The organism is Buttiauxella gaviniae (genome assembly GCF_040786275.1).
Taxonomy (GTDB): Bacteria; Pseudomonadota; Gammaproteobacteria; order Enterobacterales; family Enterobacteriaceae; genus Buttiauxella; species Buttiauxella gaviniae_A.
In genome coordinates, this window is record NZ_JBFMVT010000002.1 from 1,614,347 (window position 1) to 1,669,579 (window position 55,233).

Annotated in this window: 58 protein-coding genes and 2 pseudogenes (2 of these 60 only partly in view); 32 read left to right on the forward strand and 28 right to left on the reverse strand. The window is 52.0% G+C overall.

Annotated features, from left to right (window positions below):
- Positions 1-22, forward strand: partial view of an AAA family ATPase gene (locus AB1E22_RS08140; protein ID WP_367594870.1) — the 3' end only. The gene continues 1,340 nt to the left of window position 1, outside the view; 22 of the gene's 1,362 nt are visible here — the last part of the coding sequence; the start codon falls outside the window, past its left edge; its stop codon occupies positions 20-22.
- Positions 23-916, forward strand: a complete 894-nt coding sequence (locus AB1E22_RS08145; RefSeq protein WP_367594871.1) for a hypothetical protein — start codon at positions 23-25, stop codon at positions 914-916. It begins immediately after the preceding gene.
- Positions 917-981: 65 nt separating this feature from the next.
- Here AB1E22_RS08145 and AB1E22_RS08150 read toward each other — a convergent pair whose 3' ends face one another.
- On the reverse strand, positions 982-1,167 hold the full coding sequence (locus tag AB1E22_RS08150) for a toxin-antitoxin system HicB family antitoxin (protein ID WP_367594872.1): 186 nt from the start codon (positions 1,165-1,167) through the stop codon (positions 982-984).
- Positions 1,168-1,300: 133 nt separating this feature from the next.
- On the opposite strand from AB1E22_RS08150, the gene AB1E22_RS08155 reads away from it, so the two are divergent.
- The 5 genes from AB1E22_RS08155 to AB1E22_RS08175 all read left to right on the forward strand — a co-directional run bounded on the left by AB1E22_RS08155 (position 1,301) and on the right by AB1E22_RS08175 (position 3,691).
- Positions 1,301-1,831 carry a hypothetical protein gene (locus tag AB1E22_RS08155; protein ID WP_367594873.1) on the forward strand — a complete coding sequence of 177 codons (531 nt, stop codon included), beginning with the start codon at positions 1,301-1,303 and terminating at the stop codon, positions 1,829-1,831.
- Positions 1,832-1,963: 132 nt separating this feature from the next.
- Complete coding sequence (locus AB1E22_RS08160; RefSeq protein ID WP_367594874.1) at positions 1,964-2,221, forward strand: type II toxin-antitoxin system HicA family toxin; 258 nt, start codon at positions 1,964-1,966, stop codon at positions 2,219-2,221.
- Entirely contained in the window at positions 2,218-2,562 is a 345-nt protein-coding gene (locus tag AB1E22_RS08165; protein WP_367594875.1) for a type II toxin-antitoxin system HicB family antitoxin, read from the forward strand. Before AB1E22_RS08160 ends, AB1E22_RS08165 begins: the two co-directional genes overlap by 4 nt.
- A gap of 340 nt (positions 2,563-2,902) precedes the next feature.
- On the forward strand, positions 2,903-3,298 hold the full coding sequence (locus AB1E22_RS08170) for a hypothetical protein (RefSeq protein ID WP_367594876.1): 396 nt from the start codon (positions 2,903-2,905) through the stop codon (positions 3,296-3,298).
- Positions 3,299-3,469: 171 nt separating this feature from the next.
- A complete protein-coding gene (locus tag AB1E22_RS08175) occupies positions 3,470-3,691 on the forward strand; it encodes a YgdI/YgdR family lipoprotein (protein WP_367594877.1) in 222 nt (73 codons plus the stop codon).
- Positions 3,692-3,737: 46 nt separating this feature from the next.
- Here the strand turns inward: AB1E22_RS08175 and AB1E22_RS08180 are convergent, their stop codons facing one another.
- The 5 genes from AB1E22_RS08180 to fdnG are packed head-to-tail and all read right to left on the reverse strand — an operon-like array spanning position 3,738 to position 10,239.
- Complete coding sequence (locus AB1E22_RS08180; protein ID WP_367594878.1) at positions 3,738-4,652, reverse strand: alpha/beta hydrolase; 915 nt, start codon at positions 4,650-4,652, stop codon at positions 3,738-3,740.
- 60 nt (positions 4,653-4,712) lie between these two features.
- Positions 4,713-5,642 (reverse strand): formate dehydrogenase accessory protein FdhE, encoded by a 930-nt coding sequence (gene fdhE / locus AB1E22_RS08185; RefSeq protein WP_367594879.1) that lies wholly within the window; start codon positions 5,640-5,642, stop codon positions 4,713-4,715.
- Positions 5,639-6,274 carry a formate dehydrogenase cytochrome b556 subunit gene (gene fdoI / locus AB1E22_RS08190; protein ID WP_367594880.1) on the reverse strand — a complete coding sequence of 212 codons (636 nt, stop codon included), beginning with the start codon at positions 6,272-6,274 and terminating at the stop codon, positions 5,639-5,641. The genes fdhE and fdoI overlap by 4 nt, the downstream gene beginning before the upstream one ends.
- Positions 6,271-7,176 (reverse strand): formate dehydrogenase subunit beta, encoded by a 906-nt coding sequence (gene fdxH / locus AB1E22_RS08195; RefSeq protein ID WP_367594881.1) that lies wholly within the window; start codon positions 7,174-7,176, stop codon positions 6,271-6,273. The genes fdoI and fdxH overlap by 4 nt, the downstream gene beginning before the upstream one ends.
- Before the next feature lie 12 nt (positions 7,177-7,188).
- Positions 7,189-10,239 (reverse strand): formate dehydrogenase-N subunit alpha, encoded by a 3,051-nt coding sequence (gene fdnG / locus AB1E22_RS08200; protein WP_367594882.1) that lies wholly within the window; start codon positions 10,237-10,239, stop codon positions 7,189-7,191.
- Between the two features lie 170 nt (positions 10,240-10,409).
- Between fdnG and fdhD the strand changes: the two genes are divergently transcribed.
- Both fdhD and asr read left to right on the forward strand, forming a co-directional pair.
- The gene (fdhD, locus tag AB1E22_RS08205; RefSeq protein WP_367594883.1) at positions 10,410-11,234 is read left to right on the forward strand and encodes a formate dehydrogenase accessory sulfurtransferase FdhD; all 825 of its coding nucleotides are present in this window, start codon (positions 10,410-10,412) and stop codon (positions 11,232-11,234) included.
- 119 nt (positions 11,235-11,353) lie between these two features.
- Entirely contained in the window at positions 11,354-11,647 is a 294-nt protein-coding gene (gene asr, locus AB1E22_RS08210; protein ID WP_367594884.1) for an acid resistance repetitive basic protein Asr, read from the forward strand.
- A gap of 163 nt (positions 11,648-11,810) precedes the next feature.
- Here the strand turns inward: asr and AB1E22_RS08215 are convergent, their stop codons facing one another.
- Positions 11,811-12,347, reverse strand: a complete 537-nt coding sequence (locus tag AB1E22_RS08215; RefSeq protein ID WP_367594885.1) for a serine acetyltransferase — start codon at positions 12,345-12,347, stop codon at positions 11,811-11,813.
- 503 nt (positions 12,348-12,850) lie between these two features.
- Here AB1E22_RS08215 and AB1E22_RS08220 point away from each other — a divergent pair.
- From AB1E22_RS08220 to AB1E22_RS08265, 10 genes and pseudogenes are all read left to right on the forward strand, one after another.
- Positions 12,851-13,831, forward strand: coding sequence for a 6-phosphofructokinase (locus tag AB1E22_RS08220; RefSeq protein WP_367594886.1), 981 nt, complete (start codon positions 12,851-12,853; stop codon positions 13,829-13,831).
- Positions 13,832-13,842: 11 nt separating this feature from the next.
- The gene (locus AB1E22_RS08225) at positions 13,843-14,145 is read left to right on the forward strand and encodes a PTS sugar transporter subunit IIB (protein WP_367594887.1); all 303 of its coding nucleotides are present in this window, start codon (positions 13,843-13,845) and stop codon (positions 14,143-14,145) included.
- Positions 14,146-14,148: 3 nt separating this feature from the next.
- Positions 14,149-15,516: a PTS sugar transporter subunit IIC gene (locus AB1E22_RS08230; protein WP_367594888.1), complete on the forward strand. Its 1,368-nt coding sequence runs from the start codon at positions 14,149-14,151 to the stop codon at positions 15,514-15,516.
- Positions 15,503-16,345, forward strand: coding sequence for a class II fructose-bisphosphate aldolase (locus tag AB1E22_RS08235; RefSeq protein ID WP_367594889.1), 843 nt, complete (start codon positions 15,503-15,505; stop codon positions 16,343-16,345). The genes AB1E22_RS08230 and AB1E22_RS08235 overlap by 14 nt, the downstream gene beginning before the upstream one ends.
- A gap of 68 nt (positions 16,346-16,413) precedes the next feature.
- Complete coding sequence (locus tag AB1E22_RS08240) at positions 16,414-16,683, forward strand: hypothetical protein (RefSeq protein ID WP_367594890.1); 270 nt, start codon at positions 16,414-16,416, stop codon at positions 16,681-16,683.
- A 9-nt stretch (positions 16,684-16,692) separates the two neighbouring features.
- Positions 16,693-17,130: a PTS sugar transporter subunit IIA gene (locus tag AB1E22_RS08245; RefSeq protein ID WP_367594891.1), complete on the forward strand. Its 438-nt coding sequence runs from the start codon at positions 16,693-16,695 to the stop codon at positions 17,128-17,130.
- Positions 17,127-17,684 carry an AAA family ATPase gene (locus AB1E22_RS08250; protein WP_367594892.1) on the forward strand — a complete coding sequence of 186 codons (558 nt, stop codon included), beginning with the start codon at positions 17,127-17,129 and terminating at the stop codon, positions 17,682-17,684. Before AB1E22_RS08245 ends, AB1E22_RS08250 begins: the two co-directional genes overlap by 4 nt.
- Positions 17,685-17,801: 117 nt before the next feature.
- A complete protein-coding gene (locus AB1E22_RS08255) occupies positions 17,802-18,761 on the forward strand; it encodes a chemotaxis protein (RefSeq protein WP_367594893.1) in 960 nt (319 codons plus the stop codon).
- Between the two features lie 217 nt (positions 18,762-18,978).
- A pseudogene (locus tag AB1E22_RS08260) lies at positions 18,979-19,536 on the forward strand (hypothetical protein); the annotation flags it as partial.
- A 33-nt stretch (positions 19,537-19,569) separates the two neighbouring features.
- Positions 19,570-19,683: pseudogene (locus AB1E22_RS08265) on the forward strand (hypothetical protein); the annotation flags it as partial.
- A gap of 114 nt (positions 19,684-19,797) precedes the next feature.
- On the opposite strand, the gene AB1E22_RS08270 reads toward AB1E22_RS08265, so the two are convergent.
- The 3 genes from AB1E22_RS08270 to AB1E22_RS08280 are packed head-to-tail and all read right to left on the reverse strand — an operon-like array spanning position 19,798 to position 23,158.
- Entirely contained in the window at positions 19,798-20,526 is a 729-nt protein-coding gene (locus AB1E22_RS08270; protein ID WP_367594894.1) for a GntR family transcriptional regulator, read from the reverse strand.
- A 33-nt stretch (positions 20,527-20,559) separates the two neighbouring features.
- Positions 20,560-21,810 carry a PTS sugar transporter subunit IIC gene (locus AB1E22_RS08275; protein ID WP_367594895.1) on the reverse strand — a complete coding sequence of 417 codons (1,251 nt, stop codon included), beginning with the start codon at positions 21,808-21,810 and terminating at the stop codon, positions 20,560-20,562.
- Positions 21,811-21,835: 25 nt separating this feature from the next.
- Positions 21,836-23,158, reverse strand: coding sequence for a 6-phospho-beta-glucosidase (locus AB1E22_RS08280; RefSeq protein WP_367594896.1), 1,323 nt, complete (start codon positions 23,156-23,158; stop codon positions 21,836-21,838).
- 444 nt (positions 23,159-23,602) lie between these two features.
- Here AB1E22_RS08280 and AB1E22_RS08285 point away from each other — a divergent pair, with 444 nt between their 5' ends.
- Positions 23,603-23,908, forward strand: a complete 306-nt coding sequence (locus AB1E22_RS08285; protein ID WP_367594897.1) for an endonuclease domain-containing protein — start codon at positions 23,603-23,605, stop codon at positions 23,906-23,908.
- A gap of 1 nt (position 23,909) precedes the next feature.
- Here the strand turns inward: AB1E22_RS08285 and rhaM are convergent, their stop codons facing one another.
- The 9 genes from rhaM to rhaB all read right to left on the reverse strand — a co-directional run bounded on the left by rhaM (position 23,910) and on the right by rhaB (position 34,006).
- Positions 23,910-24,224, reverse strand: a complete 315-nt coding sequence (gene rhaM / locus AB1E22_RS08290; RefSeq protein ID WP_367594898.1) for an L-rhamnose mutarotase — start codon at positions 24,222-24,224, stop codon at positions 23,910-23,912.
- A complete protein-coding gene (gene fucO, locus AB1E22_RS08295; RefSeq protein WP_367594899.1) occupies positions 24,221-25,369 on the reverse strand; it encodes a lactaldehyde reductase in 1,149 nt (382 codons plus the stop codon). The genes rhaM and fucO overlap by 4 nt, the downstream gene beginning before the upstream one ends.
- A 91-nt stretch (positions 25,370-25,460) precedes the next feature.
- Positions 25,461-26,465, reverse strand: a complete 1,005-nt coding sequence (locus tag AB1E22_RS08300) for an ABC transporter permease (RefSeq protein WP_367594900.1) — start codon at positions 26,463-26,465, stop codon at positions 25,461-25,463.
- Positions 26,458-27,465, reverse strand: coding sequence for an ABC transporter permease (locus tag AB1E22_RS08305; RefSeq protein ID WP_367594901.1), 1,008 nt, complete (start codon positions 27,463-27,465; stop codon positions 26,458-26,460). The genes AB1E22_RS08300 and AB1E22_RS08305 overlap by 8 nt, the downstream gene beginning before the upstream one ends.
- Positions 27,465-28,976: a sugar ABC transporter ATP-binding protein gene (locus tag AB1E22_RS08310; protein ID WP_367594902.1), complete on the reverse strand. Its 1,512-nt coding sequence runs from the start codon at positions 28,974-28,976 to the stop codon at positions 27,465-27,467. Before AB1E22_RS08310 ends, AB1E22_RS08305 begins: the two co-directional genes overlap by 1 nt.
- Before the next feature lie 102 nt (positions 28,977-29,078).
- A complete protein-coding gene (gene rhaS / locus AB1E22_RS08315) occupies positions 29,079-30,071 on the reverse strand; it encodes a rhamnose ABC transporter substrate-binding protein (protein ID WP_367594903.1) in 993 nt (330 codons plus the stop codon).
- Positions 30,072-30,324: 253 nt separating this feature from the next.
- The gene (rhaD, locus tag AB1E22_RS08320; RefSeq protein WP_367594904.1) at positions 30,325-31,149 is read right to left on the reverse strand and encodes a rhamnulose-1-phosphate aldolase; all 825 of its coding nucleotides are present in this window, start codon (positions 31,147-31,149) and stop codon (positions 30,325-30,327) included.
- 128 nt (positions 31,150-31,277) lie between these two features.
- Positions 31,278-32,537 (reverse strand): L-rhamnose isomerase, encoded by a 1,260-nt coding sequence (locus AB1E22_RS08325; RefSeq protein ID WP_367594905.1) that lies wholly within the window; start codon positions 32,535-32,537, stop codon positions 31,278-31,280.
- Positions 32,534-34,006: a rhamnulokinase gene (gene rhaB / locus AB1E22_RS08330; RefSeq protein ID WP_367594906.1), complete on the reverse strand. Its 1,473-nt coding sequence runs from the start codon at positions 34,004-34,006 to the stop codon at positions 32,534-32,536. The genes AB1E22_RS08325 and rhaB overlap by 4 nt, the downstream gene beginning before the upstream one ends.
- A 301-nt stretch (positions 34,007-34,307) precedes the next feature.
- Between rhaB and rhaS (AB1E22_RS08335) the strand changes: the two genes are divergently transcribed.
- Both rhaS (AB1E22_RS08335) and rhaR read left to right on the forward strand, forming a co-directional pair.
- Positions 34,308-35,144, forward strand: coding sequence for an HTH-type transcriptional activator RhaS (gene rhaS, locus AB1E22_RS08335; protein ID WP_367594907.1), 837 nt, complete (start codon positions 34,308-34,310; stop codon positions 35,142-35,144).
- A gap of 156 nt (positions 35,145-35,300) precedes the next feature.
- Positions 35,301-36,149, forward strand: a complete 849-nt coding sequence (gene rhaR / locus AB1E22_RS08340) for an HTH-type transcriptional activator RhaR (protein WP_367594908.1) — start codon at positions 35,301-35,303, stop codon at positions 36,147-36,149.
- Here rhaR and rhaT read toward each other — a convergent pair whose 3' ends face one another.
- Positions 36,150-37,184, reverse strand: coding sequence for an L-rhamnose/proton symporter RhaT (gene rhaT / locus AB1E22_RS08345; protein WP_367594909.1), 1,035 nt, complete (start codon positions 37,182-37,184; stop codon positions 36,150-36,152). It abuts the gene before it with no gap.
- A 238-nt stretch (positions 37,185-37,422) separates the two neighbouring features.
- Positions 37,423-38,844 (reverse strand): arabinose isomerase, encoded by a 1,422-nt coding sequence (locus AB1E22_RS08350; protein ID WP_367594910.1) that lies wholly within the window; start codon positions 38,842-38,844, stop codon positions 37,423-37,425.
- A gap of 274 nt (positions 38,845-39,118) precedes the next feature.
- On the opposite strand from AB1E22_RS08350, the gene sodA reads away from it, so the two are divergent.
- Entirely contained in the window at positions 39,119-39,739 is a 621-nt protein-coding gene (sodA, locus tag AB1E22_RS08355; protein ID WP_120065883.1) for a superoxide dismutase [Mn], read from the forward strand.
- A gap of 77 nt (positions 39,740-39,816) precedes the next feature.
- A complete protein-coding gene (yiiM, locus tag AB1E22_RS08360) occupies positions 39,817-40,491 on the forward strand; it encodes a 6-hydroxyaminopurine reductase (RefSeq protein WP_367594911.1) in 675 nt (224 codons plus the stop codon).
- A gap of 64 nt (positions 40,492-40,555) precedes the next feature.
- On the opposite strand, the gene cspE is transcribed toward yiiM, so the two are convergent.
- The gene (cspE, locus tag AB1E22_RS08365) at positions 40,556-40,768 is read right to left on the reverse strand and encodes a transcription antiterminator/RNA stability regulator CspE (protein ID WP_034499351.1); all 213 of its coding nucleotides are present in this window, start codon (positions 40,766-40,768) and stop codon (positions 40,556-40,558) included.
- Positions 40,769-41,044: 276 nt separating this feature from the next.
- On the reverse strand, positions 41,045-41,755 hold the full coding sequence (locus tag AB1E22_RS08370) for a DUF3053 domain-containing protein (RefSeq protein ID WP_367594912.1): 711 nt from the start codon (positions 41,753-41,755) through the stop codon (positions 41,045-41,047).
- Positions 41,756-42,270: 515 nt separating this feature from the next.
- Here AB1E22_RS08370 and AB1E22_RS08375 point away from each other — a divergent pair.
- Both AB1E22_RS08375 and AB1E22_RS08380 read left to right on the forward strand, forming a co-directional pair.
- On the forward strand, positions 42,271-43,653 hold the full coding sequence (locus tag AB1E22_RS08375) for an MFS transporter (protein ID WP_367594913.1): 1,383 nt from the start codon (positions 42,271-42,273) through the stop codon (positions 43,651-43,653).
- A 258-nt stretch (positions 43,654-43,911) separates the two neighbouring features.
- The gene (locus AB1E22_RS08380) at positions 43,912-44,202 is read left to right on the forward strand and encodes an HTH-type transcriptional regulator (RefSeq protein WP_367594914.1); all 291 of its coding nucleotides are present in this window, start codon (positions 43,912-43,914) and stop codon (positions 44,200-44,202) included.
- Positions 44,203-44,334: 132 nt separating this feature from the next.
- Here AB1E22_RS08380 and glyS read toward each other — a convergent pair whose 3' ends face one another.
- The 3 genes from glyS to AB1E22_RS08395 form a co-directional block, all read right to left on the reverse strand.
- A complete protein-coding gene (gene glyS / locus AB1E22_RS08385) occupies positions 44,335-46,404 on the reverse strand; it encodes a glycine--tRNA ligase subunit beta (protein WP_367594915.1) in 2,070 nt (689 codons plus the stop codon).
- Positions 46,405-46,413: 9 nt separating this feature from the next.
- Positions 46,414-47,325, reverse strand: a complete 912-nt coding sequence (gene glyQ / locus AB1E22_RS08390) for a glycine--tRNA ligase subunit alpha (protein ID WP_034460421.1) — start codon at positions 47,323-47,325, stop codon at positions 46,414-46,416.
- A gap of 109 nt (positions 47,326-47,434) precedes the next feature.
- Entirely contained in the window at positions 47,435-47,746 is a 312-nt protein-coding gene (locus AB1E22_RS08395) for a YsaB family lipoprotein (protein WP_367594916.1), read from the reverse strand.
- Positions 47,747-47,891: 145 nt separating this feature from the next.
- Here AB1E22_RS08395 and AB1E22_RS08400 point away from each other — a divergent pair, with 145 nt between their 5' ends.
- Positions 47,892-48,887 (forward strand): acyltransferase, encoded by a 996-nt coding sequence (locus AB1E22_RS08400; protein ID WP_367594917.1) that lies wholly within the window; start codon positions 47,892-47,894, stop codon positions 48,885-48,887.
- On the opposite strand, the gene AB1E22_RS08405 is transcribed toward AB1E22_RS08400, so the two are convergent.
- Complete coding sequence (locus AB1E22_RS08405; protein WP_367594918.1) at positions 48,884-49,801, reverse strand: GlxA family transcriptional regulator; 918 nt, start codon at positions 49,799-49,801, stop codon at positions 48,884-48,886. The genes AB1E22_RS08400 and AB1E22_RS08405 overlap by 4 nt on opposite strands.
- Positions 49,798-50,340: an isochorismatase family protein gene (locus AB1E22_RS08410; protein ID WP_367594919.1), complete on the reverse strand. Its 543-nt coding sequence runs from the start codon at positions 50,338-50,340 to the stop codon at positions 49,798-49,800. The genes AB1E22_RS08405 and AB1E22_RS08410 overlap by 4 nt, the downstream gene beginning before the upstream one ends.
- A gap of 178 nt (positions 50,341-50,518) precedes the next feature.
- Here AB1E22_RS08410 and AB1E22_RS08415 point away from each other — a divergent pair, with 178 nt between their 5' ends.
- The 5 genes from AB1E22_RS08415 to ghrB all read left to right on the forward strand — a co-directional run.
- On the forward strand, positions 50,519-51,538 hold the full coding sequence (locus tag AB1E22_RS08415) for a LacI family DNA-binding transcriptional regulator (protein ID WP_367594920.1): 1,020 nt from the start codon (positions 50,519-50,521) through the stop codon (positions 51,536-51,538).
- 116 nt (positions 51,539-51,654) lie between these two features.
- Entirely contained in the window at positions 51,655-52,404 is a 750-nt protein-coding gene (locus AB1E22_RS08420) for a sugar phosphate isomerase/epimerase family protein (RefSeq protein ID WP_367594921.1), read from the forward strand.
- A 3-nt stretch (positions 52,405-52,407) separates the two neighbouring features.
- The gene (locus AB1E22_RS08425) at positions 52,408-53,346 is read left to right on the forward strand and encodes a sugar kinase (protein ID WP_367594922.1); all 939 of its coding nucleotides are present in this window, start codon (positions 52,408-52,410) and stop codon (positions 53,344-53,346) included.
- A gap of 69 nt (positions 53,347-53,415) precedes the next feature.
- The gene (locus AB1E22_RS08430) at positions 53,416-54,699 is read left to right on the forward strand and encodes an MFS transporter (protein WP_367594923.1); all 1,284 of its coding nucleotides are present in this window, start codon (positions 53,416-53,418) and stop codon (positions 54,697-54,699) included.
- Positions 54,700-54,760: 61 nt separating this feature from the next.
- A protein-coding gene (gene ghrB, locus AB1E22_RS08435; RefSeq protein ID WP_367594924.1) for a glyoxylate/hydroxypyruvate reductase GhrB crosses the window boundary here: on the forward strand, positions 54,761-55,233 show its beginning. The gene runs 502 nt beyond the window's last position; only the first 473 of its 975 coding nucleotides appear in the window; the start codon lies at positions 54,761-54,763; its stop codon lies off the right edge, out of view.

Here is a 55,233-nt window from a genome sequence, read left to right on the forward strand (position 1 = left end):
TGAATTGCAAGGAGTAGAGTAAATGTTTTGTGATCATATTACTCCAGACAGAACTGCAAATGCAATTATTCAGGATAAAAGTTTTAATGGCTATTATTTATTTATAGAAGGCATTAAAGATTTAAAAACTTACAAAAAATTAATGAGTAAGGATGTAAAACTGCAAGTCACATTTGGAAAACATAATATGAGGAAAATAAAAGACATACTACAAGAAAGAGAATATAAAAAATTTATTGGGATACGAGATGCTGATTTTCTTCGTTTAGAGGGGAATGAAAAATTCGATAACAATTATAATGAATGCATATTTCCAACAGATGAGCATGATTCAGAAGGAATGATAATAAATAGTGATGCTTTATATGATTTCATTGATTCCGTTTCAAATGAGAAAAACATAGCATTATTTACTGAAAAATATGGGGAGATTAGAAATGTGATATATGAATTATGCTATCCATTAGCATGCTTGAGACTAGCTAACAAAAAAAACAACTTAGGATTGGCATTTAAGCCAGTAAAACCTGAAGGCAATAAGTTCAAGATAAAGAAATTCATCTCAGAAGAAAATTTTTCATATTTAGGTCATGAAAAGATGATAAATACAATAGTTGAATACTCAACTAATCGTGGTGGAAAAATAACCTCCCGAGAACAGATACTATCTTGCCTAACAAATGAAATATCGTCTAACCATGATATTAAACAAATAATCAATGGCCATGATATAGCAGAGGTCTTATATTTGATTAGTAAAAAGGGACTCAAAAGCCTTAGTAAAACTATTAATGATTCCGGATGCGTGGAAGAGATGCTCCGTCTAGCATATAATTACGATTATTTCTCAACAACATCTGTTTTTAAAAAAATAATTAGCTACCAAAATACTAATGGCATAGAGTTATTGCGCTAAATTTCCATTTAGATTTAAAAATTCATTTGCATATTATTATTTAATAAAATATATGGGTAATACATCTAATTATTACCCTTCAACCTCTCCAGTTCCTTCCTTCCCAACGTCTTTAACCAATTCCCAAGACTCATACCCGCTTCTTTCGCTGCAACTTCAAATTGAGCTTTCAGCTCTGGTGAGATCCTGATCTGAAAAGCAGGATTTTTACCGGAAGCAGACTGCTTAGCATCATATTTGACCGTTGACATGTATGTACCCTTGAGTCTATTGTGGTTATTAAGGTACACACCCTATCACAGGGTCACCTGAAAAAAAACGCCCCCGAATAGTATTACGAGTACTAGACGAGGGCTCACCACAAACGTTAAGGAAACTAACGCCATGGCTAACACCAATAGTACCACAATCACCAATCCTGAAATCATCTGCCCGCCGCAAGTTAATGAAACGGCGATTGCTACGCTGCTCAAAACTCCGCTTGGCGCGACGATGGATTTATTTCAGGTACTCGAAAGCTGCCAGCAGCACGTCGATGCGCTTATAGAAAACGATAACAACACCGAGTGCATGGCGCTTTGCGGGCGGTTGCTTGCCGGGCTGGAAGTGCTGAAATACGCATTAAAAGCGCCATTGCCTGCGCATCTTATTGAGCGCCTGACGGTGGATGTGGCGGAGCCTGATAATTATCGCGGTGCGCTTTCTACCGATTCGGAAACCCTACGGGAATATTGCGTAGCGCTAACTATATTATTGCTGCAACGCCAGCAGTCATCTGAGCAGGAAGAACACATCACCGGATTATTATTCGAGTTGGTTAACGTTCTGGTCGAAGATTTGAAAACGCCGCGTTTTGTTCGTACAGAAGGTGGGCTGGCAATGATTAGTGGCGAGGCGGTGCCGGCAATTCACTAACCTTTATTGTACGAGTGAAGGATGGCTATAACCGCGCGGTAATTCGTGCCCCCTTCACTTCCTTAATACACACTTCTCGGTGGTATTATTTTTTGATACCATCGAATAACAAGGAAGTCATACTACACTTGTATGAAACGACAACATCAAAGGACGTTGGAGGCGATCTATCGTCGTCCCGTGGCAGGTTCTCTGGAATGGCGGGACTTTAAAGCGTTAATGATTTCGCTGGGGGCAGAGGTAGATGTAAGTGCCGCTGGATCGCGAGAAGCATTCACATTACGGGAAGAGGTTCGTGTGTATCACCGACCACATCCGCATTCGACGATGGATAAAGGTGCCGTAAATGCGACCCGCATCTGGTTAGAAAGTATGGGAATCAAACCATGAATAACATTATTAAAATTGATGGCCACACCGCTATTGTTAGCTTCGACCCAGACATTGAAATGTTTCGCGGCGAGTTCGTTGGCTTAAACGGCGGTGCAGATTTTTACGCCTATAGTGTGCAGGAATTGAAAACAGAGGGAGCCGAATCTCTTAAATTCTTTCTTGATACATGTCGTGCAAAAAACATTGAGCCTTATAAATCATACAGCGGGAAGATTTCTGCTCGTCTAACGCCTGAAGACCATGCGGCTCTTGAACGTATCGCGCTGGCATGCGGCGAGAGTATTAATCAGTTACTCAATCAGGGCGCAAAATTAATCATTAAGCAACATGATGCGTGATTAGCGGTGCAGGAATTAATCAGGTTTTGTTAGGCGGATTAGCTTGCGACATCCGCCATTTTTTAAAGCAACTCCTTCATCCACGCGTCACCTTCACGCTCTTCTTTGTCACTCCAGCATGTGAGATACTTTGCCGATATTGTTCCCGCCACAAAAACTTATCTGGCGTAAACAAACGAAAACAATGGGTTACGTGATACGTAGCCTTTTTTAATGCCTTATATACCCCGTCATACTTCAAGTTGCATGTGCATTGGCTTTCCTCGCTCACCCCAGTCACTTACTGGAGTAAGCTCTTGGGGATTCACTGCGTCGCCGCCTGCCTGCAACTCGAATTATTTTGGCTATAAAGCAGGCAGCAATTGAAGAGGTTTTTATGAATTGGGATGTGTTGAAGTGGTTGATTGGCATCTACTTTGGCTGTTTTTTTGGTCTTCTCAAAGTCGCCTACTCTGACCCCAAATTTTATCTTGATTACATAGATAAAAAACTCACCTGGTTCTGTTACACCTGCATGATAGCCTTCGGCGCCTTCTGGTACGGGCTTTATGCGTGCAGAAACTACACGATAGAAAACATCGACCTGATATCTGAACAGCTTAGCCATCTGGACAAAGAATATAGCTTTGTGACTTCCTATCTTCTTGTTTTGATTATTACGTCCTGTTTGTCATTTGCCGCCAGCCTTTTATTTATTGATGTTGCGCGTAGAAAACAAGCTCATTTGAGCTCTTAAAAGCGTTAAGACCTTGAACACGTTAAAAAACCGTATGGTAAAGCCATGCGGTTTTTTTGTTTTACAGCCTGGCCGCGCCATAGCTCCAAAAACCCTTCTTAATACACCTTAACAATCTGTCTCACGCTCAGCGGTTAATATTCCCTTCTACTTTCAAAGGGAATATTCAGCATGAAAAAATTATTAGCAGTTCTGCTATTAGGCGGCGTGGCTTTGTCTGTTACCGCTTGTTCAAGTGACTATGTGATGTCGACCAAAACGGGGGAAATGATTGTGACGCAAGGAAAACCGGAAGTGGATAAAGGCACGGGCATGACGCGCTACACCGACGAGCAAGGCAACGAGCGCCAGATTAATAATGACCAAATCGTGCAGATGATTAAGAAAGATTGATTTGCTGTGCAGATACCAGCCAGCTCATGCTGGCTGGTATCGCGTATTAGCGTGGTTGACCGACCCGCCACGCGACATCACGCATGGCATCGCGGGCTGCCTGGCTGATACCACCAAGCTGGAAAAAGCCGTGGATCACGCCGAGATAGCGCTGGCAGGTGGACTCAACGCCCTGGTCCATCAGGCACTCATGCAAGACCTCGCCTTCATTGCGAAGGGGATCGTATTCAGCAGTGATGATATGTACCGGTGGCAGGCCTGCAAAATCTTCACGAAATAATGGACTGGCTTCTTCATCCATTGGGTCAAGATCGGGCATATAGGCTTCGTAGCCGGAAAGCAGCGTATCGCGGGTGATGATGTAGTCGTAGCCATTTTCCTGATAGCTGACAGATTCCGCCGTCGCGTCCAACATCGGGTAAATCAGCATGAGCCGCGCAGGCAGCCAGTTTCCCGCACTTTTCAGGCGCAGAGCCGTCACCAGGGCAATATGCCCACCCGCACTGTCACCCGCGAGCGTCATTCGTTCACGATCCACTTCCAGTTGATCAGCCGCTTGCCAGATAGCGTCCGCGGCACGCTCAGCATCATCATGCGCTGCCGGATAAGTGTGCTCTGGGGCCACGCGATACTGAACGGCAATCACCCGGCAACTACCGTAATAGCAAAGCTGGCGTAACGGGTTGTCATGGGTTTCAAACCCACCGCTAACAAAGCAACCGCCGTGGTAGTAGATCACGGCGGGTAGTGATCTGGTCGCATTTAGCGGGGAAAATATGCGTAACGTGCAGCCATCAAGACTGATTTCTTTCACGTCGACACGGGTTTCCGTTTCGCCCGCTAAAACAGTGCTGGCGATATACCCTGCCCGGCGTTCGGCAAAAGTTTGTTGGCGTGAAGAAGGGCGGCCAGAGTCGATAAATTCATCAACCAGCCCGGCGATTGCGGGTTCGAGGGACATACTGTGATCCTGTGTGATGACCAGGACGGATAAGCTAAAGCTCTCCGCCCTGGGAACTTATTACTCCCCTTCCCCCGGGAACAGGAACGGGTTGATGCTGCTGCGGGCAAAGCCTTCTTGCTCCATGCGAGCATCCAGCACCAGCGAGGCTAAATCGTCGGCCACGGCTTCCACTTTGGCATCTTTTTCCTGATAGAGAATCTTCAGGTAAGTGCCGCAGTCGCCACAGCTTTCCGCTTTAATCGCTGACTGCTCGCTGTCGAGCGACCAGTAGTTCAAATCGCGGGTTTGCTCGCAGTTGCTGCATTTCACTCGCACCACGTGCCATTCGGTTTCGCACAGGTTGCAGTGCAAATAACGCAGGCCGCTGGTGCCGCCAATCTGCACGACGCTCGAAACGGGCACGGAGCCGCAAACCGGGCAGAACTGGCGCTGTTCGCCGTATTCTGCTTTTGCACGCCCTGGGATCAGGCTCGCCATTTGCGCCCAGTAAAGTGACAACGCCGCCCAGATGAATGGCGCTTTGTCGCTGGAAACCAGCGCAAAATCGGCGTTAAACAGCGCGGTCGCCATCTCTTCCAGCTCTTGCGTTGATGCCTTTTCCAGGTTTTCGATAACCGCCAGGGCCTGGCCGCTCATCTCTGGTTTCAGCTCAGCAATGAGCGAACTCAGCAGGCGCTGCCAGTGCGGGTCGCGCGGCAGAACGTGGATATCCAACGGCGGCTTACCGGTTTCCGAAGATTTCTGAATCAGCGCGGTTAAATCCATTTGCAGCGGGTGGTCATACAGCACCACTTCCTGCGCGTGGGCGATCAGGGCCGCAAAGCGCAGGTAATCGCCCAAAGGATTATTGGTCGCCAGCTCGCGCAGGCGTTCTGCGCGGCGGTTGTAGAGGTTTTTCAGCCTGGGGAACAATAACGGCGGGATCGTCTCCGCCGTACGTTTATCGCTCGTCGCAAGCTGGTCTTGCGGGATTATGCGAATACTCATTCCTGTCTTTTTTCCTGTTTCTGGCGAACTTCACGATACCATTTCGGATGGTGTTTTTTCGCCCAGGTCGTGGTGACCCAGCCTTCCACCATCGCGGTAATCGTGCCTTTCACCCATAGGGCTGCGTAGATGTGGATCATAATAACCACAATCAGCGCCACTGCGGCAAATGAATGCACCATCAGGGCTACGCGAATCACCGGGATTGAGAAAGCAGGGGCAAAGTAAGGACGCCAGATAATCACGCCGCTCACCAGCAATAACACCAGGAAGATAATTGCCGCCCAGAACACGCATTTCTGGCCGAAGTTATAACGTCCCGTGTCACCTACTTCCTCGTTGACGATGATCTTACGGATATTCTTCGCCCAAAAGATATCATCCCGATTGATTAGGTTGTGGTGCCAGTAGCGGAAAAACATAATGATAAACGAGGCAAACATCACCACGCCGACGAACGGGTGGAGGATGCGCGCCAGCTGCGGCGTGCCCAAAATGTGCATCAGCCAGTTGAAGGAGGGGAAGAAGAACCCCAGCCCGCTCACCGCCGCCAGAATAAAGCAGAAGGCGGTAATCCAGTGGTTGATACGTTCAGGCGCGCTGTAGCGCTGAATGGTCACTTGTTTTTTCATGGTTTGCGCACCTCATCGTCTTCATGGTGCAAATTGTCGTCCTCTTCTTCGGCACGGTTCGGGCCAACTCCAACATAGTGGAATACGCTGGCGGCGAAGGTGGCAGCAAAGCCGATAGCGGCCAGCGGCTTCCAGACGCCTTTCCAGAATTTCACCGTTGGGCTGATGGACGGATTCTCCGGCAGGCCGTGGTACAGCGTCGGCTTGTCCGCATGATGCAGCACATACATGACGTGAGTGCCGCCAACACCGGCAGGATCGTACAATCCAGCATTGTCATAACCGCGCGTTTTCAGCTCCGCCACGCGCTCGCCCGCCAGGGTTTTCATATCGTCTTTCGAGCCGAAATGAATCGCGCCGGTTGGGCAGGTTTTCACGCAGGCTGGCTCCTGGCCGACGGTCACGCGGTCTACGCACAATGTGCATTTGTAGACGCGGTTGTCCTCCGGGTTCAGGCGCGGTACGTCAAACGGGCAGCCCGCAATGCAGTAGCCGCAGCCGATGCACTGTTCAGACTGGAAATCGACAATGCCGTTGGCGTACTGAATAATCGCGCCCTCAGATGGGCACGCTTTCAGGCAGCCAGGGTCCGCGCAGTGCATACAGCCGTCTTTGCGGATAAGCCATTCCAGTTTGTCGTTCTGCTCCACTTCCGAGAAGCGCATCACCGTCCACGATTTCGCCGTCAAATCCGCTGGGTTGTCGTAAACGCCGACGTTACTACCGATTTCATCGCGCAGGTCGTTCCATTCCGAACACGCCACCTGGCAGGCTTTGCAGCCGATGCAGGTGGTGACGTCGATAAGTTTCGCGACCTCTTGCTGGTGATCCCGCGCCTGAGGCGCGGGCGTGAAGCCGTTGGTGGCGGAACGACGGATGATGTCCTGAGATTGATAAGCCATAATTCGTCTCCGTTACACCTTTTCCACATTGACCAGGAACGCCTTAAATTCAGGCGTTTGCGTGTTGGCATCCCCGACAAATGGCGTCAGGGTGTTAGCGATAAAGCCTTTCTTCGCCACGCCCTCATAACCCCAGTGAATCGGAATACCGATGGTATCCACTTTCTGGCCGTTCACATCGAGCTGGCGAATACGTTTGGTCACCACCGCTTTGGCTTTGATAAAGCCGCGGTTGGAGGAGACTTTCACCGTGTCGCCGTGAGCAATACCGAGTGAATTGGCAAGCTTCTCGCCAATCTCGATAAACTGCTCTGGCTGCGCGATGGCGTTCAGCACCGCGTGTTTAGTCCAGTAGTGGAAATGCTCGGTCAGACGATAAGTGGTGCCGACATACGGGAATTTGTCATGCTTGCCCATCGCTTCCAGGTCACCTTTGAACACGCGCGCCGCCGGGTTGGAAACCACGTTCGGGTGCAGCGGGTTGGTGCCAAGCGGCGTTTCAAACGGCTCGTAGTGTTCAGGGAACGGCCCTTCTGCCATTTTGTCGATGGCAAACAGGCGGCCCAAACCTTCCGGCTGCATGATAAACGGCCCAACATCAGTGCCCGGTGCGGCGGTGCTGTAGTCGGCAATATCCGCCCCGCCCCACTTCGCGCCGTCCCAGGAGATCAGGCGGCGTTTTTCATCCCACGGTTTACCCGCTGGATCGGCAGACGCACGGTTATACAGAATGCGGCGGTTGAGCGGCCACGCCCAGGCCCAACCTAGCGTGTTGCCCAAACCTGACGGATCGGCGTTATCGCGGCGAGCCATCTGGTTGCCGTCCGGCGTCCAGCTCCCGGCGAAGATCCAGCAGCCGCTTGAGGTGGTGCCGTCGTCGCGCAGTTGGGCAAACGAACTGAGCTGCTGACCTTTTTTCACCAGCACCGCACCGGTCGCCGGGTCGATAACGTCCTGCAACGCTTTGCCGTTGCTTTCCATCGCCACTTCTTCCGGTGCCGGGTTGTCTGGCGTCAGGTAATTCCAGGTCATGTTCAGCACTTGCTCAGGCAGCGCACCGCCTTCACGTTCGTACATGTGCCGCAGGCGGCTAAAGATACCCGCAAGGATTTCGCCGTCGTTCAGCGCTTCCCCTGGGGCGTCCGCGCCTTTCCAGTGCCACTGCAACCAGCGGCCAGAGTTCACGATCGAGCCGTTCTCTTCGGCGAAGCAGGTGGACGGCAGGCGGAACACTTCGGTCTGGATTGTCGACGGGTCAACGTCGTTCATTTCGCCGTGGTTTTGCCAGAAGTTCGAGGTTTCCGTATTCAGCGGGTCAATGGTCACGAGGAATTTCAGCTTCGACAGTGACGCGATAACCTTGTTTTTATTCGGGAACGACGCGACGGGGTTAAAGCCCTGGCAGAGATAGCCGTTCACCTTGCCCTGGTTCATCATCTCGAAATATTGCAGGACGTCGTAGCCCTTGTCCCACTTCGGCAACCAGTCATAACCCCAGCTATTTTCCGCTGTGGCTTTGTCGCCGTAGAAGGCTTTCATCATCGAAACGAAGAATTTCGGGTAGTTACCCCAGTAGTTTACCTGGCCTTCCAGCAGCGGTTTTGGCGTGTTGGCGGCGAGATAAGTCTGGATGTCGGGCTGTTTTTCATTCGGCAGCGTCATATAGCCCGGCAGGCTCTGTGACAGCAGGCCGAGATCCGTCAGCCCTTGAATATTGGAGTGACCGCGCAGGGCGTTCACGCCGCCGCCCGCCATTCCCATATTGCCAAGCAGCAACTGAATCATCGCCATGGTGCGAATGTTCTGCGCGCCCACGGAGTGTTGCGTCCAGCCTAGCGCGTAGAGGAACGACGCGGTTTTGTCTTTTACGCTGGTCGCCGCGATATATTCGCAAACTTTCAGGAAATCGTCTTTCGGGGTGCCGCAAATATTGGAAACCACGTCCGGCGTATAGCGGGAGACGTGCTCTTTAAGCAGGTTCCACACGCAACGTGGATGAGTGAGCGTCAGGTCGCGTTTGGCGAAGCCTTTTTCGTCCAGCTCATAGTTCCAGGTGGTTTTATCATATTTACGGTTTGCCGCATCGTAGCCCGAGAACAGGCCGTCGTCGAAGCGGTAATCCTCACGCACAATCAGGTTGGCGTTGGTGTAAGCCTCAACGTATTCGCGGTTGTATTTATTGTTGTTGATCAGGTACAGCAGCACGCCTGACAGGAAGGCAATGTCAGAGCCGGAGCGAATCGGGGTGTAGAAATCCGCCACCGAAGCGGTACGCGTAAAGCGCGGATCGATAACAATGAGCTTCGCGCCGTTGTGAATTTTGGCTTCCATCGCCCAGCGGAACCCGACGGGATGCGCTTCAGCGGCGTTGCCACCCATCACAATAACGAGATCGGCGTTCTTGATATCAACCCAGTGGTTGGTCATCGCACCGCGACCAAATGTTGGAGCAAGACTTGCTACCGTTGGTCCGTGTCAGACACGCGCCTGGTTATCCACGGCAAGCATGCCGAGGGCGCGGGAAAATTTCTGGGTTAAATAGCCGGTTTCGTTGCTGGATGCCGATGCGCACAACATGCCGGTGGAGAGCCAACGGTTGACCGTCGTTCCCTGGTCATTTTGCGCAATAAAGTTGGCATCGCGGTCTTGTTTCATCAGTTTGGCGATACGGTCAAACGCCGTTTCCCAACTGATTTGCTCCCATTTATCCGAGCCTGGCGCGCGGTAAGACGGGAATTTGAGGCGGCTTTCGCTGTGGATGAAATCCACCAGGCCTGCGCCTTTCGGGCAAAGTGCCCCGCGGTTAACCGGATGGTCCGGGTCCCCTTCAATATGGAAGATAGATGCTTTGGCATTTTTCGCACCGTCACCGAGGCTGTACATCAACAGCCCACAACCAACGGAACAGTATGTGCAGGTGTTACGCGTTTCGCGGGTGCGCAGCAGTTTATATTGCCGTGTTTCCGCAAGTGCAACGCCTGGGGCAAAGCCCAGTGCCGCTGCCGTAGTCCCTGCCATACCGCCAGCACAGATCTTAAAGAACTGTCTTCTGCTGACCTGCATGGATGCTCCTTTTCGACATTGTCATATTACTTATAGGTTTAATTTTTTGCGGTCTAAGCCGCAAAGGTCCACAATCAAACGCAAACTGGAAATAGCCCCTCATCCAGAAGGGGTAGTAGGTCCAGAATACCACATTAGGATTAAGGCTGTTCCAATCAGGTTAAGACAACGTGAACAATTCCGACCCAAATCAAAGCAAAAATGTGAACGCCATCACTGGCGCACGAACAATCGATCTGTGGCAGCGCCACGATTTATGTCAGGCCAAAAGTGACTGGCTTGCTGAAGAAGTCCCGGTTGCGCTGGTCTACAACGGTATTTCCCATGTCGTGATGATGGCCTCGCCTAAAGATCTGGAGCTTTTTGCCGTCGGTTTTTCGCTCTCGGAAGGGATTATTGAATCTACAGCAGACATTTACGGTATTGATGTGATTCCGGTCTGCAATGGCATGGAAGTGCAGATTGAGCTTTCCAGCCGCCGCTTTATGGGGCTGAAAGAGCGCCGACGCTCGCTTGCCGGGCGCACCGGCTGCGGGGTTTGCGGCGTCGAACAACTCAACGATATTGGCCGCCCAATCGCCCCATTGCCGTTCACACAAACGTTCGATTTAAACAATCTGGATGCAGCCTTAAAACAGATGCGCGATTACCAGCCGATCGGGGAGCTGACGGGCTGTACTCATGCCGCACTTTGGCTTAATGAAACCGGCATGATCCTGGAGGGTAAAGAAGATATAGGCCGCCATGTGGCGCTGGATAAGCTGCTCGGGGCGCGAGCCCGTGGGAACTGGCACACCGGAGCCGTGCTCGTTTCGAGCCGCGCCAGCTATGAAATGGTGCAGAAATCAGCCCAGTGCGGCGTGGAAATTCTGTTTGCCGTTTCGGCGGCAACCACGCTTGCAGTAGAGGTCGCCCAACGCTGCAATCTTACCTTAGTGGGGTTTAGCAAACCGGGGCGTGCCACGGTTTATACCCATCCGCAGCGCTTGTGTTAAAAGGCTGTACATTCGGTTACTCGCCGACACCAATCACTCACGGAACGTTTTTGTTTATTGGAATAGAGTTATTTCATCGGGCCGAGAGGCCACTCATAAACAAACACGAGACGAACAAAATGAAAAAAGTATTAACTCTGATTGCTGTCGCTGTAATGGGTCTGTCCTCTGCTGCTTTCGCTGCTGAAACCACCGCAGCGCCTGCTCCGGTAAAACACACCACTACCGTGCACCACAAAAAACATCACAAAGCAGCCCCTGTAGCGCAGAAAGCGCAGGCCGCTAAAAAGCATCACAAAAAAGCCACTAAATCAGCCACCCCGGCGGCACCTCAGAAAGCCCAGGCGGCTAAAAAGCACCACAAAAAAGCAGCTACCCCTGCTGTAGCACCCGCAGCTAAACCTGCTGCATAAGTTTGCAATGAAATCCCCCTCTATTAAAAACACCCGGCTTGCCGGGTGTTTTTTTATCAAACCTGATCTGCTGCTAAAGCGCTTCAGATTTGAACTGATTCTGGCCGCCGTCATTCTTTACGGCATCGTCGCCATCAGCTTCTTTCTTTAATTATTCGCATCACTAATTTTCACGCAGCACCAAAATCGTCTCTTTACGGGTATAGACCGTATGGTTATCCGGCACGTCTTTGTTCACAAATGACATGGCCCCGATAGTCACGTTGGAACCGATAGTAATATCACCAATAATGCACGTCCCCGCCCCAATATTGACGTTATCTCCAATCACCGTTTTCCCGCCGTCGCCTCGCGCTTTTTGCCCGATAGTAATGTTCTGACGCAAAACAACATTTTTACCGATCACACAGTCCGGGCGAATCACAAGGCCTGGGAAATGCCGTATTTCCAGCCCTTCACCAATGGTTGCCAGGGGAGAAATATCCATCGCGTAATAATGGTTTAGCTTTATTAATTTCTTTTTCGCCAGGCGATGGATGAAACCCTTTCTGGCTTTAAATAAGTATCCCCAAATTCTGAACCAGAAATAAAAACGGCGATCCGGGCACTTGATTGCTCGGTGCAACGTCTTCGTCCAGGTGAAGGGGTTATCATTTTTAACCACTTCTTTTTGCAGACATTTTTTAAGATGGAGATACATGATTTTATCCGTGTGCGGTACATAAGGCGCACATATTATCACAGTTCTCCAGCCTGCTTAGAGGTGGGGAATGCACGGATCCAGACCGGTGGTATGACGCGGGAGAAAAGCGCACGCTGTTGTTAACCAATCCTGGCGATACAGCCTATTGGCCTTTTTATTTCGCGCCTCTTAAATAATCTTTTCCCCTTTATTGCGTAAAAAAATGCGCGAGCAATCACATTTCTGAAAGCTGATTTTCTCCCTTTAACGCATGAATCATCCTGGCAGATTTTAATTTTTTCCTGTTTCTATTAATCCATTGAAATATAGAATATTTTCACCACTGCGATTCAAAATTTAAGCTGCAGTTAATTGTGATTAACATCACAAAAACAGCCCATTAAAACCCTTTGTCAACCATCACCCTCGCCGCGTGAATACCGTTTTTGTGACATTCGTTGCAAATTAGAGGCTTGTTTAAAGGGAAAAATGTCTGCAACGAAATTAGCGAGGCAAGCGTCATGAGAATCGGCATGGTAATTAGCGGCGGTGATGTCACGGGAATAAATAACTTCGTTTTTCAAATATCCCGTCTGGCCCAGGCAGAGATCGTTTTGTTTAACAGCGGTATTCCAGGTTTATTGCAGAATAAACATCAGGCTATTTCCGTACGCGATTTAGTGGATTTTTCCGTTGCCTCCATTCCGATTATCTCCTCCGGCAGAACCAGCCGAAAATTAAAAGGTGCCGAATATGAAAGCATCGCAAAGCAGTTAAAGACCTTACATATTGATGTGCTTATTATGGCGGGGGGCGATGGCTCATTGCAGTTCCTACATCACCTTAGCGAATATGGCGTGAATTGTTTTGGCGTCGGAATGACCATCGACAATGACGTTTACGGCAGTGATTACACCATCGGTTTTTCAACCGCCTGCGAACAGGTGATTAAAGAAGTCGCCAAATTACGCAATACAGGCCGCGCGTTACCAGGCCGCGTTTTTATGGTGGAACTGTTGGGCGGCTACTGCGGGGAATTAACACTGCAATCCGCCATCAAAAGTAATGCAGATTTCGCGCTGATTCCCGAATGCCAGCATGATTTAAATGAGCTGGCGCAAAAGATTAGCGCCCGGCTTGAAACACAAAATAGCGTGGTGATTCTCTGCTCCGAAGGTTACACCAAAGAGTATTCCCCCGGTTTTCAGGGGGCCATTGACACCATGATTAAACAGCTTGAACCAAAAATTGGCGTACGTATTCGTAAGTCGATAATGGGTTACAGTCTGCGTAACGGTGACCCCACCTGCGAGGAAATTTATCAAGGCACTATTATGGCAGGAGAAGTCGTACGTTGTATTCAGTCAGGTATGAGAAATAAAGCCATTATTATTAATTCGAGTAACAAACCGATCCCTATAGATTTAATCAGTATGCAAAAACGCCTCGTCGACACCGAAGGGCATCATTATAAATTAGCGAAGCAGCTCAATATTATTTGAGGAGATTTTCAATGCTTAAAATTCTTTGTGTATGTGGCTGCGGTTTAGGTTCCAGTTTTGCCATCGAAATGACAGCAAAAGCGGTGCTTAAAAAATTAGAAATTGACGCTGAAATTGACCATACCACCGTTTCAGAAGCGGGGGCTTTTAAATCTGACATTATTTTAACCCAAAAAACCTTCGCCGATATTTTAACGGCGGATGCAAGCGAAGAAGAAATTAGACGCGTCATCGTGCTGCATAAGCTCACTGATAAAGACGAAATCGAACAGAAGATTGTCGCCTTTTTAAAAGCTCGCAATGTGAAGGTATAAACCATGAATAGCATCATTAACTTTATTGTTAAAGACCTGCTAGGACAGGCATCAATATTGATTGCCTTTATTGCCATGATCGGTCTTTTGCTGCAAAAAAAATCGAAAGGCAAAGTGGCGGAAGGCACGTTTAAAACGCTCCTCGGCTTTTTAATCATGATGGCGGGCATCAACATTATTGTGGATACCCTGACTTTCCTGAACGATATTTTCACCCACGGCTTTGGCATGAAAGGCTACATCACCGATGTGGCGGCGATTGCGGGGCTGGCAAACCGCGAATTGGGTTCCGAAGTGGCGCTCACGCTGATGGTGATATTTATCGTCAACATTATTATTGCCCGCATCACGCCGTTTAAGTACATCTTCCTGACCGGGCAAGCCCTACTGTGGATGGCGACCATTGGCGCGGTTATCGGCTACAAAGCCGGTCTGACCGGGCTGCCGCTCATTCTTACCGGTGGGATTTTCGGTGGAATTATGGCGGTGCTGATGCCCGCGCTTGCCCAACCTGTCGTGCGCCGCATTACCGGGTCTGACGACGTAGCCCTGGGGCACTTCTGCACCATCGGTTATCTGGTGCAGGCGGCGGTGGCGAAGGTCGTTGGCAAAGGGTCGAAATCCACCGAAGACCTGGTTTTGCCGGATAACTTTAAATTCCTGCAAGACACTTATTTGTCGATGGCCGTCGTCATGATCCCGATGTATTTGATACCTGCCCTGGCGGCTGGCCCGGAATACATCGGCAAATACTCCAACGGCGTTAACTACCTGATGTTTGCTTTTATGCAGTCGATTCAGTTTGTTGCCGGAGTATTTGTACTCTACAGCGGCGTACGTTTGCTGCTTAACGAACTGGTGCCTGCATTCCGCGGCATCGCCATGCGCATTGTGCCTGACGCCAAACCCGCTCTGGATTGCCCGGTGCTGTTCCCTTACGCCCCCAACGCAGTGATTGTCGGCTTCCTTGCCACCACCGCGGGTTCCATCATCGGCATGATTGTCTTCCCAATGTTTGGCCTCGCCATGATTCTGCCTGGTTTATTAACGAACTTCTTTGCCGGTGGCACCGCAGGGATTTTTGGTAACGCGATGGGCGGTAGACGCGGCGCGGTTATCGGCGGCGTGGTTCACGGTCTGTTTATCACCTTCCTGCCCGCCATATTAGTTCCGATGCTGGAAAGCTACGGCTTTACCGGTGTGACCTTCAGCGATTCCGATGTCATCAGTAGCGGCCTGATTTTGGGGCATGTCTTCCAGAATAACTGGACGTTTGTCGGCTGTTTCATCCTGTTCGTGGCGCTTATCGCCTGGTTCGTGAATGGCAAATCAACCAAACCTCAAGAGGAAAAAGCACATGAGTCTGTATAACTTCCCTAATTTATTGCAGGTGGCAAAAGATCGTAATTTTAAAGCAGTGGGCTCCTTTAATTTGCACTGTCTTGAAATGCTGCCCGCTTATTTTAAAGCCGCCAAAGCCACCAACAGCCCATTAATGATTCAAATCTCGACCGGTACGGCAGAATATTTAGGTTATCGTTTATTGGTTGATTCCATTCGTTCATTATCTGAAAGCGAGCAAATACCAACATGTTTGCATCTGGATCACTGCTCAGATATTGAATCGATTAAAACGGCAATCGACGCTGGATTTAGTTCGGTCATGTATGACGGCTCACATCTGGATATGGCAGAAAATATCGCTAATACCCGCAAGGTCATTGATATCGCTCGCCCGCGTCACATTTCGGTGGAAGCGGAATTAGGCGCTATCGGTGGTTCAGAAGATGGCAAAGCGGTCGCCATGGAGGATATTTGCTTTACCACCACGGAAGATGCCAAACGCTTTGTGGATGAAACCGGCGTCGATATGCTGGCGGTATCCGTCGGGACGGTGCATGGCCTGTACACTGGCAAAGCGCAAATTCAGCACCAACGCCTGGCAGAGATCAGCGAAGTGACCAAAACCCCGCTGGTTCTGCACGGCGGCACAGGTGTGAGCGATGAAGATATGCGCCGCGCCGTTGCCGGTGGTATCGATAAAGTGAACGTCGGCACCGAAATGAACGTGCAATGGGTCGGCCACTGCAAAGAGACATTTGAGAAAGGCAAAGTGAACGACAGCGTACGTAAATTTCTGATCCCGGCAAATGATGCCGTCGCTGCGGTATTAATCGAGAAGATCGCATTATTTAAATAATTCAGGCGCTATCCTTTACTCTTCATTGTAACCCTGGTTGCGTGGCAATCATTGGGCGGGAGCTAGCTATGTTTGGATCTTTAAAAAAACTTTTTCAAAAAGATAATTCAGATACGTCACAATATGATATTCAGGCTGCACAGCTTGAAGCTGAATTAACCGAACTGGAAAAGGCATTAACAGAACAACCCAATAATGGCGAAAGGCAGAAGGCATTAATGTTGCGCTATAACCAGGCGTTACAAGTTTTCGCGAAGAGTAAAACCCACCGTCAGCATATTGATGCTTTATTTGTGAAAATTGATGAGTTGCGAAATATTATTCGCAAGACGATTTAAGGAGCCATTATGGCTATTAAAGAGTTATTAATTGAAGCGCAGGCAATACAGGTCGGCGTGCGCGAAACGGACTGGAAAAAGGTGATTCAACTTGCGGCTAAACCGCTGGTTGATAATGGCTATATCCTACCCTCCTATCACCAGGCGGTCATTAATAACACTCTGGAGCATGGCGCGTATTACGTTTTTGAAGAGGGCGTCGCCATGCCCCACGCCCGCCCGGAATGCGGCGTTATCAAAAATTGTTTCAGCCTGGTTTTACTCGATGAGCCGATTGCCTTTGCCGACAGTGATAAGGCCGATATTGTCATTATGTTTGCCGCCCGCGACAGCAACGGGCATATCGAAGAGGGCATTCGCGCCATTGTGAATTTACTCGGCGATGACGACGTGATGGCAAAATTGCGTCGGGCAAAAGCCAGGGAAGAGGTGATCGCAATCTTATGAGCCAGATTTCGCGAACACCGGGCAAAACGGTGGTGCTGGTCAACGGCGTTCCAGCCTCAGGTAAAAGCACCGTCGCCCGTTTATTATCAGAACATTTTGCCCTCCCCGTTCTGACTATCGACGGCATCAAAGAGCCGTTTATGGCGCAGTTCGAAGAAATTGACCGACCGTTTAACCGCCGCCTCGGCTGCGCCGCCTACGAGGTAATCTGGTCGATTGTTGGCGACAGCCCCACGCAATGCGTGTTTCTTATCGACGCGTGGTTTGGCTTCCAGCCAAAAGACGTTCTGGAGCGTTATCTGGGCCAGGCCGGTGTCACCCGCGTTTTAGAAGTATGGAATCATATTCCAGGAAACCTTGCGGCAGAGCGTTACGCGCAACGGCTTGATGTGCGGCGTAACGGTCATCCGGGGGAAGAGTATCTGCCGGAATTAACGAGGCTTGCAGATAACGCACAACCTATGGCGCTTGGGCCGGTTTATACCGTCGAGCAGGGAAAAACCATAGACAGTGAGGCTCTGATTGCGTGGCTGGGGAAAGCGCTTGGAAACTAACGAAAATGCCCTCTCTGGCTGAGAGGGTATTTTTAAAATCAATGAAATTGTTCACTCTGCCGATAACCTCTACAGGCGCCCAGGCAAAGCAGCGGCGGGTAATCACTTGAGGTCAAAATGGACAATTTTCAAAAAGATATTGATGAAAGGGCAAACCTGGCGTTATCCAATAAATTTGAACTGCTCCTGTTTCGTTTAGGCAAAGGCCAGCACGGCGACAAATCTGAGCTGTACGGCATCAACGTCTTTAAGCTGCGTGAAATTGTCCCCATGCCGAAGATCAATCGCGCGGCGGGAATGATGTCCCCGCTGTTGGGAATGGCAAATATTCGTGACCAGTTTATCCCGGTTATCGACCTCGCTGCCGTTACCGGTTGTGCGCCACAAACCGGCCTGAATCTATTGTTAATCACCGAATACGCCCGCAGCACGCAGGCTTTTGCAGTGGAGTCGGTGGAGAACATTATTCGCCTCGACTGGAGCCAGGTGCACGCGGCGGAGTCCGGCGTAAGCAGCCGCAATATCACCAGCATTGCTTCGCTCGATAGCGACGAATACAAGGGTGAATTAGCGCTGGTGCTCGACGTAGAACAAATCCTTTATGACATCATCCCCTCCGGGCGCAACGTGGACGTCGCCGCGCTTGAAGAGAAAACGTATCCCCTGAAACCCGGTGCCGTGGCGATTGTGGCAGAAGACTCAAAGGTCGCCCGCCTGATGCTGGAGCAAGGCCTGAAAGGCATGGGCATCCCAGTGATGATGCACTCCACCGGGCTGGAAGCATGGGAGAAAATCAAGGTTATCGCCGCCGAAGCCAAAGCCGCCGGGCAGCCGATTACCGACCGCATTGGCATGGTGTTAACCGACATCGAAATGCCGGAGATGGACGGATTTACCCTGACGCGAAATATTAAAACGGATATGACGCTAAAGCAGATTCCGGTGGTGATTCACTCGTCTTTATCGGGCAGTGCAAATGAAGACCACGTGCGCAAAGTGGGCGCTAACGGCTATGTCGCGAAGTTCGATGTGAAGGAGCTTTCCGAGGTGATTCATAAGGCGCTGGAAGGCGTCTGATTTTGGTGTTTGCGAGCCATGCCGCAGGCTGTGCTTTTCAGAATTAAAACCTCTTGCTGGCAATAATCAATCGCAGTATTGTTGCGCCGCACCTGCAAAATCAGGTGCCGGGATTAGCCTCTTGCCAATATCTTACTGGTGACACATGACGCGCCAGCGTCTTTTTTGTGTCGCATGCTTTGCTGCACCCTCAATGGTGGGCTGAGCGGGGGCATCGAAAGATGCGCCGGTGTCCAGTAAGGCCGGTAAGGCTAACCTCGTTCAGCTCACCACCCATGAGATTAGCCTCTCTGGTGGTGAGAAAATCTCACTTACTGGAGGCTGCCAAATGGCTACTACCCCAACCCAAACTCATGCTCAAGAACCCTCTCCGCTTACGCTGACTTTCAGCGTCGACACCGATTTCACCGTGCTGGCGGATTATTGCGAACGCTTCGCCGACTCGCTGATTGAAAGCGCAAAACCGGGGGAAAAACGCGTACTTTGTTATCGCCTTGCGGAGTGCCTGGAACTGCTGTTCATAACGCTTAACGACCCTATTCCAGAGCATCTGATTGAAAGCTTCACCGTGGATGATATTCCGGCGGCACCGGCTTTCGAACCCGAACCCGAAGCGCTTTGCCATTACTGCCTGACGCTGGCAAATATCCTCAATAACCACCGTTTTTCCGCCACGGAAGAACAAGCGCTGACCGGGCTGCTGTTTGAGCTCACCAACTATTTTGCCGATGAGCTACGCGCGCCGCGCTTTGTACGAACGGCAATAACGATGTAAAGGGTTTAAAGCTTTTGTAGGTCGGGTAAGGCGCAGGCCGCCACCCGACATATCCGCGCGGTTTATGACGAAGGAGAGCTTGAACAAAGTTCAACCTGTAAGGATTACTTACAAGTTCAAACCGAAGGCGCGAGGCAAATCCATCGCCAGTCAACAGAAAAAGGACCTCTAATTTGAACCAACTGCCCGTCTGGATAATATGGCGAACCGGATACTTTGTTCAGCGGTTCAGGTTGGGAATTAGGTGACAAACGGTGGGCATCATTTCCCCACCCAGCTATTTTTGATTTTGAACATGTCCGCGCGGTTGTAGCTGCAGGAAAAGTTGAACGCTTTGCCATCTTCGAGTTTGGTGACACCGGAAACTTTTAGCATCGGTAACCCTGCGGAAATCGACAGCAAAGCCGCAAGCTCTTCACTGAATAAATCACCTTCAATAACCGAGTTATAAAACTTAATTTTCTTGCCCGTGACTTCTTCGATGTACTGGTACAACGACCCCTGCTCAAGCACCGCAGCGGGAATGTTGGCGATTACATCGCTGTTAATCCACGAGTCCTCAACCAGCACCGGAATGTCATCGATAAGACGCACCCGGCGGATAAAATGAACGCGGTGCGTTGGCTGCATTTCCAGTTGCCCCGCTATCTTCTGCGGAGCCTTGATTAGATCGTGCGTAATTAACTGGCTGGTGATTTTTGCCTGCTGACCAAATTCACGAGAAAACCCGAGGATGGAATCCCCGGTGCCGTTGTTGAGCATAAACACATTGTCTTCAATGACGTTCGCGACAAACATGCCTTTGCCATGAATGCGCTCAATAAGCCCCTCTTGTTCAAGAACATTCATCGCCTTTTGCAGCGTCACCCGCGTAACGCCATATTGCGCGGCAAGCTCTCTTTCCGAGGGGATTTTCTCGCCCACCTGGTAGCGATGGCTGAGGATATCTTCCCGAATACTGTTCTTAATTTCGATATATCGCGCAGCCATTAGGTTCCCTTTCCAGACGTGTTCAGCAGTGGGTTAGTGTACCACTTCCGCCACCTCTCCTGCCTCCTGCGCCTCGGTTGCCAACTGTTTAACCTCCATTATTCTGAAGAAGGGATAGTAAATAAGCGTCGAGATAACAATCATGCAGCCTGACCAGATTGCCGCAGAAATATTCCCGCCGGTGGCGAAATACGCATTCAGAATAGGCGGCATTGTCCAGGGGATCTGGAATACCGGCCTACCTATAATACCGAAGTCCATTAATAAATATGAGCAGGTGCAAATCACCATGGGAGCAACGATCAGCGGGAACATCATTATTGGGTTGAGCACCATCGGAACACCAAAAATAACCGGCTCATTGATGCAAAAAATAGACGGGCCAAAAGAGACGCGGCCAATGGATTTATAGTAACGGCTTTTGGACAGCAGCATAGCCAGCACTAATCCCATAGTGGCTCCTGACCCGCCGGTACAAATAAAGAAGTTATAAAATCCTTCGGCAGTAATATGCGGAACGGGCTGCCCGTTAAGATACGCCTGAGTGTTTTCCGCGATGAATTTCAAAAAGATGGGGCTGGTGATCCCGGAAAGCACGTTGGTGCCATGAATGCCGCAGCTCCATAACAACGAAATAAGCGCGACCAGAATTAACATACCCGGCAGGGTATCTAAACCGTGAACCAGCGGGCTGAGCAGCAGAGTAAAGAAGGCGTTGAGATCAAAATCCAAAATCACGCGCACAAACCAGACTAACGTCAAACAAACTACCGCGGGCACCAGGCTGATAAAAGATTGCAGCACGGCGGGAGGAACGCCTTCCGGCATACGGATATAGATTTTATGGGTGATAAAAAACCGCACCGTATAAACCGTAAATATCGACAAGATAATGGCCGAGAACAGCCCGGCGGCACCAAAGTTATCGACGTTAATTTTATACTGGCTATCAAGCTGCGCCAGAACGAAAACCGAAACCGTAATACAGCAACAGCTTAACCCATCGAGCTGATACTGCTTTGCCAGGTTATAGCTGATACCAATTGCGGCGACTAAACCGATAATCCCGAAAGTGGCCTGCACGGGCACACTGAGTTTATTAGCATAATCGCCCAGAAACTCACTCCAGCCAGGAATCGGTAAATTAGCCACAATCAGGAATAAGCTTCCGGCAATAATAAACGGCAACGTAAAGGCAATGCCGTTGCGAACCGCAACCAAAATAACGTTATTGCCGATCTTCATTAAGACGGGAATAAGTCTGTTTTCCAGAAAATTTTGCATGGAATATCCCTTTTAAAAACTGCATTTATTCATCCGTGGAAAGTGCGTATTGCGGTAAGAAATCACGATTGGCGGCTAAATAATCCCTGAGGATATTTTCTGCTACCGCAACTGAGGGCACCAACGGATGAGCAGCCAACGCCAACAGCGCGGTTTGGGTATTGCCGGTCATGGCGGCTTCAATGGTTAGTTCTTCAAAGGCTTTCACGCTCTGAATCAGACCGCGAATACGCGCGGGTAAACGCCCATATGCCAGCGGACGCGCGCCCTGCTTATCAATCACCGCATTAGTCTCAATCACTGCATCATCGGGTAAATCTGGCGTGGCTCCGCGATTGGCAGTGTTAACCACATGGACTTCTTTTTTATTGTTGTAGAGCGCGCTGATAATGGAGCAGGCGGTATCGGAATAATAAGCGCCACCGCGGCTGGATAATTCCGGTGGTTTTTCACAAAGCTCAGGGTTGCGATAGATCTCAAAAAGGGATTTTTCAATCTGGAGCGAGCGTTCGCCGCGCGTGCCGCCATTGCGTAACGCTTCAAGTTCGTGCTGCACCATTTCCTGGTTCAGGTAGAAGTACTTTAAATAGGAGAGCGGGTAAAAATTCAGTGCGCGGATAAATTCGGCGGGCAGACCAATATCGGGGATGTTTTTTAGTTTGTTATCGCTGACGCCCAGCGCTAATTTCTCAATAAAATCAGCGGAAATATCCGTGCCGTGCAACGTTATTCGATCGGCGAAAATCAAATGATTCAGCCCCATAATTCGGGCATCAATCGCCTCGCGGCCCACGCCGTAGGCTTTGGCAATATCCATCATCATGCTGTTGGCACCGCTACAGATGCCGAGCGATTTAATCTTGCTGTGCTTTTCTATCGCTTGCGTAACAATCCCCGCCGGATTGGTGAAATTAATCAGCCAGGCATCCGGGCAAAGCGTCTCCATCTCTTTGCAGATTTCCAGTAGTACAGGAATCGTGCGCTGCGCCTTCATGAATCCGCCGGGGCCGGTAGTTTCCTGGCCCAACACGCCATAATGCAGGGGGATTTTTTCATCCTGAATACGGGCGGCTAACTGCCCCACGCGGATTTGCGTGGTGACAAAATCGGCATCTTTAAGCGCCTGTTTGCGGTCGGTGGTGAGATGCACCGTCATCGGGATGCCCGCTTTTTTTACCATGCGCTGGGCGAGTTGCCCGACGATCTCCAGCTTTTCACGGCCGGTTTCAATATCCACCAGCCAGTATTCGCTGACCGGGAGTTCGGCGTGCCTCTTAATAAATCCGTCGATCAGTTCTGGGGTGTAGCCAGACCCGCCGCCGAGCGTGACTATTTTTAAGGGCTTCATACATTTTCCTTTTTTTTGCGATTAACTGGCATATGCCAGATTGAAAAAGAAAATATCACAACCCCTTCAGGCAACAAGGGAGGTTTGTCACATAAAAAATGTGGATATTAAAAATAAGCGCGAGGAGGCGTTTAAGTTCGTTGTTTGCGAGCAATACCGAAGGTTGTGGCTTTGAGGTTTGTTGATGGGTGTTTAGCGCAGTATCGTTTTGTTTTTTATAGAATGAGATGCGGAAGCGGCAGGGATTATATGACTTGTAATGACTCAACCCAAGATAGTGACCCCACCCCAGCCCTCCCCTTACCAGGGGAGGGAGCAATTAACTCCTCCCCCTGGCAAGGGGGAGGCCGGGAGGGGGTCAGGCCAAAACGCTACACCCACAAAAATAGCCTTTTCAATTTATCCGCCCACACACTACAGCGTCGTGAACTCCGCAAAAATCTCATGCATCCCGAACGTATTCTTTGGACCCGACTCTGCTGCCAACAATTGGGTACTAAATTCCGCCGTCAGCACGGAATCGGCCACTATATTGTCGATTTTTACTGTGCAGAGTTTTCGCTGGTTATAGAGCTGGATGGTGATAGCCACTACCGTCCCGAAGCGTGGGAATATGACAAACAGCGCGATGCTTTTATGCAGTCCCGGAATATCCGCGTTTTGCGCATTGCTAATAATGAGGTGATCAACAATCTGGATGGCGTTCTTAGCCATATTATCCGGTTGTTGTCACCCCATGACACTTGCTGATTTACGCTAAATAAAACACTTCTTTTAACTCGGCACTGACCGGGCTGTTATCGGCATTGCTTGGCATAATTTCGCTCATGTGCTTCCACCAGCGCTGGCACACTTCCGTTTGGGCAACGGCGTTCCAGCGGGCTTCGGACTCAATCTCTACCGTGGCAAAAAGTAGGTTGCGTTGAGCATCAAGATAAATAGCGTAGTGATGAGCACCGTGCTGTTTAAGTACCGCCTCCAGCTCTGGCCAAATTGGCGTATGGCGGCGCTGATATTCTTCATGAGCATCGGGATTTACCTGCATGACAAAGGCTTTGCGGATCATAGCGCCTCCAGATAAAGCTCGCGCACTTCATCCCGAGAGGCCACGCGCGGGTTACACGGCGCACAAGGGTCAGCAAGGGCTTTATCCAGCCAGCCTTCGATATCCGCCGTATTGATGCCGAGTTCGCTAAAGCCGGATGGGATCCCCACGCGAGCGGAAAGTTCACGAATAGCAAGAATAGCCTCAAAGCTGGCCTCTTCTTCGTCCATTTCCTGCGTATCAACCCCCATCGCTGCGGCAACTTTCGCAAAACGTGAAACAGCTTTTGGGCGGTTAAAGGCTTCAATGATCGGCAGCAAAATCGCATTACACACGCCGTGCGGCAGGTTGTGCGTCGCGCCCGGTTGGTGTGCCAGAGCATGCACCAGGCCAAGTCCGGCGCTGTTGAACGCCATGCCCGCGAGGTATTGCCCGTAAGCCATCATTTCGCGCGCTTCAAGGTTATGCCCGTTATCGACGGCTTTCGGTAACCACTCACTAATCAGGCGAATAGACTCCAGTGCGTTGGCGTCGGTCAGCGGGTGCGCGGCAACAGAAACATAGGCTTCGATGGCGTGCGTCAGCGCGTCCATGCCGGTTGCCGCCGTCACACTGGCTGGAATATCCAGCATCACGCTCGCGTCATCGACGGCAATGTCCGGGATCAGATTGGTGTCGATAATCACCTCTTTCACATGGCGCACGGAATCGGTGATCACCGCGTTGCTCGTCATCTCCGCCGCGGTGCCTGCGGTAGTGTTGATCGCCACCAGCGGAACGCCCGGATGAGTGACTTTGCCCACGCCGGAATAAGCGGTTGATGGGCCTGGGTTTGCCGTCAGGATTTTCACCGCTTTGGCGGTATCAATTGGGCTCCCACCGCCAAACGCAATCAGGTAATCACAGCCCGCCGCCTGGTATGCCGCGAAACCTTTTTGCACCAGCTCTTCCGTCGGGTTCGGGAACACTTCGTCGAACAGTTCGTAAGAAAGCTCGTGCTCATCAAGCGCGGTAAAGAGGCTATCAAGCAGACCCATTTTCACCAGATGCCCGTCGGTGATAATTAACGCTTTTCCCCAGGGTTTAGCGGCAATTAAATTCACCATATCGCCGATGGCACCCGCGCCGTGAAGGCTGATTTTTGGTAAGGCCAACATAAAGCTCATTGCTATTCTCCTTAATATTAATGTTGCGAATTCTTTGTCTTGGGCTGCGGCGGACCCCACCCCAACCCTCCCCTTTCCAGGGGAGGGAGCTTTAACGCCGTGTCCGTTGCATAATGCGGCGGGTAATAATCGGTAGAGAAATCACGGTAATTAGCATCGCGCCGACAATAATCGACATCACGATGCCCGGCACATTCAAGAGACTCAGGCCGAACGTGACGAGCCCCATCAGGAACGCGGCGATAATTACGCCCGCCATGCTGCCGGAGCCGCCCAGAATATTGACGCCGCCCAGCACCGCCATAGTCACCACGCTCAGCTCCCAACCCATTGCGATGGTCGGTCGCGTACTGCCAAGCCGCGAGGTCAACAGCACCGACGCAAGCCCCGCCATCACGCCCACCAGCACAAACAGCAGCAGGTTATGGCGTTTCACGTTGATGCCGGAGTACCAGGCACCGGTCGGGTTATTGCCGATGGCGTATGTCCGGCGGCCAAAGTTGGTTTTATGCAGCAGGAAAGCAAACAGCGCCCCGAGCACGATAAACAGCGCAAATTCAAACGACAGTGCGCCCCAGACGTAACCCTGCCCGAACCACGCGAAACTCTCCGGGTAATGATTAAGCGCCTGATCGCCCAGCAGAATGTAAGTAATGCCCCGGTACAAGCTCATGGTGCCGATGGTGATCACAATCGAAGAGAGGTTAAAGCGAGTCACCAACAGGCCGTTGAACAAGCCGCAAAGCAGCCCGACGCCCAAGCCGATGCACACTAATCCCGGCGTATCGACACCCGCCTGAGCACAAAAGCCCATCACCGTCGAACTCAGTGCAATAGTGGACGCCACGGACAGGTCGATTTCACGGGCGATAATCAGCATCGCCATCGGCAGCACGATGATCGCTTTCTCGGTGAAGTTGAATGTGGCGTCCGACAAGTTCCAGATGTTCAGGAAATAGGGGGATGCCAGGGCGTTAACCACAAATACCGCCAGCGTCACCGCCAGTAAGAACGACTCCCAGCAGAGTAAACGGCGGAATAACGGAACCGGTGCGACCGGCGGCGGCGTGGAGTCAGAAATCAGCGTTTTATTCATGGCCCACGACCTCCTTTTGTCGGGAGAGCGCAACATCGCGCAAAATCAGCCGCCCTTTGCGTTTATTGCCGCGTTCGTTCAGGAACACCGCCACCACAATGACCGCCCCGGAAATCGCCATTTGCCAGAACGGCGAAACGCCAATCACCGGCAGCGCATTGTTGATCACGCCAAGGAACAGCGCGCCAAACAAGCAGCCAAGCACGCGACCGATGCCGCCCATCGTGCTGATGCCGCCGATCACACAGGCAGCGACAATTTGCAGCTCGAAACCATTGGCAACGTCGACATACGCCACAGCAAAACGAGAAATCCACAGATAACCGCAGAACCCCGCCAGCGCGCCGGAAAGACTGAAGCTGATGAACTGCATTTTTCCCGCGTTGATGCCAGTGTAATACGCCGCCGTCGCGTTGCCGCCCGCGGTGTACATCGCCCGTCCGGTGCGGCTGTAACGCAAGAAATAGCCGACCAGTAAAAGTGCCGCCACCGCACACCAGCTTAATAGCGGCATGCCTAAAACCACCGCACGCGGCAGCCCGAGGAAATCGCTACTCATTTGATGGGCGTTAATCCAGCCGCCGTTTGAGAGCAGGAAAATAATGCCGCGATAAATGCTCATGGTGCCGAGCGTGACGACGATCGCCGGAATGCCGAGTTTCCAGACCAGCAAACCGTTAATCATGCCCATCACCAGGCCGAGTACCGTTGCCAATACCAGCAGCGCCAGGACCGGAATTTGTGGGTAGTGGAAGTTAAGGAGCGCGACAATCATGCCGGTCAGCGCCAGGTTCGCCGCCATCGACAAATCAATGCCTTTGGTGAGCAGCACCATCATCTGGCCGAGGGCGAGAATGATCAGAATCGAGGTGTCGTTGAACATCTCCACCAGATTGCCCGGCGCGAGAAACGACGGTACCCGGCTGCCAATGCCGAGCGCCATCAATACGATGACCCCGGCCAGAAGAAATTCACGGTGTTTGAGCAGGGTTTGCCACATTATGCTGCCTCCTCTCGCGAGCCGCTGGCGGCGCTGACAATCGTTTCTGCCGTCGCTTCACCGGCCTGGTATTCGGCAACCATCAATCCTTCGTGCATCACGATAATACGGTCAGCCATGCCCATCACTTCCGGCAATTCTGACGACACCATAATCACCGCCAGCCCCTGCCCGACCAGCTCAGACATAAACTGATGCACCGCCGCTTTCGAGCCGATATCAATGCCTTTGGTCGGCTCATCGAGAATGATCACCGTCGGCTGCGTTGCCAGCCATTTACCGATGACGACTTTTTGTTGATTGCCGCCCGAAAGCGTTTCAACCGGCTGTTTCCAGCTAAAAGCCTTCACCTGCAAGCGTTTGGCATATTCGTCGGCAAGCGCCCATTCCCGCGCCTCGTTTAACACCCCGCGCGGGTTAAGACGGCTTAACTGCGGCAGGCTGATGTTCTGGTAAATCGGCAATTCGATAATCGCGCCCTGCTTCTGGCGCTCTTCCGGCACGCAGACAATCCCGGCTTTGATGGCATCGGCTGGCTGGCGGAACTGCATGATTTTGCCGTTTAAACGAATTTCACCGTGGCTTGGGTGAGAAACGCCGGAAAGCGCCTGCATAAGCTCGGTGCGCCCGGCCCCCACCAGGCCATAAAATCCGAGGATTTCTCCTTTACGCAGTTGGAAATTGATATGGGCGAACTCGGTCGGATGGCAGAGATCTTTTACCTCCAGCACCACGTCGCCTGGCTCGCAGTTCACTTTCGGGAAGGCGTGAGTGATTTCGCGCCCAACCATCATGGTGACCATTCGCTCTTCGGTTATTTCATTGATTTGCCCGGAGCTGATGTACACCCCGTCGCGCAGAATGGTGTAGTGATCGGCAATGGCAAAAATCTCGTCAAATTTGTGGGAGATAAACAGAATCGCTTTTCCCTCAGCTTTGAGCCGTTCAACGATCTGATAAAACTCAACGATTTCATGCTGAGAAAGTGCGGCGGTCGGTTCGTCGAGAATCACGACTTGCGCTTCAAACGACAGCGCTCGCGCAATCGCCACCATATGGCGCTGGGCAATACTGAGTGTTTTGAGCGTGGCGCGTGGATTAATTGGCACTTCAAGGCGGGTGAGGATTTCCTGCGCTTTTTGGTGCATCGCAGGCCAGTCGAGCTTTTTGAAGAGGCCGCGATACAAATAGTGGCCGACAAAAATGTTTTCGGTCACCGTCAATTCATCGAACAGCACCGTTTCCTGGTGAATCGCCGTGATGCCGACTTTGTGCGCCGCTTCCGGATTGGGCAGCGTTATCGGTATCGCTTTATAGAGCAGCTCGCCCTCTTCCGGCTGATAAATCCCGGTCATCACTTTGACCAGCGTGGATTTTCCCGCGCCGTTTTCACCGATTAGCGCCGTGACTTTCCCCGGCCACAAATCGAGATGAACATTTTCAAGGGCGCGAACGCCGGGGAACACTTTGGTGATCCCCTTCAGGGAGAGCAATGGTGTTGAGTCTGTCATGATAAGTTCCCCATCCAAAATGGTGGATGGCGCGAACGCTTATCCACCCTACGTTTGGCCTTTGTAGGGCGGGTAAGCAAAGCGTCACCCGCCAATACCCAGTCAGAATATTTTGGAGAATTTATCGATGTTACTGGCATCATAAACAAACGGCTCAGCCATCGCGCCGCTGCCGTCCGCATCCAGTTTTACTTTACCCAGTTTGCCCATGCTGGCTTCGGTTTTTGTGGCACTTCCTTTCACTAAATCGTCAGCCAGGTAAGTGGCGGCGTAGCCCAGATCAATCGGGTTCCAGATGGCGAAACTTTTCGAGGCACCGGATTTCACCGCGCCCGCCATTTCAGACGGCAGGCCCAGGCCAGTCACATAAACTTTGCCGATTTTGCCCTGATCTTTTACCGCCTGCGCCGCCGCAACAATCCCGACGGACGAAGGCGAAACGATCACTTTTAAATCGGGATAGGACTTCAGCAGGCCCACGGTTTCGCGGTAGCTTTTATCAGAAAGATCATCGCCATAAGCGACGGTCACCAGATTGATGGACGGGTACTTAGGCAGCACCTTTTTCATCTCCTCAATCCAGATGTTCTGGTTTGTGGAGGTTGGTGTCGCGCTAAGAATCGCCACATCACCTTTTTCTACGTTCATCGCTTTTAACGCATCTGCGGCGAGCTTGACGTTGGTTTCGCCAATTAACGCGTTATTGGAAGGATTGAGATGGATCTGGCGGCCTTCTTTCGCCACGCCTGAATCCCAGGAAACAACTTTAATCCCGCGCTGCATGGCCTTTTTCAGCACCGGAACCAGCGCGTCAGGGTCATTGGCAGAAATAGCGATGGCATCAACACCTTGGGCGATCAAGCCGTTGAGAACTTCAATTTGCGCTTCGGCGGTTGTGGTGGTGGGGCCGGTATAAATGACCTTCACATCCCCCAACTCTTTGGCGGCCTCTTGCGCCCCCACGTTTGCGGCTTCAAAGAACCCATTGCCGAGTGACTTTGCCACCAGGGCAATTTTCACTTCAGCAAAGGCAGAGCTGGACAGCGCCAGTGCGACAACGGTAAGCGTACAACCTAATATTGCTTTAGTTTTCATTGCTTGTACTCCGATGTATCCCCGCCATATTTCAAGTTGTTGGTGCGTTGGCTGCTCGCCTTCACCCCAGTCACATAGCTATCTATGCTCCCGGGGACTCATGCGCTTGCCGCCTTCCCACAACTCGAACTATTTTGGGGAGGATGTAGGGTTTGCAGGTTTTTTTTATTATGTCGAGCTTGTCGGATGACGCTTCGCTTATCCGACCTACTATTGCCCGGTGTTTGTATCAAAAGCGTCCACCGTTACAGATTTACAGCTCCAATGCGCTTGCTAATGGGGTCACGCCAAAACGTTTACCGAGGGCGATAAGCTCGTCACGACTGATGGTTTGCTTCATGCCCCCCATCGAAATGACTTTTACCAGCACTTCGGCTGACTTCTCGGCGGTATCGATTAGACCAAATGCTTCATCAAGCGTTGGGCCGCTACCGAATACCCCGTGGAACGGCCACAGCACCAGCGAGTGTTTTGCCATCTCACCCGCCGTTGCGTTGCCAATTTCGTCGGTACCCGGCACCATCCACGGCAGAATGCCCACGCCGTCCGGGAACACCACCAGGCATTCGGTGCTGCCTTCCCACAGTTTGCGGGTGATAACGTCGGTGTCGTTTTCCAGCACGTAGGTCAAGGCGATCAGGTTGGTGGCGTGGCAGTGCATAATCACGCGATCTTTCCCGCCCGTCGTTTTGATGCGAACGCTATGTGACTGGAAGTGTGACGCAAGCTCAGAGGTCGGCACCGCTTCGTTCTCAAGCCCCCACAAAATGTGGTAGCCCGTACCGCGGTTGTCCACTTTCACCACGCCAATATTTGCTGCCGGATCGAGTTGTACGTTGCGGAAGAATTTCCCGGAACCGGTGACGATAAACGGCGTGTTCGCCAGATCAGGCATCGGCTGGCTTAATGCGATGTAACGTGGAGAAGCATGGAAATCGGCCTGGAATGGCGCGATATCCGCTTCATCCAGACGCATTGTGATGTTGCCGCCGTTACGTTCATCCCAGCCTTTCAGCCAGGCATCGCTCGTTGCTTTGATCATGCCTTCTACAAACCAGGCGTTAAGGATGTTCTGCATAGTGTTGTGATTCCTTTATCTTTAATTGTCGGCAGGGGTGGGTCGGATGGCGCTTACGCTTATCCGACCTTCATCAGCTCAACCTTCGTAGGGTGGATAAGCGATAGCGCCATCCACCGCCTGATTCATTAACTGCGTTGGCTTAAAACGTCTTTTTCATAATGACGAACCGCATCCAGCCACTGGGCATCAACCGGCGTATCATTGCGCTGGCAATACATCTCCCAGACCGCAGCCCACGGCAGCGATTTCTGTTCTTCCAGCAACGCCAGGCGCGCGGTGTAATCGCCCTCAAGCTCCATCTGACGCAGCGTTTCAGTCGGCTCCAGCAACGCACGCAGCAGCGCTTTTTTCATGTTGCGCGTGCCGATAACCCACGCGGCAATGCGGTTGATAGATGCGTCGAAGAAATCCAGGCCGATGTGTACGCGGTCGAACAGGTCGTGGCGGATAATTTCGCTGGCGATGGCCTGGGTTTCGTCATCAAGCAGCACCACATGGTCGCTGTCCCAACGAACCGGACGGCTGACGTGCAGCAGCAGGCGCGGCACGTAGAGCATGGCGCTGGAGATTTTGTCTGAGATCACTTCGGTTGGATGGAAGTGGCCCGCATCCAGGCACAGCGCGGTCTGGCGGCTGGTGGCGTAACCAAAATAGAACTCGTTGGAACCCACGGTGTAGCTTTCCGCGCCGATGCCGAACAGCTTGCTTTCAACCGCGTCGATATGATGTTGCGGGTTGAGTTTTTCGCTCATCGCTTCGTCGAGAGCCGCCACCAAACGCTGGCGCGGTGCGAGGCGGTCAACCGTGATGTCTTTCATGCCATCCGGGATCCAGATGTTCATCACCGAAGGTGTACCCAGTTGCTCGCCGAAATAAGCAGACACTTTGCGGCTGGCTTTAACATGGTCAATCCAGAACTGGCGGATTTCATCGTTGGCGTGAGAGAGCGTGAAACCATCGGCGCTTAGCGGGTGCGAGAAGCATGACGGGTTGAAATCGAGGCCCAGTTTGTTGGCTTTCGCCCATTCCACCCAGTTTTTGAAGTGTTCTGGTTTGATTTTATCCCGGGCGACCGGCTGGTCTGATTCCAGATAAATAGCGTGTAGATTCAGGCGTTTTGGGCCAGGGATCAGGCTTAATGCGCGTTCCAGATCCGAGCGTAATTCATGTGCATTACGCGCTTTTCCCGGATAATTCCCCGTCGCCTGAATCCCGCCGCTCAGCGTGCCTTCCGGATTTTCGAACCCGGCAACATCATCGCCCTGCCAGCAGTGCATAGAAACCGGCAAACGATCGAGCTGTTGCAGTGCGGCTTCAACATCAACACCGACAGCAGCAAAGCGCTGTTTTGCCAGTTCCCAGGCTTTTTCAAGAGATGTGGTCATGCGCAAAACTCCTTACGTTTTTGAAAATTTAGCGGGAACTGCGCGAGGTAACGGGCAATTTCGCTCTCTGTTTTGGGGGTAAAAGTGTTCAGTTCGTAGCTGGCGGCGACAATTTTGCGGAAGTCATCGACGTCGGTGATTTCGTCCAGCGCCATTAACTGGCAGCCGATATTGCCAAGCGTTGAGGCTTCAACGGGCCCGGCAAGCACCGGAATGCCGCAGGCATCGGCGCAAAGTTGGTTGAGCAGTGCGTTCTGGCTACCGCCGCCCACAATGTGCAGGTAGCTAAACGGGCGGCCACGAACGGTGGCGAGTTCTTGCAGCGTTTTGGCATAGAGCAGCGCCAGGCTATCGAAAATACAGCGCGCCAGTTCGTTATCCGTGAACGGCACCGGCTGGTTGCTTTCGCGGCATGCCGCCTGAATTTCGCGGCACATGCTTTCAGGGTTAATAAAACGATCGTCGTTCGGATTAATAACAAAGCGGCAGACGGCGGTCTTTTCGGTGCGATCGATAAGATCGACGAGATCCGTAATGCCCAGCTCTTTGGTGACGCGCTGCAAAAGCCACAGGCCCATAATATTTTTCAGTACCCGATAGCGCCCTTCTGCCCCGCCTTCATTGGTGATGTTGGCAGCCAGTGCCGCGCTATTGGCGTACGGTTTTTTGCTCTCAAAGCCCATCAGCGACCAGGTGCCCGAGGAGAGATAAGCGGCATCTTTATCTTTAAGCGGCGCACCGATAACGGCGCTGGCGGTGTCGTGAGTCGCCACGCTAACCACCGGAATTTTGTTCCCTTCGCGGCAAATCCACTGGCCGATAACACTGCCCGGGTGCGTTGGCGTACCGAACCATTTACGCGGCACGCCCGCCCAGTCGAGCAGCGTTTCATCCCAGCTATCGCTGTTGATATTCACCAGTTGCGTAGTGGTGGCGTTGGTATATTCCCAGTTCAGAACGCCGGTCAGGCGGTAGCAAAAATAGTCCGGGATAAGCAGTGCATGTTCGACTTTATAGAGCTGCTCTGGCTGCTGTTCTGCCAGGGCGCGAAGTTGATACAGCGTGTTGAAAGGCAAAAACTGAATGCCGGTACGGCGGTAAATATCTTCACGCCCTAACTGTGTAAAAGCGATGTCCATAACGCCATCGGTGCGGCTATCACGATAGGAGACAGGCTGCCCGACGCGATTGCCGTCGCGGTCAATCAGCACGTAATCAACGCCCCAGGTGTCGATGCCAATACTGTCGATTTTCAGACCTTCATCGCAGGCTTTTTGCAGCCCGGTGCGGATCTCATGCTCCAGCGCATCCACATCCCACACGGTCGTGCCATCAATCTGTTTTAAGCAGTTAGTGAAACGATGAATTTCACGCAGGCAAATGCTGCGAGTGTCGCGTTCAAAACGCGCCAGCATGACGCGGCCGCTTGAGGCGCCGAGATCTACCGCAACACTGTGGCGTAGAGTCATTTTGGGGGTCCTTGCTAAATGAATTGACCCCACTCTAAAAAGTAACGCAATCTGCCACCTTCTCGACACTGACAGCGCCCGACAGCCGCTGGCAAAGAAGCAAAGGTGAACGTGAGTCATGTCACAGATTCATGTTTATCACCCGAAAATGCCGCCTGTGACGATTCCCACACTTCCTGATAATTCCCGCCGTTTCTTAAAAAACGAACCGTTTTTAACCGGTTTTATGTCGAAAATTTAAGGTGCAGATGAGAATCGTTACCTACTATCAGCCAACAATTAAAAAGTTCCGGGGGTAATGATGACGGTATTACATGGTTTTGATTTTTTCCCATCAGGCAATGCGTCGGTGACTATTGAGCCGCGTTTGCCTCAGGCCGCCTTCCCGGAACATCACCATGATTTTTATGAAATTGTCATTGTTGAACACGGCACCGGTACGCATGTTTTTAACGGCCAGCCTTATACGTTAAGCGGCGGTTCCGTCTGCTTTGTGCGTGACCACGACCGCCATTTGTACGAACACACTGAAAACCTCTGTCTGACTAATATTCTTTACCGCGCCCCGGATGCATTCTGTTTTTTATCCGGCCTTGATAAGTTGCTGCCCCAGGAGCAGGACGGCAATTACCCGTCGCACTGGCGTGTGAATCAGCCGGTGCTGCAACAGGTGCGCGGGCTGATTGAACAGTTTGAGCAGATTGGCGAGGCGGCGGATACCCACGCCGTGGCGAACCGCGAAATTCTGTTTATGCAACTGCTGGTGCTGCTGCGCAAAGGGAGCATGATGGAAGGGGCGACAAACTCAGAAGGCCGTTTAAATCAGTTGATGGCCTGGCTTGAAGAGCATTTCGCCGAAGAAATTTGCTGGGAACAGTTGGCCTCGCAGTTCACGCTCTCTCTGCGCACCCTGCACCGCCAGCTAAAACAGCAAACCGGCATGACGCCGCAGCGTTATCTCAACCGTTTACGCCTGATGAAGGCCCGCCATCTGCTGCGCCACGGCGAAGAGAGCGTGACGGATATCGCCTTCCAGTGCGGTTTTGGCGACAGTAACCACTTTTCGACGCTTTTTAAGCGTGAATTTTCCTGGTCCCCGCGTGAAATTCGTCAGGGTCGCGACGCGCAACTTCAGTAATCGCGAAGGCAGTCACCGTTTTTTTAGCCCAAAAAGCCAATACTTGCCCGTTAGTTTGTCGGATGGCGCTGCGCTTATCCGACCTACGATGCGGGTTTTGTAGGGGATAAGCGCAGCGCCATCCACCGTTTAAATTTCGCTTTTTGAGGCATCACGGTGGCGGGTCATTTAATTCTGAAAAAAGCCGATTTCTTCGCCTCTGCCACGCAACCCGTGGCGGTGGCTGACCGCTATCCGCAAAACGTGTTTGCCGAACATACCCACGATTTCTGCGAGCTGGTGCTGGTGTGGCGTGGCAACGGACTCCATGTTCTGAATGACCGTCCGTACCGCATCACCTGCGGGGATCTGTTTTACATTCGCGCTGAAGATCGCCATAGCTACGAATCGGTTAACGGTCTGGTGCTGCATAATATTATCTACTGCCCGGAGCGGCTAAAACTCAACGTTGACTGGAACGATCTCCTGCACAGCGCAAGAGCGGCGGGAACCGACCCGCGCTGGCGGCTCAGCAGCCACGGCATGGCGCAGGCGCGTCAACTTATTGGGCAACTGGAACACGAAAGCGTAAAACAGGATGCGCTGTCGTTGTGCCTGACCGAAAGCCTGTTTCTGCAACTGTGTATTCTGTTGCGCCGCCACCGTTATCAGTCCCAGGATGCCGCCGGGCCAGGCAGCAGCGAAACGCTTGATTTACTGATGGCGGCGCTGGGGAAAAGCCTGGATGTTCCGTTTGAACTGTCGCAGTTTTGCCAGCAGCATCAGGTAACTGAGCGCCAGTTGCGGCAGTTTTTCCGCCAGCAAACAGGAATGACCATCAGCCAGTATTTACGCCAGTTAAGGATTTGCCAGGCACAGGATCTGCTGCGCCACAGCGAGCTGCTGATTGGGGACATCGCCACACGATGCGGCTTTGAAGACAGTAACTACTTTTCGGTGGTGTTTACCAAAGAGACGGGAATGACGCCACGGATGTGGCGCCAACGGTATACGGTGGAAGCGTAGTTATGCCGCCATACCTAAACCGACAATATTTGCCGCGATAATAATCACGACACAACCCACGCTCAGTACACCGACCGGACGAGTGCCCGCTGCTTTCCACTCTTTCATAATCAAGCCGACTAACCCGCCACACAGTACGTAGAAACTCATGTGCAGCATCCAGCTCATGTAGTCATACTGCGCCGGAATTTTGGCGTGCCCCCAGGCATAGAAGAAGAATTGCAGATACCACATCAAACCTGCGAGGGCGGAAAAAAGCACGTTGGTGATGATCAGCGGTTTTGCCAGCGAGAAGTCTGCTTTTACCGACAGATTCTGCAATTTTGCCAAACGAATGAAACAGTAACCGAGGTTGATCACCGCGCCGCCGCCCATAATGATGACGTAACTCGGCAAGGCGACATACAGCGGGTCAACGCCCAACGCGGCTGCGGCTTCATGCATCGGTTTTGCGGCGTCCATCGCAAAAGACATACCCGCCGAGAAGATGCCGCACATCACCGCCAGCGTCAGTCCTTTTTTCAGGTTGAACTCTTCGGCTTTAATGCCCATCTGGCGCTCTTTGAGCTGCCCCGCGCGCGTCACAATGGCTACTCCAATCAGCGCCACTAAAACCCCCAGCAGCGTCATTCGCCCGCCAGGCGTGCCGATAAGCACATCAAATTTTCCGGCAATAATAGGCGTCATTAACGTACCGACAATCAGCGTGATGCCAATGGCAATGCCGATCCCCATCGACATACCCAAATAGCGCATCGTCAGGCCGTAGTTAATATTACCGATGCCCCACATTGCGCCGAAAAGGAAGACCGGCAGCAGAGTCGAAGCGTTAAACGAACCGTAGTACGCCCAAAAATCAGGAAGCAGAATATAACTCACCAGCCATGGCAAAATTATCCACGAGACGAAACCGCCAATCGCCCACATAGTTTCCCATGACCAGCGTTGCACTTTCTTAAAGGGGGCATAGAAACAGGCGGCGCTGGCAGCGCCCACCAGATGCCATATGATCCCCATTGTTATTGCGTTACCCATTATCATCTATCCCCATGTTTTAACTGAAAATGTAGGGGGCAAAGCGGAATACCCCAATGCCCATGAGTCTAAAGAGTGAGCGATGGGGTAACCTTCCATGTGCTGCCGCGACCAGGATAAAACTGGCAAAATTCAGGGAGTGGGATTGACGAGGGTCACAGTTCTTTATCTGTAGATAGTTGAAGTGTTGTCGGGTGGCGCTGGCGCTTACCCGACCTACGATAGTATTTTTGTTTAATTAACAGATTTTTACGGCCTGCACCCCGAGCAGCCAGGCGAGTTTCTCCAGCACCGCGCCCTGATGCCCAAGGCCAATTGCGCAATGGTGAGCGGGCCCGCCGAGACACCATTGGGTGGTGAAATCACGGGCCGACAGCGGGAATCGATAGCGGCTGTTGGTATTGCCAATATCCAGCACTTCGCCGGGGACGGCTTCCCCTTCGGCATACTGCAAACGCACGCCGTTTTGCGCATCTTCCACAATTGAGAGGAAAGTGACCGGCCCTGGTTTGACCGTCATCTGAATGGAAACGCCTTTGCCGGGTTTGCCGTGATAAACCGGCAGCGGCACCAGCTTAACGTCACCTTCTGCCATCAGCAGATGTGCTGGCCCATCGTGGCCCCAGAGCACCACATCATCGCCAAACTCAATTCCGTACGGCTCGGAGAACGACCCACCTGCGCCAAGCAACTGCTGGATTTTCATCGCCAGCACGTTTTTAATCTCATACTCCCCGGCGACGGGAATGCCGCGGCTTGTCAGCAGCGTGTTGCCGAGAATAATCGACGTGATGATGTTTTCGTAGGCATTGCCGTTACGCCCTTCGTAGTAATACGCCAGCGCGCCGAGGCGGTTGTTTTCGATGAGTTTGTCCATCGCACAAGCCGTTTGCACCGCGCGATCTAATTCAGCTTTTTCACAGGAGGGATCGATTTGCAGCGATGATTCCACTTCCTGCCATTTTTGGGCGCGAGCAGGCTGGGAAACCTTCTCGCGGTATTCTGCCAGCTCACACATTTCCAGCGGTTTAAAACGCACGCCGAGTTTAGCGCTTAGGTTGGTCATATTGCTGTAAACGTCCACCATCCCGTCGTAATAATGCCCCAGAACGCCGACCTGGCACTCTGCCAGCCCTTTGCGCACCTCAAGCGCTTGCAGCCACTGCTCCGTCTCCTGCCAGACGTAGTCATCGCCTTTTAACGCGCCAACGATAAGTTGATAGCGAATGCCCGCCCGATTAAATACGTTTGCCAGTTCCGGGGCGCTGCACGCCTGGCAATGGGCGAGCCATTCGCCGGTGCGTTCACCGCGATCAGTCATATCACGGATTTTGCCGTACGGCAGGCCGGGCTCCGGCTGAAGCGCAAGGATAATCACCGGTTTATTTATTTTTTGCACCAGCGGCAGAACGGTGGAACTCAGGGCGTAAGTGCTGATGTAGAGCACAATGGCATCAACCGGCTGTTGTTGAAGCTGAAGGGAAAAAGTATCGGCTTTGGCGACGCTATCGATCAGCCCCCCATTAATCACTGACGCGCCAGATTGTGCGAGGCGTTGATCGATTTGCTGTAAGTAACCGGTGAGGCGCTGTTCCAGGCCAGAAAATTGTGGCCAGTAGGTATCAAGCCCGATACCAAAAAGGGCGACATTCAGGGACATGATGATGCTCCAGGCTGATGAATGAGCGCCGACTATCACCCTAATTGCCCGGCACTTCCTTTGCGTTAATGCCAGGTTCTGGTGCGTATGGCAAAAAACGATTTATCCACCTGACAATGCTCACATTTTCGCCATCATCACAAAAAGTTATAACCTTATTAAAAGTACGGCATTGATAATCATTTTCAATATCATTTAATTAACTATAATGAACCAACTGATTACGCGGCGTTAACAGCTTGTTCGCCGTTCGATAATAATGGAGATGATGAATATGAGTTATACACTGCCATCCCTGCCTTACGCTTACGACGCCCTGGAACCGCATTTCGACAAACAAACGATGGAAATCCATCACAGCAAACACCACCAGGCGTACGTGAATAACGCGAATGCAGCGCTGGAATCCCTGCCAGAGTTCGCAAGCCTGCCGGTTGAAGAGCTGATCGCCAAACTCGATCAACTGCCTGCCGACAAAAAAACCGTTCTGCGTAACAACGCGGGCGGCCACGCTAACCACAGCTTCTTCTGGAAAGGCCTGAAAACAGGTACCACCCTGCAAGGTGACCTGAAAGCCGCCATCGAGCGTGACTTCGGTAGCGTTGACAACTTCAAAGCAGAATTTGAGAAAGCAGCCGCCACTCGCTTCGGCTCCGGCTGGGCATGGCTGGTTCTGAAAGGCGACAAACTGGCTGTGGTTTCTACCGCAAACCAGGACAGCCCTCTGATGGGTGAAGCTGTCGCTGGCGTATCCGGTTTCCCAATCGTGGGTCTGGATGTGTGGGAACACGCTTACTACCTGAAATTCCAGAACCGTCGTCCTGACTACATCAAAGCATTCTGGGATGTGGTGAACTGGGATGAAGCGGCTGCACGTTTTGCTGCAAAAAAATAAGTTGCAAAGCAACTGACGAGAAGCGAGCCTGATGGCTCGCTTTTTTTATAGCTGTCGTCGGGCACAGGGAGGAACAGATGCACTATCCGCTAAACGTTTATATCGGCAAAATTCGCGAGTACGAAGGCAGCAGGCCGAGCGCTATCGCTAAGTATCAGGTGGATGGCGAACTGCGGCTGACCGAACTGGGCCTGGAGGGCGATCAGCAGGCTGAAAAAATCATTCATGGCGGGCCGGATCGTGCGCTGTGCCACTATCCGCGTGAACATTATATTCACTGGGCGCGTGAGTTCCCTGAGCAGGCTGAACTCTTTACCGCCCCGGCCTATGGCGAAAATTTATCGACCGAAGGGCTGACGGAAAAAAACGTCTATATTGGCGATATTTTCCGTTGGGGCGAGGCGCTGATTCAGGTCACGCAGCCGCGTTCACCCTGCTTCAAGCTGAATTACCATTTTGGCATTAGCGAAATCTCGTCTTTGATGCAGCAGGCGGGTTATTGCGGGTGGCTTTATCGGGTGGTAATGGCGGGAAAAGTGTCGACGGAATCACCGCTGGAGCTGGTTTCTCGGGTGAGCGATGTGACGGTTGCAGAAGCGATTGCCACGGCGTGGCATATGCCGTTTGATGACGAACAGTATCATCGTTTACTTTCGGCGGCAGGGCTGTCCGTAAGCTGGACGCGCACAATGCAGAAGCGCCGTCTGGTAGGGAAAATCGAAGATAATTCCCGGCGTCTGTTTGGGAAATAAACCGTAGAAACGAAAAAACCCGCCGAGGCGGGTTTTTAAATTCTTAGCTTTGCTAACGCTAACCTTACAGGCTAGTTACGTTACCAGCAGCTGGGCCTTTAGCACCACTTTCGATGGTGAAAGAGACTTTCTGGCCTTCGTCCAAAGATTTGTAGCCATCGTTCTGGATAGCAGAGAAGTGTACGAACACGTCTTTTGAGCCATCGTCAGGAGTGATGAAGCCGAAGCCTTTGTCAGAGTTGAACCATTTTACCAGACCAGTCATTTTGTTAGACATAGATATTACCTTTTAAATTAAATTTGCCTTCCGGCGCTATTGGAATGTTTTACAGATTTTTTAAAGCGATAAAGGAAGGTAGATCACGTCGAAGGGTATCTATGATAACTCTTTGAGGACTGCGTTACTAAACTGCTTAAAGGTTCTGTGCTTCAAACCGATGGATGCATTAACACATATTCAAGACATGAATGGCAAGGTTTATTTTAGCCATCCACAGGGCTGGAGCTCAAGCCAGCTCTGGGAGTCCCCGCCTTTCGACGGGGAACATCATCATTACTGCATGGAGCTTTGTGCAGCAGAATAAGCCTGCATAAACGCCTGATGCTGTGACGCCAGCGGCCCAATCAGCGAGTTATACTGGCTGGCCTGCTGTGAAGTTGGGAACTGAATACCACCGGCTGCAAAACCAACCTGAGTCCCCTGCTGCTGGATGAAATCACCCACTTGCACCAGTTGAGCGGTGAAAGTTTGTGCCGCAGGAATCAGCGGAGCCATGGCGCTGGCCGGAGCCGTGACCACTTTCTCATAAACTTTGTCGTAAACCGCTTTCAGATCGTCCGGCTGTTTCAGCGTAGAGCGCGCGCTGTCTGCCTGCATTTTGGCATTCTGCACCTGTTGGCCTAACACGTTCAGCGAACCGTTCGCCTGGCGCAGAGGTTCGCGCTGCGTCATGTAATCTTGCGGAACACGAATGCTGTTTACGCTATCGGCGACAGGCTTCATGCCCTCGTCCATTGCCTGGTTCACCTGTTGGGAGAAGCCATACAAAATCGCGTAATCAGACACCAGCGGGCCAAACTGCTTTTTCTGGTCGGTTGTCAGCGTCGGCAGGCGTTCACCGCTGCGCATCGCCGTATTTTGCAAGAAATCGATGAACGCCTTACGCTGATCGCCTTCTTTATCAAAGCAACCACTCAGGCTCACCACCATTAAAATTGCCGCAAGCGGCGCAAACCAGCGTGACCAGGACTTACCTGTCGCCATCTTTTCTACTCCTTTCACCATTCAGTGCTAAAGCGCAAATACATACCCAATAATGCTGCTAAGGATAGTCCAACCTGCCTTCGCAAGATACCCTTTGTCCATAATCTATTAAGGCAAATTTGAAAAGCGAATAGTCACAATTTACACCGGCTTATCGAGATAATTCCCGTTAATCGTCACAAGCATGTCTTGTAAGAATGGCGCCATCAAAAATCAATGTTACTCAATTGTTAACCCCCTCACAAATCTGGTGACGGCCAGTCGCCGAAAAATCAATTTCAACTTATTAATATTGAACAACTTATTTCATTCAGTCACTTAACCCGCGCTTAATCAGTACGATAATCGCACACAAACCCCTGTTCGATGATTGCCCAATAGCCTGCTGAGTGGTTTGATTTAACGAACGATTAACGAATTTGTGTTCGATAATCGAACATTTCAGGTTAACTCCAACAAACGCTGGCCCGCCCTACACTCTGGTCGTCGTTTGCTACTTTTGCAGGACTTGCCTTATGACAAAGACAACAACGACTGATATTCAGGCATTTATCAACAACAATCGCTTTTCGAAATACCAGTGGATGATCCTCGTCCTGTGCTTCATCACCGTGGCGCTGGATGGCTTTGATACCGCAATTATTGGTTTTATCGCCTCCGATCTGGTTCAGGAATGGGGCGTGCAGAAATCTGACCTGGGGCCGGTAATGAGTGCCGCGCTGGTGGGTTTAGCGGTGGGCGCACTGACCGCAGGCCCAATGGCAGACCGCATCGGGCGTAAAAAAGTACTGGTGCTATCGATTCTGGTGTTCGGTGGTTTTAGCCTGCTGACAGCGTTTGCCACAAGCCTAACCTCCCTCGCCCTGCTACGTTTTCTGACCGGGCTTGGCCTCGGGGCGGCAATGCCAAATGCGGCAACGCTGATGTCCGAATACGCACCTGAACGTAAACGCGCTTTGCTGGTGAACCTGATGTTTGTCGGCTTTCCAATTGGCTCGTCGATGGGCGGTTTTGTTTCCGCGTGGATGATCCCACATTATGGCTGGCAAAGCGTGCTGGTACTGGGCGGAGTAATGCCGCTTATCTTGTCGGTCGTGTTGATGATTTGGCTACCGGAATCGGCACGTTATCTGGTGGTGAAGAACAAACCGCAGAAAGATATCGCCACCATTTTGCGTCGTATCGCGCCGCTCCCATCGGGTGAAAACCTGCGCTTTGTGCTTAACGAAGTGGGCGGTCATATGAAAGATAAAACCGCGCTTGGGGTGATTTTCTCACCGCGTTACTTGGTGGGCACCTTAATGCTGTGCCTGACCTACTTCATGGGCCTGCTGATTTTCTATCTCCTGACCAGTTGGCTGCCGCTGCTGATTCGTGAAACGGGCGCAACGCTTAGCCAGGCATCGATCATCACCGCTTTGTTCCCACTGGGCGGGGGTATTGGCGTGCTGATTATCGGCGCGCTGATGGATAAGCTGAACCCGAATAAAGTGGTTGCGGTTGGCTATTTGCTGACGGGCCTGTTCGTCTGCCTGGTCGGTTTTTCCACCTCAAGCCTAGTGCTAATGGGCATTATGGTATTTATCGCAGGCACCATCATGAACGGCGCACAATCTTCGATGCCCGCGCTGGCTGCGGGGTTCTACCCGACACAGGGGCGTGCAACGGGCGTGGCGTGGATGTTAGGACTTGGGCGCTTCGGCGGGATTCTCGGGGCGTTTAGCGGTGCATTCCTGATGCAGGCCGAACTCTCCTTCAAAACTATTTTTATGCTGCTGGCGATTCCGGCTGTGCTTTCAGCTACCGCGTTAATGGTGAAATCCTGGGCGAGCCATCGCGTTCCGGGCGAAACCCGGACAGAAAATCACGAGCTGGATAAAGCTACGCAAAAAGCATGATGGCGAAATTTGACACTTCGGCGGGCTCGTCCCGCCGTTTTGCATAAATAATCTATCCATTTACAAATTTATACTTACCCCCACTCTGCGCAGGTTTATCAATTCCTTATGCCGCTTAGCTTTTTTGCTGAAACGCATAAGCCACTTTCTGCTAAAAATTAGTTAGCCTGAAAACCATCGGTACGCTTTTTTTCCAACTACTCTTAATGAGCTTCTTACGTGTTCACTGTCCATTGTGTGATTTATGAGGAGTACTCGATGGAATATAAAGATCCAATGTATGAACTACTGAGCAACCTCGAGCAGATTGTTTTTAAAGATAAACCGCAAACGATGGCTCTTAGTGATAAACCCAATGCCTTTTCTGAATTTGAACAACTCAGAAAAAGCACCGGGCTGAAGATTGATGATTTTGCCCGAGCGATGGGCGTAAGTGTTTCGATGGTGCAGGAGTGGGAATCAAAACGACTCAGACCCTCCAATACCGAGCTGAAGTTGATGCGCTTAATGCAGGCGAATCCAACAATCAGCAAGCAATTGATGGAATGATTTTGTACTTTGTACCCTTATTATTGCCTTAACCAAAACCCCGCCAAATGCGGGGTTTGTCGTTTTTGACGCTTTAAAACAAAAAAACCGCCGAAGCGGTTTTTTTACATTACGTCATGCTTAACGTCGTGCTTATTGCAGCAGAGAAATATCTGCTACCTGTAAGAACAGTTCACGCAGTTTGGAAAGCAGCGTCAGGCGGTTAATACGCAGCTCTTTATCTTCTGCGTTAACCATCACTTTGTCGAAGAACGCATCCACCGGCTCGCGCAGGTTAGCTAATTCTTCCAGCGCTTCCTGGTAACGGCCTTCAGCGAAGAACGGTTCCAGTTTGTCACGCAGCACAACCAGGTGAGTGGCCAGGCGGATCTCTTCGGCTTCTTTCAGAACGGAGGCGTGAACGTGGTCGTTCAGTTGTTCGTCTGACTTCGCCAGAATGTTGGAGACGCGTTTGTTAGCCGCAGCCAGCGCCGCCGCCGCTTCCAGAGAACGGAAGTGGGACACCGCTTTCATACGCGCATCGAAATCTGCCGGTTTGGTTGGACGACGTGCCAGCACGGCCTGGATAGTATCCACGCTGTGGCCCTCTTCCTGATACCAGGCGCGGAAGCGGCCCAGCATAAAGTCGATGACTTCGTCCACAACCTTCTCGTTGGTCAGCTTGCTGCCGTAGAGGCGCACGGCTTCTTCGGTCAGGGTTTGCAGATCCAGCGGCAGGTTTTTCTCAACGATAATGCGCAGCACGCCAAGAGCGGCACGACGCAACGCAAACGGGTCTTTATCGCCTTTTGGATGCTGGCCGATGCCGAAGATACCCGCGAGGGTGTCCATCTTATCGGCAATCGCAACCGCGCAAGCCACCAGGTTAGACGGCAGTTCATCGCCCGCGAAACGTGGCTGATACTGCTCGTTGAGCGCAACCGCAACGTCTTCGGCTTCGCCGTCGTGACGCGCATAGTGCATGCCCATCACGCCCTGGGTGTCGGTAAACTCGAACACCATGTTGGTCATCAGGTCGCATTTGGACAGCAGACCCGCACGCGTTGCATGATTCACATCCGCGCCGATTTGGCCCGCAATCCAGCCTGAAAGGGCTTCGATGCGGTTAGTTTTGTCGCGCAGCGTACCGAGCTGTTGTTGGAACAGCACGGTTTCCAGACGCGGCAGGTTATCTTCGAGGCGCTTTTTACGGTCGGTATTGAAGAAGAACTCGGCATCCGCCAGGCGTGGACGCACAACTTTCTCGTTACCAGAGATAATCTGCACCGGATCTTTCGACTCGATGTTGGCAACAAAGATAAAGTTCGGCAGCAATTTGCCGTCGTTGGCGTAAACCGGGAAGTACTTCTGGTCACCTTTCATGGTGTGAACCAGCGCTTCCGCAGGCACCGCGAGGAATTTCTCTTCGAATTTCGCGGTCAGAACCACCGGCCATTCCACCAGAGAGGTCACTTCTTCTAGCAGGCTTTCGCTCAGATCGGCTTTACCACCAATGTTGCGAGCCGCTTCTTCAGCGCCTTCTTTGATCACGGCTTTACGCTGCTCGTAGTCAGCAATGACTTTGCCGCGCTCCAGCAGAATTTCAGGGTACTGATCGGCATTGTCGATAGTGAATTCCGGCTCGCCCATAAAGCGATGGCCGCGAATCACACGATCGGACTGAATACCCAGAATGGTGGCTGGAATCACTTCGTCGCCCAGCAGCAGGGTGACAGTGTGAACCGGACGCACGAACTGAGTGTTGTTATCACCCCAACGCATCAATTTAGGAATCGGCAGTTTGGTCAGCGCGGTAGCAATCATTGCAGGCAGCAGCACTTGCGCGCTTTCGCCTTTAACGTGCGCGCGGTACATCAGCCACTCGCCTTTATCGGTTGCCAGACGTTCAGCCTGATCAACGGTGATGCCACATCCACGAGCCCAGCCTTCAGCGGCTTTGCTCGGTTTGCCTTCGGCATCAAAAGCGGCAGAGATAGCCGGGCCGCGCTTTTCAACTTCGCGATCAGGCTGCGCTTCGGCCAGATTAGCGATTTTCAGCGCCAGACGGCGTGGAGCCGCAAACCATTTTACTTCGCCGTGAGCGAGGTTCGCCGCATCCAGTTCCGCAGTGACGTTTGCAGCAAAGGATTCCGCCAGGCTGCGCAGGGCTTTTGGTGGCAGCTCTTCAGTGCCGATCTCCACCAGAAAAGTTTTTTCAGACATGGCAGCCTCTTATTTGTTCTTATTGCACATCGGGAAGCCAAGCGCTTCACGAGAAGCGTAATAGGCTTCGGCCACGGCTTTGGTCAGAGTACGAATACGCAAAATGTAGCGCTGACGTTCAGTCACTGAGATGGCCTTGCGGGCATCCAGCAGGTTAAAGCTATGCGCGGCTTTCAGAATGCGTTCGTAAGCAGGCAGCGGCAGTGGGTTTTCCAGCGCCAGCAGGTGCTGCGCTTCTTTCTCATACTGCTCGAAGCAGGAGAAGAGGAAATCCACATCGGCGTGTTCGAAGTTGTAGGTTGATTGTTCAACTTCGTTCTGATGGAACACGTCGCCATAGGTGGTTTTACCCAGCGGGCCGTCGCTCCACACCAGATCGTAAACGCTGTCTACGCCCTGGATATACATCGCCAGGCGCTCTAAACCGTAAGTGATTTCACCGGTAACAGGTTTACATTCCAGGCCGCCAACTTGCTGGAAGTAAGTGAACTGCGTCACTTCCATACCGTTGAGCCACACTTCCCAGCCCAGACCCCAGGCACCCAGCGTCGGGTTTTCCCAGTTGTCTTCTACGAAGCGAATGTCGTGAATCGTTGGGTCCATGCCCAGCTCTTTAAGCGACCCAAGGTACAGCTCCTGAATGTTGTCAGGAGAAGGCTTGATCACCACCTGGAACTGATAGTAGTGCTGTAAGCGGTTCGGGTTTTCACCGTAACGGCCATCGGTAGGACGGCGAGAGGGCTGCACATAAGCAGTCGCCATCGGCTCTGGCCCTAAAGCCCGCAGGCAGGTCATTGGGTGAGAGGTGCCGGCGCCGACTTCCATGTCCAAAGGTTGAACAATGGTGCAGCCCTGGCGAGCCCAGTAGTCCTGTAAAGTCAGGATCAGGCCTTGAAAGGTCTTGGTATCAAACTTTTGCATGTTGATTTCGCACGCGTTCGAGAGGGTTAAAAAGGGAAGCCGTCAGTATACCTGTTGAGTGCAAGATAAGCAGCCTACATTCAAGGGCTGTTTGCTCTCTATTGCAGGTTTATACCGTCGAAAGGTGCAAGAAATGACCATTTTCGTCAAACGAGCAGGTAAATCCTTCCCGGCGCGTCGTACTGCCCAAAATCTCATAGCTCCCCTGATACTGCTTAAAATCCACCACGCTGATGCGTTGAGCGCGTGTGTTATAGCGGTGCGCCGCTTCCTGTTTGCAGGTTTCGATCATTGCCTCGCCTTTGACCGCGCTAGGCTGCGCGCCCTGAGCATATTGTGTCTGCGTCTCCTGAGCGCTACAGGCGCTTAATAGCAGTGCTGCAAAAATCAGAACCCAGCGGCAATTTTTTATTTTTGGCATCATCATTCGTTATGTGTACGTTAAAATCGATATTGTTAATCAATAATTAACAGGTCTTTGGCATTCTGCAAACCCGCTCAGCGCCAGGCAAGCGAGAAAATGCACTCTCAGATAATTACCTGTTTAAGACGCTACAGAGGAACGAATGCAGCAAAAAATTAACTGGATTGATAACTTGCGCGGGATTGCGTGCCTGATGGTGGTGATGATCCACACCACAACCTGGTACATCACCAACGCAAATATTGTCACACCATTTAGTTGGGATTTATCGAATGTGCTGAACTCCGCTTCTCGTGTCAGCGTCCCGCTTTTTTTCATGATTTCAGGGTATCTGTTTTTTGGTGAACGCAGCGCGCAGCAACGCCACTTTTTGCGCATCGTCACCTGCCTGCTGTTTTATAGCGTCGTGGCTCTCATTTACATCAAATTGCTGACGCCGATTAACGCCGGGCTTTCGCTGCGCTACATCCTGCAAAAACCGGTGTTTTATCACCTGTGGTTCTTCTTTGCTATCATGGTTATCTACCTGCTTTCGCCGCTGATTCAGGTCAAAAAAGTCAACGCGATGGTGATTCTCGGATTGATGGTTTTGCTTGGCGTGGTAGCCAACCCCAATACCGTTCCGCAAACGCTGGGCGGCGTGAAATGGCTGCCAATTAATTTATATATACGCGGCGACACGTTTTATTACGTTCTGTACGGCTTGCTGGGCCGCGCCATTGGCATGCTGGAGACGGACAAACGCTGGATTAGCGGGTTAGCGGCGGGTTTATTCGCCCTGTGTATTTTTTCAATTTCAACCGGTACGCGCCACCAACTCGAAGTAAACGGTAATTTCGCAGACACTTTCTATGTTTATTGCGGGCCGCTGGTATTTATCGCCGCGATCAGTTTGCTGGTCGTCGTGAAAAACTGCCTCAATAACCGCCCGTTACCGGGGCTGACGTTAATTTCTCAGCATTCGCTGGGGATTTACGGTTTTCATGCGTTAATTATTCACTTCTTACGCACCCATGGTTATCAAATCACAGACTCGCCGATGCTGGATATTGTATGGATTTTTGGCGCAACACTGGCCGGAAGCCTGCTGCTTTCCATCATATTGCAGCGCATTGATACCCGAAAAATGGTGAGCTAAGCGTTACGGGCGCGGGCGCGATGCAATTGGCGAGGGGAAGAAAACCCTGCCGCCATCGCCGCCTGCTCCATTCTCTGCCCCTGCAATAAGCGCTGTTCGGCGACCGCCAGCCGCAGTTGTTCCAGATAATCGCGCACTGAAATCCCCAAATGCTGCTGAAAAAGGCGCGATAAATGGCGCGAACTCACATGGACTTTGTCTGCAATCTCTTGCACATCCCAGGGCGATTCAGGGGCTGCGGAGAGCAAATCTTGGGCACGATGCACCGCCGGATGAATGTGGTTGCGATAGCGCAGCCAGGGCGATAACTGCGGGTCATCTCCAGAGCGGCGAAACCACACCACCATCTCGCGCGCCACGTCCAGCGCAGCTTTTGGCCCACAATAGCGGTTAATCAGATGCAGGGATAAATCAATGCCAGACGTAATGCCCGCGCTGGTCCAGATCCCCCGGTCCTCCACAAAAATACGGTTATCTTTCACCTGCGCGGTGGGTGCCGCGGCGCGTAATCTTGCCAGTACATCGTGATGCGTGGTGCATTGCACACCGCCCATCAACCCGGCTTTTGCCGCCAGTAATGAGCCCGAGCAGATGCACATTAAATTGAGCTGCTGGCTGTGGATTTGCGGTTGCAGGCGCGTCAGCCAGCGGCGCACCTGCTCTGCCTGTGGCGTATCGAAGTAACGGTTCGAATCACAAACGCCCGGCAGCACCAGCAAACTGCCTTGCGCGAAACTTTCTGGCAGCGGTTCGATACCCGAAAAGTTAAGCCCAATCGACGTGGTGACGTGTGGGTCCGGGCCGATGAAATGCAGGTGAAAAGCGTCTCCCGCCAGCGCCAGCGTTTCCGCAGGGCCGGTGAGATCCAGCGCTAACACTCCGGGCAAAACCACGAACCAGACCCCAACACTCACGATAAAGACTCCAGGCACTCGGCAACGGTTTGAATTTCCGCAAAACGCCCCGCCAGCACCGTTTCGGTGCGGTGACGCAGCGTTGCGGCATCCAGCGTAACCCCTTTCCAGCTCATCGGGAAGGTGAGCGTTGCCTCGCTGACAAATGAAACGCGGTAACCCAAATCAGACGCCACGCGCGCGGTGGTTTCGCAGCATTGCTCGGTACGAATCCCGCAGATGATCAGATGGTTAATGTCACGGGTACGTAACCACAGGTCGAGGCCGGTATCGGTAAACGCATTGTGGACATGTTTCTGGAACGTGGCATCCGCCTGGTGGCGCAAGAAAGGCATCGCTTTTACATACCCGGAAGCCAGGGAAAACGCGCCCTCTTCGTCCACATGGAAGATGTCGACAACCGGAATGGTTAAATCCTGACAGCCGGAAATAAGCTGCGTGATTGCCTGCTGAAAGGCCGGAACATCATCTTCTTGCCAGTAGTCGCGATGGAAAAAAGATTGCTGCGTATCGATATTAATCAGAGCGGAACGGGACATTTTCGGACTCCTCATCAGTGGGTATGAGTCCATTGTGGCAAGGGTTTGCACTGTTGCTAATACCAAAAACGGACAGGATAAGGGTGAATTGGGACGCGTTGTGTTCGCATGGATTGCGTCATCCACCCGTTTAAATAAATTATGTTACTCTCCACAAAGTTACCTCTCGGAGACAATCATGATCAGCAAGGCAGCCCGCCCCACGATAAGCGACGTCGCGAAAGCGGCTAAGACCGGAAAAACCAGTGTTTCCCGCTATCTTAACGGCGAGCAAAACGTGCTGTCTGACGATCTGCGTTTGCGCATCGAAACCGCCATTGCGGCACTCGATTATCGCCCAAGCCAGATGGCGCGTGGCCTTAAACGCGGGCGCACCCGCCTGATTGGCCTTATCATCGCTGACATCACCAACCCCTATTCCGTTGACGTACTCAGCGGTATCGAAGCGGCATGCCGCGAAAAAGGCTTTACACCGCTGGTTTGTAACACCAATAACGAAGTGGATCAGGAGCTGCATTATCTGGATTTGCTGCACAGTTATCAGGTGGAAGGCATTGTGGTCAACGCCGTGGGAATGCGTGAAGAAGGGCTGAATCGCCTGCAACAATCTGCCCTGCCCATGGTGCTGATTGACCGCAAAATTCCTGATTTCGCCTGCGATGTGGTGGGGCTCGATAACACCCAGGCCGCAACTACCGCCACCGAACACCTTGTTGAACAAGGCTTTGAAGCGATTCTGTTTCTTAGCGAACCGCTGGGCACGGTGAACACTCGCCGCGAACGCCTGGACGCCTTTTACACCACGCTCAAACGCTACCCTGGCATCGTTGCTGAAAACGCGGAAGTCCCGTTACATGAAGCGGATTTACTGGATAACACGTTGCGCCAGTTCCACTCCGGCCACCGCGGCATGCGTAAAGCGGTGATCTCCGCCAACGGGGCGCTCACGCTTCAGGTTGCGCGATCTCTGCGACGCATTGGTCTGCACTGGGGCAGTGATATTGGCCTGTTAGGGTTCGATGAACTGGAGTGGGCTGAGCTTGCCGGCGTCGGCATCACCACCCTCAAACAGCCGACCTGGCAGATCGGTTACGCCGCTCTTCAACAAGTGGTTAAGCGCATCGAAGGGGGCGCTGACACCGTGCGTGAGCAGGTCTTTTCCGGTGAGTTAATCGTCCGCGGCTCAACCGTCCGATAATCTTTGTTCGTGATAGCGATCATAAATCAGGCATAGCTGGCTTTTCTTTGGAACCGGTTCCATCTAGCGTAATAGATACGTCAGGAAGTTGTGAACATTGATTGCCGGAGAAGTCCATGCCGAGAACCATTATTATCGTCACCGCCGCCTACGGTCATGACCGCATCGCCGCCCTCGGCGGCCAACAGGCACTGCTGCCGATCATCGCGAATGCCGGGGCTGATGGCGTGGAAATCCGCCGCGAATTGTTGAGCCACACGCAGCTTGATGCCCTGCCTGAACTTGCGCAGGAGATCACTCGCCATGGCCTCCAGGCCTGCTATTCCGCACCGGAGCCGCTGTTTGTCGAGGAGGGGAAACTTAACCCGTTAATCCCTTCTCTACTGCTTGAGGCCCACCAGCTTAATGCCCGTTGGCTGAAGCTCTCCCTTGGTCACTTCCGTGGAAGCCAGCAGTTTTCTCTGCTGCAACAGTGGCTTGAACAAAGCACCGTCGCACTGGTTGTGGAAAACGACCAAACCGCCTGCGGCAAACTCGCCCCTATGCAGCGCTTTCAGGCCGCCTGTAATGTGCTCAACCTCCCTGTGACGCTCACTTTTGATATGGCGAACTGGCTGTGGGTTGATGAATCCCCCGAAGCAGCAGCTCGCATGCTGGCACCCATGGTCAGCTACATTCACGTCAAAGCCGCCGTAGCTCACCATTATCACTACCGTGCAATTGCCCTGGATGACGCCGAACCACACTGGCTGGAACTGCTTAAAAGCCTGCCAGCCGATGTACCGCGCGGTATTGAATTTCCGCTGGAAGGCCGCGATCTGACGGCGGTCACCCGCCATTACGTCAACTTATTACGCGAGGAGTAAGCGATGCCGACGCAACTTGATGTCATTACGATTGGCGAGGCGATGGCGATGTTTGTCGCCAGCGAAACCGGCGATTTAGCCGCCGCAGAGCAGTTTGTTAAACGTGTGGCGGGCGCTGAATTAAACGTGGCGACAGGCCTTGCACGCCTTGGCCTGAATGTCGGCTGGGTTAGCCGCGTCGGCAATGATTCGTTTGGCCGCTACGTGCTGCAACAGCTTGCAAAAGAGCAGATCGACAGCCGCGGCGTGATCGCTGACGATCGTTACGCAACCGGTTTTCAGCTCAAATCTAAAGCGGAAAATGGAACCGATACCACTGTGGAATATTTCCGCAAAGGATCGGCAGCAAGCCATCTTTCGGTCGCTGATTTTAATGAGGCGTATTTCTGCTCCGCCCGCCATTTGCATTTAAGCGGTGTCGCAGCAGCGCTTTCTGACAGCTCGTTAGAACTGCTCAATCACGCCGCCTGCGTGATGAAAAGGAAAGGTAAGACGATCTCTTTTGATCCGAATTTGCGTCCGGTGCTGTGGAAAAGCGAGGCCGAAATGGTGAAACAGTTGAATAACCTCGCTTTCCAGGCCGATTGGGTGCTGCCAGGTTTAAGTGAGGGCGCAATTCTGACCGGCCATAAGACGCCGGAAGCGATTGCCGATTTCTATCTCGATCACGGCGTGAAAACGGTAGTGCTGAAAACCGGAGCCGACGGCGCATGGTTTAAAACGGCCGACGGTGAGAAAGGCGCGGTCAGCGCGGTGAAAGTCGACAATGTCGTCGACACCGTCGGCGCAGGTGACGGTTTTGCCGTGGGTGTTATCAGCGCCCTGCTCGAGGGAAAAACCTTACAACAGGCCGTTAGCCGCGGAAATAAAATCGGCTCGCTGGCGATTCAGGTCATCGGCGATAGCGAAGGGTTGCCTACCCGAGCTGCGCTGGGCGAATAAACGAAAATCGCATCGGCTGTGCCCTACACTCGGCATGATGCGACTCTCCTCAACATAGAGGCAAGCCTTATGAAAACGAATACAATCGCGCCAAAACGTTGGTGGTACATCATGCCAATCGTGTTTATCACGTACAGCCTGGCGTACCTCGATCGGGCCAACTTTAGTTTCGCTTCCGCCGCCGGGATTAACGAAGATCTTGGCATCACCAAAGGCATTTCGTCGCTGCTGGGCGCCCTGTTTTTCCTCGGTTATTTCTTCTTCCAGATCCCCGGGGCAATGTATGCCGAGCGCCGCAGCGTGCGCAAACTTATCTTCGTCTGCCTGATTTTATGGGGCGCCTGTGCATCTTTGACCGGCATGGTCAGCAATATTCCGGCGCTGGCGGCGATTCGCTTTATTCTCGGCGTGGTGGAAGCCGCCGTGATGCCCGCGATGCTGATTTACATCAGCAACTGGTTTACTAAATCTGAGCGTTCGCGAGCGAATACTTTCTTGATTCTCGGTAATCCGGTAACGGTGCTGTGGATGTCCGTGGTTTCGGGCTATCTGATTCAAGCCTTCGGCTGGCGTGAAATGTTTATCTTTGAAGGTATCCCGGCCGTTATCTGGGCGTTCGCCTGGTGGGTGCTGGTAAAAGATAAACCGACGCAGGTTGGCTGGTTGTCCGATGCGGAAAAGGCGGCGTTGCAGGCACAACTCGAGAAAGAACAGGAAGGGATTAAAGCGGTGCGAAATTACGGCGAAGCCTTCCGCTCGCGTAATGTGGTGCTGCTGTGTATGCAATATTTTTGCTGGAGCATCGGTGTGTACGGCTTTGTGCTGTGGCTGCCGTCAATCATTCGCAACGCCGGTGAGGCAGGAATGGGAATGGTGGAAGTGGGCTGGTTGTCATCGGTTCCTTATCTCGCCGCCACCATCGCAATGATTGTGGTGTCATGGGCATCGGACAAAATGCAGAACCGTAAACTGTTCGTCTGGCCGTTGTTACTGATTGGCGCGCTGGCGTTCCTCGGTTCCTGGCTGGTCGGTGCCGACCATTTCTGGGTTTCCTATACCCTGCTGGTGATTGCCGGTGCGGCAATGTATGCCCCGTATGGCCCCTTCTTCGCGATTATCCCCGAAATGTTGCCGCGCAACGTGGCCGGTGGCGCGATGGCACTGATCAATAGCATGGGCGCACTCGGTTCGTTTGTCGGATCCTGGTTTGTTGGCTACCTTAACGGTGCAACCGGTAGCCCTGCTGCATCCTACATTTTTATGGGGGTGGCATTGCTCGCCTCCGTGTGGCTAACTCTGATAGTGAAACCGGCGATAAACCAACACGTTCCGGTGGGAGCCCGCCACGCTTAATCTCAAGCCAGGCGGTCGTTATGCCGCCTGGTCTGTACTTAATTGTTTAACGGAGAACGCCATGAAGCCGTCCGTCATCCTGTATAAAACGTTACCCGACGACCTCCTTGTCCGTCTTAAAAATCACTTTACTGTCACCCAGTTGAAAGATTTAAGCCCTGAAACCGTCAGGCAAAATGCTCAGGCGTTTGCCGAAGCAGAAGGCATTCTTGGGTCAAGTGAGAAAGTCGATAAAGCGTTTCTGGAACATACGCCGAAACTGCGGGCGGCATCGACCGTCTCCGTTGGCTATGACAATTTTGATGTCGATGCCCTGAGCGAGCGCCATATCGCTCTGATGCATACCCCAACCGTACTGACGGAAACCGTTGCGGACACCATTATGACGCTGGTGCTGGCGACGGCTCGTCGCGCGGTTGAAGTGGCAGAGCGTGTGAAAGTTGGCGAGTGGAAAGGCAGTATCGGCCCGGACTGGTTTGGTATCGATGTGCACCATAAAACGCTGGGGATTCTCGGTATGGGCCGCATTGGCCT

Excerpts from the sequence above, each read along its gene's own strand:
- glyQ (WP_034460421.1), bottom strand. The coding sequence starts at position 47,325 with ATGCAAAAGTTTGATACCAAGACCTTTCAAGGCCTGATCCTGACTTTA.
- rhaM (WP_367594898.1), bottom strand. The coding sequence starts at position 24,224 with ATGATCCGCAAAGCCTTTGTCATGCAGGTAAATCCCGATGCTCATGAA.
- AB1E22_RS08420 (WP_367594921.1), top strand. The coding sequence starts at position 51,655 with ATGCCGAGAACCATTATTATCGTCACCGCCGCCTACGGTCATGACCGC.
- AB1E22_RS08285 (WP_367594897.1), top strand. The coding sequence starts at position 23,603 with ATGCATCCCGAACGTATTCTTTGGACCCGACTCTGCTGCCAACAATTG.
- AB1E22_RS08380 (WP_367594914.1), top strand. The coding sequence starts at position 43,912 with ATGGAATATAAAGATCCAATGTATGAACTACTGAGCAACCTCGAGCAG.
- sodA (WP_120065883.1), top strand. The coding sequence starts at position 39,119 with ATGAGTTATACACTGCCATCCCTGCCTTACGCTTACGACGCCCTGGAA.
- AB1E22_RS08220 (WP_367594886.1), top strand. The coding sequence starts at position 12,851 with ATGAGAATCGGCATGGTAATTAGCGGCGGTGATGTCACGGGAATAAAT.
- AB1E22_RS08165 (WP_367594875.1), top strand. The coding sequence starts at position 2,218 with ATGAATAACATTATTAAAATTGATGGCCACACCGCTATTGTTAGCTTC.
- AB1E22_RS08430 (WP_367594923.1), top strand. The coding sequence starts at position 53,416 with ATGAAAACGAATACAATCGCGCCAAAACGTTGGTGGTACATCATGCCA.
- AB1E22_RS08230 (WP_367594888.1), top strand. The coding sequence starts at position 14,149 with ATGAATAGCATCATTAACTTTATTGTTAAAGACCTGCTAGGACAGGCA.
- rhaT (WP_367594909.1), bottom strand. The coding sequence starts at position 37,184 with ATGGGTAACGCAATAACAATGGGGATCATATGGCATCTGGTGGGCGCT.
- AB1E22_RS08400 (WP_367594917.1), top strand. The coding sequence starts at position 47,892 with ATGCAGCAAAAAATTAACTGGATTGATAACTTGCGCGGGATTGCGTGC.
- AB1E22_RS08270 (WP_367594894.1), bottom strand. The coding sequence starts at position 20,526 with ATGGCTGCGCGATATATCGAAATTAAGAACAGTATTCGGGAAGATATC.
- AB1E22_RS08375 (WP_367594913.1), top strand. The coding sequence starts at position 42,271 with ATGACAAAGACAACAACGACTGATATTCAGGCATTTATCAACAACAAT.
- AB1E22_RS08175 (WP_367594877.1), top strand. The coding sequence starts at position 3,470 with ATGAAAAAATTATTAGCAGTTCTGCTATTAGGCGGCGTGGCTTTGTCT.
- fdhE (WP_367594879.1), bottom strand. The coding sequence starts at position 5,642 with ATGAGTATTCGCATAATCCCGCAAGACCAGCTTGCGACGAGCGATAAA.
- AB1E22_RS08155 (WP_367594873.1), top strand. The coding sequence starts at position 1,301 with ATGGCTAACACCAATAGTACCACAATCACCAATCCTGAAATCATCTGC.
- AB1E22_RS08300 (WP_367594900.1), bottom strand. The coding sequence starts at position 26,465 with ATGAATAAAACGCTGATTTCTGACTCCACGCCGCCGCCGGTCGCACCG.
- asr (WP_367594884.1), top strand. The coding sequence starts at position 11,354 with ATGAAAAAAGTATTAACTCTGATTGCTGTCGCTGTAATGGGTCTGTCC.
- AB1E22_RS08180 (WP_367594878.1), bottom strand. The coding sequence starts at position 4,652 with ATGTCCCTCGAACCCGCAATCGCCGGGCTGGTTGATGAATTTATCGAC.
- fdoI (WP_367594880.1), bottom strand. The coding sequence starts at position 6,274 with ATGAAAAAACAAGTGACCATTCAGCGCTACAGCGCGCCTGAACGTATC.
- AB1E22_RS08425 (WP_367594922.1), top strand. The coding sequence starts at position 52,408 with ATGCCGACGCAACTTGATGTCATTACGATTGGCGAGGCGATGGCGATG.
- rhaS (WP_367594907.1), top strand. The coding sequence starts at position 34,308 with ATGACGGTATTACATGGTTTTGATTTTTTCCCATCAGGCAATGCGTCG.
- AB1E22_RS08350 (WP_367594910.1), bottom strand. The coding sequence starts at position 38,844 with ATGTCCCTGAATGTCGCCCTTTTTGGTATCGGGCTTGATACCTACTGG.
- AB1E22_RS08160 (WP_367594874.1), top strand. The coding sequence starts at position 1,964 with ATGAAACGACAACATCAAAGGACGTTGGAGGCGATCTATCGTCGTCCC.
- AB1E22_RS08150 (WP_367594872.1), bottom strand. The coding sequence starts at position 1,167 with ATGTCAACGGTCAAATATGATGCTAAGCAGTCTGCTTCCGGTAAAAAT.
- AB1E22_RS08215 (WP_367594885.1), bottom strand. The coding sequence starts at position 12,347 with ATGTATCTCCATCTTAAAAAATGTCTGCAAAAAGAAGTGGTTAAAAAT.
- AB1E22_RS08310 (WP_367594902.1), bottom strand. The coding sequence starts at position 28,976 with ATGACAGACTCAACACCATTGCTCTCCCTGAAGGGGATCACCAAAGTG.
- fucO (WP_367594899.1), bottom strand. The coding sequence starts at position 25,369 with ATGAGCTTTATGTTGGCCTTACCAAAAATCAGCCTTCACGGCGCGGGT.
- rhaS (WP_367594903.1), bottom strand. The coding sequence starts at position 30,071 with ATGAAAACTAAAGCAATATTAGGTTGTACGCTTACCGTTGTCGCACTG.
- glyS (WP_367594915.1), bottom strand. The coding sequence starts at position 46,404 with ATGTCTGAAAAAACTTTTCTGGTGGAGATCGGCACTGAAGAGCTGCCA.
- fdxH (WP_367594881.1), bottom strand. The coding sequence starts at position 7,176 with ATGGCTTATCAATCTCAGGACATCATCCGTCGTTCCGCCACCAACGGC.
- AB1E22_RS08410 (WP_367594919.1), bottom strand. The coding sequence starts at position 50,340 with ATGTCCCGTTCCGCTCTGATTAATATCGATACGCAGCAATCTTTTTTC.
- AB1E22_RS08225 (WP_367594887.1), top strand. The coding sequence starts at position 13,843 with ATGCTTAAAATTCTTTGTGTATGTGGCTGCGGTTTAGGTTCCAGTTTT.
- AB1E22_RS08250 (WP_367594892.1), top strand. The coding sequence starts at position 17,127 with ATGAGCCAGATTTCGCGAACACCGGGCAAAACGGTGGTGCTGGTCAAC.
- AB1E22_RS08370 (WP_367594912.1), bottom strand. The coding sequence starts at position 41,755 with ATGGCGACAGGTAAGTCCTGGTCACGCTGGTTTGCGCCGCTTGCGGCA.
- yiiM (WP_367594911.1), top strand. The coding sequence starts at position 39,817 with ATGCACTATCCGCTAAACGTTTATATCGGCAAAATTCGCGAGTACGAA.
- AB1E22_RS08255 (WP_367594893.1), top strand. The coding sequence starts at position 17,802 with ATGGACAATTTTCAAAAAGATATTGATGAAAGGGCAAACCTGGCGTTA.
- AB1E22_RS08275 (WP_367594895.1), bottom strand. The coding sequence starts at position 21,810 with ATGCAAAATTTTCTGGAAAACAGACTTATTCCCGTCTTAATGAAGATC.
- AB1E22_RS08235 (WP_367594889.1), top strand. The coding sequence starts at position 15,503 with ATGAGTCTGTATAACTTCCCTAATTTATTGCAGGTGGCAAAAGATCGT.
- AB1E22_RS08305 (WP_367594901.1), bottom strand. The coding sequence starts at position 27,465 with ATGTGGCAAACCCTGCTCAAACACCGTGAATTTCTTCTGGCCGGGGTC.
- cspE (WP_034499351.1), bottom strand. The coding sequence starts at position 40,768 with ATGTCTAACAAAATGACTGGTCTGGTAAAATGGTTCAACTCTGACAAA.
- AB1E22_RS08395 (WP_367594916.1), bottom strand. The coding sequence starts at position 47,746 with ATGCCAAAAATAAAAAATTGCCGCTGGGTTCTGATTTTTGCAGCACTG.
- rhaB (WP_367594906.1), bottom strand. The coding sequence starts at position 34,006 with ATGACTCTACGCCACAGTGTTGCGGTAGATCTCGGCGCCTCAAGCGGC.
- AB1E22_RS08280 (WP_367594896.1), bottom strand. The coding sequence starts at position 23,158 with ATGAAGCCCTTAAAAATAGTCACGCTCGGCGGCGGGTCTGGCTACACC.
- AB1E22_RS08240 (WP_367594890.1), top strand. The coding sequence starts at position 16,414 with ATGTTTGGATCTTTAAAAAAACTTTTTCAAAAAGATAATTCAGATACG.
- AB1E22_RS08325 (WP_367594905.1), bottom strand. The coding sequence starts at position 32,537 with ATGACCACATCTCTTGAAAAAGCCTGGGAACTGGCAAAACAGCGCTTT.
- AB1E22_RS08415 (WP_367594920.1), top strand. The coding sequence starts at position 50,519 with ATGATCAGCAAGGCAGCCCGCCCCACGATAAGCGACGTCGCGAAAGCG.
- AB1E22_RS08145 (WP_367594871.1), top strand. The coding sequence starts at position 23 with ATGTTTTGTGATCATATTACTCCAGACAGAACTGCAAATGCAATTATT.
- AB1E22_RS08245 (WP_367594891.1), top strand. The coding sequence starts at position 16,693 with ATGGCTATTAAAGAGTTATTAATTGAAGCGCAGGCAATACAGGTCGGC.
- rhaD (WP_367594904.1), bottom strand. The coding sequence starts at position 31,149 with ATGCAGAACATCCTTAACGCCTGGTTTGTAGAAGGCATGATCAAAGCA.